Origin of the sequence: Pseudomonas sp. UBA5706, from assembly GCF_002419965.1 — a bacterium.
Classification (GTDB): domain Bacteria; phylum Pseudomonadota; class Gammaproteobacteria; order Pseudomonadales; family Pseudomonadaceae; genus Aquipseudomonas.
Genome location: NZ_DIHC01000032.1, coordinates 42,851 through 100,521 on the forward strand (window position 1 = coordinate 42,851; position 57,671 = coordinate 100,521).

The 57,671-nt window shown below is 60.4% G+C and carries 52 protein-coding genes (1 of these 52 cut by a window edge); 37 read left to right on the plus strand and 15 right to left on the minus strand.

Annotated elements, in window-relative coordinates; translation table 11 throughout:
• Positions 1–6 precede the first annotated feature (6 nt).
• The 6 genes from B3I26_RS15075 to B3I26_RS15100 form a co-directional block, all read right to left on the minus strand.
• On the minus strand, positions 7–894 hold the full coding sequence (locus B3I26_RS15075; protein ID WP_296258682.1) for an alpha/beta hydrolase: 888 nt from the start codon (positions 892–894) through the stop codon (positions 7–9).
• 104 nt (positions 895–998) lie between these two features.
• Positions 999–2,174, minus strand: coding sequence for a contractile injection system protein, VgrG/Pvc8 family (locus tag B3I26_RS15080; RefSeq protein ID WP_296258683.1), 1,176 nt, complete (start codon positions 2,172–2,174; stop codon positions 999–1,001).
• A 275-nt stretch (positions 2,175–2,449) separates the two neighbouring features.
• The gene (gene speA, locus B3I26_RS15085) at positions 2,450–4,363 is read right to left on the minus strand and encodes an arginine decarboxylase (RefSeq protein ID WP_296258684.1); all 1,914 of its coding nucleotides are present in this window, start codon (positions 4,361–4,363) and stop codon (positions 2,450–2,452) included.
• Between the two features lie 180 nt (positions 4,364–4,543).
• Complete coding sequence (locus tag B3I26_RS15090; protein ID WP_296258686.1) at positions 4,544–4,915, minus strand: translation initiation factor Sui1; 372 nt, start codon at positions 4,913–4,915, stop codon at positions 4,544–4,546.
• A 164-nt stretch (positions 4,916–5,079) separates the two neighbouring features.
• Entirely contained in the window at positions 5,080–5,625 is a 546-nt protein-coding gene (locus B3I26_RS15095) for an NUDIX hydrolase (RefSeq protein WP_296258688.1), read from the minus strand.
• 3 nt (positions 5,626–5,628) lie between these two features.
• The gene (locus B3I26_RS15100; protein ID WP_296258690.1) at positions 5,629–6,723 is read right to left on the minus strand and encodes a DUF2333 family protein; all 1,095 of its coding nucleotides are present in this window, start codon (positions 6,721–6,723) and stop codon (positions 5,629–5,631) included.
• Positions 6,724–7,048: 325 nt separating this feature from the next.
• On the opposite strand from B3I26_RS15100, the gene B3I26_RS15105 reads away from it, so the two are divergent.
• From B3I26_RS15105 to B3I26_RS15115, 3 genes are all read left to right on the plus strand, one after another.
• Positions 7,049–7,336: a cystatin domain-containing protein gene (locus tag B3I26_RS15105; RefSeq protein WP_296258691.1), complete on the plus strand. Its 288-nt coding sequence runs from the start codon at positions 7,049–7,051 to the stop codon at positions 7,334–7,336.
• A gap of 51 nt (positions 7,337–7,387) precedes the next feature.
• On the plus strand, positions 7,388–7,711 hold the full coding sequence (locus B3I26_RS15110) for a hypothetical protein (protein WP_296258693.1): 324 nt from the start codon (positions 7,388–7,390) through the stop codon (positions 7,709–7,711).
• A gap of 86 nt (positions 7,712–7,797) precedes the next feature.
• On the plus strand, positions 7,798–9,120 hold the full coding sequence (locus B3I26_RS15115; protein ID WP_296258695.1) for an ankyrin repeat domain-containing protein: 1,323 nt from the start codon (positions 7,798–7,800) through the stop codon (positions 9,118–9,120).
• Positions 9,121–9,244: 124 nt separating this feature from the next.
• On the opposite strand, the gene B3I26_RS15120 is transcribed toward B3I26_RS15115, so the two are convergent.
• From B3I26_RS15120 to B3I26_RS15130, 3 genes are all read right to left on the minus strand, one after another.
• Entirely contained in the window at positions 9,245–11,164 is a 1,920-nt protein-coding gene (locus B3I26_RS15120; protein ID WP_296258696.1) for an SET domain-containing protein-lysine N-methyltransferase, read from the minus strand.
• A gap of 255 nt (positions 11,165–11,419) precedes the next feature.
• Entirely contained in the window at positions 11,420–12,382 is a 963-nt protein-coding gene (locus tag B3I26_RS15125) for a DUF3829 domain-containing protein (RefSeq protein ID WP_296258697.1), read from the minus strand.
• Positions 12,383–12,586: 204 nt separating this feature from the next.
• Positions 12,587–13,531, minus strand: coding sequence for a helix-turn-helix transcriptional regulator (locus B3I26_RS15130; protein WP_296258777.1), 945 nt, complete (start codon positions 13,529–13,531; stop codon positions 12,587–12,589).
• A 218-nt stretch (positions 13,532–13,749) separates the two neighbouring features.
• Here B3I26_RS15130 and B3I26_RS15135 point away from each other — a divergent pair, with 218 nt between their 5' ends.
• The 14 genes from B3I26_RS15135 to B3I26_RS15200 all read left to right on the plus strand — a co-directional run bounded on the left by B3I26_RS15135 (position 13,750) and on the right by B3I26_RS15200 (position 32,211).
• A complete protein-coding gene (locus tag B3I26_RS15135; protein ID WP_296258778.1) occupies positions 13,750–14,148 on the plus strand; it encodes a hypothetical protein in 399 nt (132 codons plus the stop codon).
• A gap of 708 nt (positions 14,149–14,856) precedes the next feature.
• Entirely contained in the window at positions 14,857–16,515 is a 1,659-nt protein-coding gene (locus tag B3I26_RS15140) for a response regulator (protein ID WP_296258700.1), read from the plus strand.
• 337 nt (positions 16,516–16,852) lie between these two features.
• Positions 16,853–18,649, plus strand: coding sequence for a protein-disulfide reductase DsbD (locus B3I26_RS15145; protein WP_296258702.1), 1,797 nt, complete (start codon positions 16,853–16,855; stop codon positions 18,647–18,649).
• A 152-nt stretch (positions 18,650–18,801) separates the two neighbouring features.
• Positions 18,802–19,254 carry a type II 3-dehydroquinate dehydratase gene (aroQ, locus tag B3I26_RS15150; protein WP_296258704.1) on the plus strand — a complete coding sequence of 151 codons (453 nt, stop codon included), beginning with the start codon at positions 18,802–18,804 and terminating at the stop codon, positions 19,252–19,254.
• Between the two features lie 80 nt (positions 19,255–19,334).
• Positions 19,335–19,787 carry an acetyl-CoA carboxylase biotin carboxyl carrier protein gene (gene accB, locus B3I26_RS15155; protein ID WP_296258705.1) on the plus strand — a complete coding sequence of 151 codons (453 nt, stop codon included), beginning with the start codon at positions 19,335–19,337 and terminating at the stop codon, positions 19,785–19,787.
• A 17-nt stretch (positions 19,788–19,804) separates the two neighbouring features.
• Complete coding sequence (gene accC, locus B3I26_RS15160) at positions 19,805–21,154, plus strand: acetyl-CoA carboxylase biotin carboxylase subunit (RefSeq protein WP_296258706.1); 1,350 nt, start codon at positions 19,805–19,807, stop codon at positions 21,152–21,154.
• Between the two features lie 346 nt (positions 21,155–21,500).
• Positions 21,501–22,379, plus strand: a complete 879-nt coding sequence (gene prmA, locus B3I26_RS15165; protein ID WP_296258708.1) for a 50S ribosomal protein L11 methyltransferase — start codon at positions 21,501–21,503, stop codon at positions 22,377–22,379.
• A 50-nt stretch (positions 22,380–22,429) separates the two neighbouring features.
• Complete coding sequence (locus B3I26_RS15170; protein ID WP_296258710.1) at positions 22,430–23,806, plus strand: DUF3426 domain-containing protein; 1,377 nt, start codon at positions 22,430–22,432, stop codon at positions 23,804–23,806.
• A gap of 289 nt (positions 23,807–24,095) precedes the next feature.
• On the plus strand, positions 24,096–25,109 hold the full coding sequence (dusB, locus tag B3I26_RS15175; protein ID WP_296258712.1) for a tRNA dihydrouridine synthase DusB: 1,014 nt from the start codon (positions 24,096–24,098) through the stop codon (positions 25,107–25,109).
• Positions 25,106–25,426 carry a DNA-binding transcriptional regulator Fis gene (gene fis / locus B3I26_RS15180; protein WP_007907419.1) on the plus strand — a complete coding sequence of 107 codons (321 nt, stop codon included), beginning with the start codon at positions 25,106–25,108 and terminating at the stop codon, positions 25,424–25,426. The genes dusB and fis overlap by 4 nt, the downstream gene beginning before the upstream one ends.
• Before the next feature lie 70 nt (positions 25,427–25,496).
• Entirely contained in the window at positions 25,497–27,104 is a 1,608-nt protein-coding gene (gene purH / locus B3I26_RS15185) for a bifunctional phosphoribosylaminoimidazolecarboxamide formyltransferase/IMP cyclohydrolase (RefSeq protein WP_296258726.1), read from the plus strand.
• Positions 27,105–27,358: 254 nt separating this feature from the next.
• Entirely contained in the window at positions 27,359–28,654 is a 1,296-nt protein-coding gene (gene purD, locus B3I26_RS15190) for a phosphoribosylamine--glycine ligase (protein ID WP_296258728.1), read from the plus strand.
• Positions 28,655–28,748: 94 nt separating this feature from the next.
• Positions 28,749–31,544, plus strand: coding sequence for a hybrid sensor histidine kinase/response regulator (locus tag B3I26_RS15195; RefSeq protein ID WP_296258729.1), 2,796 nt, complete (start codon positions 28,749–28,751; stop codon positions 31,542–31,544).
• 67 nt (positions 31,545–31,611) lie between these two features.
• Positions 31,612–32,211 (plus strand): MarC family protein, encoded by a 600-nt coding sequence (locus B3I26_RS15200; protein ID WP_296258731.1) that lies wholly within the window; start codon positions 31,612–31,614, stop codon positions 32,209–32,211.
• A 9-nt stretch (positions 32,212–32,220) separates the two neighbouring features.
• Here the strand turns inward: B3I26_RS15200 and cobJ are convergent, their stop codons facing one another.
• Genes cobJ through cobG form a run of 4 tightly spaced genes read right to left on the minus strand, consistent with a single transcriptional unit; the run spans position 32,221 to position 36,647 of the window.
• On the minus strand, positions 32,221–33,945 hold the full coding sequence (gene cobJ, locus B3I26_RS15205; protein WP_296258733.1) for a precorrin-3B C(17)-methyltransferase: 1,725 nt from the start codon (positions 33,943–33,945) through the stop codon (positions 32,221–32,223).
• The gene (locus tag B3I26_RS15210; RefSeq protein WP_409522064.1) at positions 33,945–34,679 is read right to left on the minus strand and encodes a precorrin-2 C(20)-methyltransferase; all 735 of its coding nucleotides are present in this window, start codon (positions 34,677–34,679) and stop codon (positions 33,945–33,947) included. The genes cobJ and B3I26_RS15210 overlap by 1 nt, the downstream gene beginning before the upstream one ends.
• On the minus strand, positions 34,676–35,302 hold the full coding sequence (locus tag B3I26_RS15215) for a precorrin-8X methylmutase (protein WP_296258735.1): 627 nt from the start codon (positions 35,300–35,302) through the stop codon (positions 34,676–34,678). Before B3I26_RS15215 ends, B3I26_RS15210 begins: the two co-directional genes overlap by 4 nt.
• Positions 35,295–36,647 (minus strand): precorrin-3B synthase, encoded by a 1,353-nt coding sequence (gene cobG, locus B3I26_RS15220; RefSeq protein ID WP_296258737.1) that lies wholly within the window; start codon positions 36,645–36,647, stop codon positions 35,295–35,297. Before cobG ends, B3I26_RS15215 begins: the two co-directional genes overlap by 8 nt.
• Positions 36,648–36,947: 300 nt before the next feature.
• Between cobG and cbiE the strand changes: the two genes are divergently transcribed.
• The 19 genes from cbiE (at position 36,948) to B3I26_RS15315 (ending at position 55,018) form a co-directional block, all read left to right on the plus strand.
• Positions 36,948–38,150, plus strand: coding sequence for a precorrin-6y C5,15-methyltransferase (decarboxylating) subunit CbiE (cbiE, locus tag B3I26_RS15225; protein WP_296258738.1), 1,203 nt, complete (start codon positions 36,948–36,950; stop codon positions 38,148–38,150).
• Complete coding sequence (locus B3I26_RS15230; protein WP_296258739.1) at positions 38,150–39,247, plus strand: cobalt-precorrin-5B (C(1))-methyltransferase; 1,098 nt, start codon at positions 38,150–38,152, stop codon at positions 39,245–39,247. The genes cbiE and B3I26_RS15230 overlap by 1 nt, the downstream gene beginning before the upstream one ends.
• Entirely contained in the window at positions 39,244–39,999 is a 756-nt protein-coding gene (locus tag B3I26_RS15235) for a cobalt-precorrin-6A reductase (protein ID WP_296258741.1), read from the plus strand. The genes B3I26_RS15230 and B3I26_RS15235 overlap by 4 nt, the downstream gene beginning before the upstream one ends.
• Positions 40,000–40,008: 9 nt before the next feature.
• Complete coding sequence (locus B3I26_RS15240) at positions 40,009–40,425, plus strand: DUF2946 domain-containing protein (protein WP_296258743.1); 417 nt, start codon at positions 40,009–40,011, stop codon at positions 40,423–40,425.
• Positions 40,426–40,478: 53 nt separating this feature from the next.
• On the plus strand, positions 40,479–40,946 hold the full coding sequence (locus B3I26_RS15245) for a copper chaperone PCu(A)C (protein WP_296258745.1): 468 nt from the start codon (positions 40,479–40,481) through the stop codon (positions 40,944–40,946).
• A 43-nt stretch (positions 40,947–40,989) separates the two neighbouring features.
• Entirely contained in the window at positions 40,990–41,433 is a 444-nt protein-coding gene (locus tag B3I26_RS15250; protein ID WP_409522065.1) for a DUF2946 domain-containing protein, read from the plus strand.
• 84 nt (positions 41,434–41,517) lie between these two features.
• The gene (locus tag B3I26_RS15255; protein WP_296258748.1) at positions 41,518–42,891 is read left to right on the plus strand and encodes a PepSY-associated TM helix domain-containing protein; all 1,374 of its coding nucleotides are present in this window, start codon (positions 41,518–41,520) and stop codon (positions 42,889–42,891) included.
• A 322-nt stretch (positions 42,892–43,213) separates the two neighbouring features.
• Positions 43,214–44,479 carry an urea ABC transporter substrate-binding protein gene (gene urtA, locus B3I26_RS15260; protein WP_296258750.1) on the plus strand — a complete coding sequence of 422 codons (1,266 nt, stop codon included), beginning with the start codon at positions 43,214–43,216 and terminating at the stop codon, positions 44,477–44,479.
• A gap of 170 nt (positions 44,480–44,649) precedes the next feature.
• Positions 44,650–46,239, plus strand: a complete 1,590-nt coding sequence (urtB, locus tag B3I26_RS15265) for an urea ABC transporter permease subunit UrtB (protein WP_296258752.1) — start codon at positions 44,650–44,652, stop codon at positions 46,237–46,239.
• Positions 46,239–47,318 (plus strand): urea ABC transporter permease subunit UrtC, encoded by a 1,080-nt coding sequence (gene urtC / locus B3I26_RS15270; protein WP_296258755.1) that lies wholly within the window; start codon positions 46,239–46,241, stop codon positions 47,316–47,318. Before urtB ends, urtC begins: the two co-directional genes overlap by 1 nt.
• Positions 47,315–48,169, plus strand: a complete 855-nt coding sequence (gene urtD, locus B3I26_RS15275) for an urea ABC transporter ATP-binding protein UrtD (protein WP_296258757.1) — start codon at positions 47,315–47,317, stop codon at positions 48,167–48,169. The genes urtC and urtD overlap by 4 nt, the downstream gene beginning before the upstream one ends.
• 215 nt (positions 48,170–48,384) lie before the next feature.
• Positions 48,385–49,083, plus strand: a complete 699-nt coding sequence (gene urtE / locus B3I26_RS15280; RefSeq protein ID WP_296258759.1) for an urea ABC transporter ATP-binding subunit UrtE — start codon at positions 48,385–48,387, stop codon at positions 49,081–49,083.
• 46 nt (positions 49,084–49,129) lie between these two features.
• Positions 49,130–49,975: an urease accessory protein UreD gene (locus tag B3I26_RS15285; protein WP_296258760.1), complete on the plus strand. Its 846-nt coding sequence runs from the start codon at positions 49,130–49,132 to the stop codon at positions 49,973–49,975.
• Positions 49,976–50,068: 93 nt separating this feature from the next.
• The gene (locus B3I26_RS15290; protein WP_296258763.1) at positions 50,069–50,371 is read left to right on the plus strand and encodes an urease subunit gamma; all 303 of its coding nucleotides are present in this window, start codon (positions 50,069–50,071) and stop codon (positions 50,369–50,371) included.
• A 27-nt stretch (positions 50,372–50,398) separates the two neighbouring features.
• Positions 50,399–50,938 (plus strand): GNAT family N-acetyltransferase, encoded by a 540-nt coding sequence (locus B3I26_RS15295; protein WP_296258765.1) that lies wholly within the window; start codon positions 50,399–50,401, stop codon positions 50,936–50,938.
• Between the two features lie 50 nt (positions 50,939–50,988).
• Positions 50,989–51,525, plus strand: coding sequence for a GNAT family N-acetyltransferase (locus B3I26_RS15300; protein WP_296258767.1), 537 nt, complete (start codon positions 50,989–50,991; stop codon positions 51,523–51,525).
• Complete coding sequence (locus tag B3I26_RS15305; RefSeq protein WP_296258768.1) at positions 51,522–51,827, plus strand: urease subunit beta; 306 nt, start codon at positions 51,522–51,524, stop codon at positions 51,825–51,827. The genes B3I26_RS15300 and B3I26_RS15305 overlap by 4 nt, the downstream gene beginning before the upstream one ends.
• A 150-nt stretch (positions 51,828–51,977) precedes the next feature.
• A complete protein-coding gene (gene ureC / locus B3I26_RS15310) occupies positions 51,978–53,678 on the plus strand; it encodes an urease subunit alpha (protein WP_296258769.1) in 1,701 nt (566 codons plus the stop codon).
• A 206-nt stretch (positions 53,679–53,884) separates the two neighbouring features.
• On the plus strand, positions 53,885–55,018 hold the full coding sequence (locus B3I26_RS15315) for a sensor histidine kinase (protein WP_296258770.1): 1,134 nt from the start codon (positions 53,885–53,887) through the stop codon (positions 55,016–55,018).
• Between the two features lie 156 nt (positions 55,019–55,174).
• Here B3I26_RS15315 and B3I26_RS15320 read toward each other — a convergent pair whose 3' ends face one another.
• Together B3I26_RS15320 and cbpA are read right to left on the minus strand one after the other, a co-directional pair.
• The gene (locus B3I26_RS15320) at positions 55,175–55,474 is read right to left on the minus strand and encodes a chaperone modulator CbpM (protein ID WP_296258771.1); all 300 of its coding nucleotides are present in this window, start codon (positions 55,472–55,474) and stop codon (positions 55,175–55,177) included.
• A 2-nt stretch (positions 55,475–55,476) separates the two neighbouring features.
• Positions 55,477–56,436: a curved DNA-binding protein gene (cbpA, locus tag B3I26_RS15325; RefSeq protein WP_296258772.1), complete on the minus strand. Its 960-nt coding sequence runs from the start codon at positions 56,434–56,436 to the stop codon at positions 55,477–55,479.
• A gap of 296 nt (positions 56,437–56,732) precedes the next feature.
• Between cbpA and B3I26_RS15330 the strand changes: the two genes are divergently transcribed.
• Positions 56,733–57,671, plus strand: the 5' portion of a protein-coding gene (locus B3I26_RS15330; protein WP_296258774.1) for an Hsp70 family protein. Its footprint extends 327 nt past the window's final position; only the first 939 of its 1,266 coding nucleotides appear in the window; it begins with the start codon at positions 56,733–56,735; its stop codon lies off the right edge, out of view.

Consider the following 57,671-nt stretch of genomic DNA (forward strand, 5'->3'; position numbering starts at 1 on the left):
AGCGGTTCATTGGCCCTCCGCAATTACGCGTCCCTGCTCCTGCGCATGAACGAAGTTCACCACTTCATCCAGCACAGGCGCCAACCCGCGCATGGGTCGCGAGAACGCTGCGACCAATGTTGCGTGTCCAGGTCTGGCGTAGTACAGCTCACGCACTGAAACCCCATGCTCGCGCAGGCGCTTGGCCATGCCACCCGTATTGCGCTGGGGATTGACCACATTGTCGTCCTTGGCAGCGATCAAGAGCGCTGGCGGCGATGCCGCGCTGACGTGGTTGATGGGCTGGGAATCAGACGGGGAATCCGGAAAGAAGAACACCGGTTTCACTTCCGGGTTTTCGACCGGCAGAAAATCGTAAGGCCCGGCCAGCCCGATCCAGCCGCTGAGCATCGAGGGCGTCATGCCCACTGCGGCCAGCCAATTCGAGTCCAGCGCCAGCATTGCGGCGTTATAGCCACCGGCGCTGTGCCCCATCACATACAACCGGTTTGGATCACCGCCGTATTTGTGAATGTGTTCGCGGGTCCAGCCTACCGCCCGCGCACTGTCCTGGAGAAAACCTTGATAGTGCACCTGTGGATAAAGCCTGTAATCGGCCAGCACAGCGACGATGCCACGGGACGCCAGCGCTTCGCCGACAAAGCTGTAATCGGTACGCGAACCCGTGTTCCAGCTGCCGCCATAAAAAAACACCACCACCGGCGCATCCGCTGGTGCGTCGACCGGGGTGTACACATCCAGGAGGTTGCGTGGGTCGCTGCCATAGTTCAGATCCGCCGTTCTGGTGAATGTCCCACCCGGCGTGAAGGCATCGAGTACCTTCAACGGCGAGCAACCCATCAACAGGCCCAGCAGCCCACCGGCAATCATTATTCGAAGGGCAATTCTGATCATGGTCGCTCGTCAGGGCAGTTGATAGTGCTTGGTGGGTAACCTTGCTGTCGCAGGGTCGTCCAGGCTTAGGACTGCGGGCCATCCCTCGAATTCAGGTTGTTTCTTCAAACGCTCTTGTTTTCAGCCTCGGCGATGGACGTCAGCATGATTCTCAAGCCGCTGAGCGAAATGCTTTTCGAGTCGATGGTCACCTGACTGGTCCCGACCCGGAAATGCATCTCGTCGTGCCCGGCCATGCGCACGATCATTTGGTCATCGATCGAGAACTGCTGCGATTCGTCCAGAAACAGCGCCTTGTCGATGCGCGTGGTGATGATGCGGCGGGAAAGGGCCGAGGGGTCAGGTTGCGCGCGCGGATTGATGTCCGGGTCCCACAGCCGATCGCTGATGTACGGCATGCCAGGGTCACCATCACGAAAATCCACCACCACTTCCATTCCCCCCCACCAGGCCTGCTCCCGCTCTTGGAGCTCCGGGTCGACGGGAATCCAGCAGTCGTTGAAACGCGCACCATCGCCCTGATTGCTCCATTCGAAACGCACCTTGATCCGGCCTCGTGCGTCCTGTTTGGCTGGCTCGAACAGGCCGCCCACGACACACGCACGCTGCATGCTCATTCTGGGGGCCAGGGGCTGTATCGACGCCTTGAGTCTGGACAAGGGCGCGTCTTCCTCGGGTTGCTCGACAACGACATCGGTTGGCAGCTCATCGGTAAAAACCACGATGTGGCGGGTTCGCGTATGCAGGAAGTAATAGTGCATGCCCTCCTCCTTGCACAAACGCTCCACCAGTTGCAGATCGCTCTCGCAGTATTGCGCGCAGTACTCCCGCCGCGCGCAGGGCTGCCTGCGGTGCCAGGAGAACGCGCTGTCGTCAATGCCGTGCTCGCTCAGTACCTGGGTGATGATGCGCTCGGCGCTCATCCCCTGAAAGATGCGCTGGTTGTGGCGATAGCCCATCAACCCGAGCCGGGGGCCGAGAGTTACCTGGTAACGCAGCGGTGTACTCTGCGACAGATTGCTGGTGACGGGCTCGGTGGTACTGCGCACGATGCTCTGGATATGCCCGTTAATACCGGAATTGGAGCCCCTTACATACAGATAACAGGCGCTGAACAACAACTCATGAGCATCCAGGGCTCCGGCCGGGCTGAGGATTTCGAGCTGGAAGGTGTAGGGGCGATCGGCGGCTTCGCTTCCCTTGCAGGTCAGCACTTCGAATGAGCGTTTGGGGCGGTTGATGTCCAGACGCAGGTGCAGCGCGTTGTCGAACGGGTGCATGGCGGGGGAAGTCCTCGGCGGCAGTGTCAGGCGGCCGGGGATTCTGTAACAGAAGATGCGTGAAGTAGAGGGGGTAAACGCAGAACAGGAAAGGGCCTACAGCAGTGGATTGAAGCCTGTCAAAAATCTGTAGGAGCCGAGATATTCGCGCCTGTGCAGAACGTCACCCCAGGCATTCACTGGATCTTCACCTGCTGTGGCGGCCCGGCTCACCGGCGGTGGCGATTTAAAAATCGTCACCGCCAGCAAGCAGCGCGGCTAAAGGTAGGCGCTGGTCACGATGACAGGTAAGACGAGCGCGTCAGGCCCAGGCGTAGCGCATCCAGGTACTGGGTGCGTTCCCGCGGGCTGATGCGAGCGCTGGCGACCTTGTCGCGGTAATGGGTCATCAGTTCCTCCGGCGACAGGTGCACGTAGCGCAGCATGTCTTCGATGGTGTCGTGGGTTTCGATGCCGGCCGAATAGGCGCTGCCGTCCTGATTCTGGTAGATGTTCACCGAGTCGGTATCACCGAACAGGTTGTGCATGTCACCCAGGATCTCCTGATACGCACCGACCAGGAACACGCCGAGCAGATAATCCTCGCCGTCGTTAAGCGCGTGGACCGGCAGGCTGGTTTCGATGCTCTGCTCGTCGACGTACTGGTTGATCTTGCCGTCGGAGTCACAGGTCAGGTCTTGCAACACGGCACGACGCAGCGGTTCTTCGTCCAGACGATGCAGCGGGATGATCGGCAGCACCTGATCGATCGCCCAGGTGTCCGGCAAGCTCTGGAACACCGAGAAGTTGCAGATGTACTTGTCGGCCAGCTTGTCGTTGAGTTCGTCCAGCACCTGGCGGTGGGAACGCTGGCGCGCCTTGAGCGAGTTGTGCAGGCGACGGCAGACCGCAAAGTAGCACTGCTCACCCAGGGCCTTTTGCGCGAGGGTGATCTTGCCATCCGAATACTGAGTGGCGATGTCACTCATGTAATGGGTCGCACGCCAATAGGTCTCGGTGACCATCTCGATGTCGGTCGGGCCGAGCAGGTCGATCAGCCACTGCAGGGTTTCCGGCAGGCTTTCCTTGTCCTCGATAACCGGCACTTCGTCATTATGACGCTCGACGTCGGTGACCTGAATCACCAGCATCGCGTGGTGCGCGGTCAGCGAGCGGCCGCTTTCCGAAAAGATATGCGGATGCGGCAGACCTTGCGCGTCGCAGAACTCCTTGAGCATGCCGACCACGACACCGGCGTAATCGTCCATGTCGTAGTTGATGGAACTGGCATTGCGGGAATGGGTACCGTCGTAGTCGACGCCCAGACCACCACCGACGTCGATGTGGTCCACCGGCAGGCCAAGATTGCGCAGTTCACCGTAATAGCGGATCGCTTCCTTGAAACCGTGCTGGTAGTCGGCCAAGTTGGCGATTTGCGAGCCCATGTGGAAATGCAGCAGGCGGATGCCCTGATCCAGACCCGCTTTGGTGAAGCGCTCGACCACCGACAACAGCTGCGCGGCGGAGAGGCCGAATTTGGACTTTTCACCACCGGTGTCGGCCCATTTGCTCGACGCCAGCGACGACAGGCGCACGCGCAGACCTACTTGCGGCGCAACCTTGAGCTCGGCAGCCTCCTGGATCACCAGTTCGACTTCGGATTCTTTCTCGATGACGATGAAGACGTTATGCCCTAGCTTCTGCCCCATCAGGGCCAGACGAATGAATTCGCGGTCCTTGTAACCGTTGCAGACGATGGTGCCGCCTTTCGGGGCCAGTGCCAGCACGGCCATCAGCTCGGGCTTGGAGCCAGCTTCCAGACCGATGGACACGTTCTGCGTAGCGATGATGTTTTCCACCACCGCTTCCTGCTGGTTGACCTTGATCGGGTAAAGCGCGGTGTATTTGCTCTGGTATTCCAGACGCGCGATGTTCTCGTCGAACGCACCGGTCAACTGACGCACGCGGTTTTGCAGGATATCGGGGAAACGCACCAGCAACGGCAGGGACAAGCCGCTCTTGCGCAGTTCATCTACCTGCTCGTATAGGTCAATGGGCGAGCTGCCAGGCCCATTGGGGCGAACTTCGACGCGGCCGGCTTCATTGATTGCGAAATAACCGGCCCCCCAATGGCGAATCCCATAGACACTGCGGCTGTCCGCCACGGTCCATTGGCTGCCATCGTCTTTGCGTGTGCGTCGTACGGACATTGAAGTCCCCTATATAGAAGTCATAAAGCCCCAGCCTGACCGGCTGGGCGCAGTGTAGAGAGTGGAAGTGACGGTTTGGCGCCAGCCCGCATGGGCAGTAGACCCATGAGACGGAGCAGAGTTTGCTTCGATAATCAGCTGCCTGACCGAGGGGAAGCCAATGCTGGCTTGACGCACGAATCAGCCGCCGGACTTTTTCGCCTTGAAACCCTGCTTGACCAGTTCCGCCAGCAGCGTTTGGACATGATCGCCCTGAATCTCGATCACGCCATCCTTGAGCGCACCGCCGGTGCCGCAACGTCGCTTGAGCGTAGTCGCCAGCGCCTTGAGTGCATCTTCAGGCAGAGGCACGCCGCTGATGGTCGTTACTGTCTTTCCGCCGCGGCCTTTGCTTTCGCGGCGCACACGGGCAATGCCATCGCCTTCGGGGATAACCGATTTGTTGCAGATACAGGCATCGACGGGCTGACGGCAATCGGGACAATGCCGTCCAGCGTCGGTCGAAAACACCAAGCCACCGAGGGCAGCGAAGGATGCGGCTTTTTTGGCCACCGGCAATCCTCTCTTGAGGACCAAAGTCTGGTCGACGGGTGCCGACCGCGAAGCCCCACTCAGGCAGGGGCAGCGCAAACCGGACCGTAAAGACGGTCCGGCTTTGAAAAGTCGCGCAGTGTAACGGCAAAAAGAGCGAATGCTAAGTGCCAATACGCGCCAATTTACGGAACATTTGCGACATCGCCCAAATAGCGCTTCAAGGCGGCCAAAGAGTCCGGGCAATAGGGCTTCTCGGCGGCATCGAGCAGGACCTTTTCGATGCCGAGAAAATGCGCTTCCAGCACCTCTTCAGGCTGCAGCTTCAGCGGCCCGTCCCAGACCGCGGAAAACACCGCACACCACAACCGGTTACCGGGCTGATCGAAGAAAAAACGCTCATGGGCCGTGAGTTCGACACCCGCCACGCCCAACTCCTCGGCAAGCTCGCGTGCGGCTGATTCGCTGTAGCTCTCGTCGGCCTGGACCATACCGCCCGCCGCGACATCCCAGAAACCGGGGTAGATCGCCTTGCTCAGCGTCCGGCGGTGCACGCAAAGCTCACCTGCGGTATTGAACAGCAAAATGTAAGTGCCGCGCCCGATCAGCCCACGCTCGCGAAGTTCGGCCCTGGGCAGGGCGCCCAGCGGCTGATCCTGACGGTCCACCCAGGCGATGAGCTCGGCGTCGGAAGCCGCGCGGTGCGCGGCTTCATGTTCGGACACGGACACCGGTCAGCCCTGAGACAACAACTGACGCAGATCGATGACCGCTGCGTTGGCGCGCGACAGGTAGTTGGCCATGACCAGAGAGTGGTTGGCAAAGATCCCGAACGGGCTGCCATTGAGAATCACCGGGCTCCACATCGGCTCCTGGGACGCCTCAAGCTCGCGGATAATCTGACGCACGCTCACTGTGGCGTTTTTCTTGGCCAGCACATCAGCGAAGTCGACTTCGATGGCGCGCAGCAGATGGGACAGCGCCCAGGCTTGACCGCGTGCTTCGTAGAACACGTTGTCAATCTGCATCCACGGGGTTTCAACGATTTCTTCATCAACCTGCGGCACTTCGCCCGGCTTGACGGTCACGGTGGACTGCGCTTCGGTTTTCAACGTGCTGTTAAGCTTGACCCGGCCGACGCTGGCCGACAGGCGCTGGGACAGCGAGCCCAGTCGGGTGCCCACGTCACCCAGCCAGTTGTTCAGGTTGTCGGCGCGGGTGTAGAACAACGCGCCCTTCTGGTTCGGATCCGACAAGCGCGCTTCGTAACGGCTCAGCGCAGCGATGCCCTCGCGGTACTGCGATTCACTGGAAGGCAGCACCCAACTCTTGTTGTCGAAGTTGAAGAGCGGCTCGGCACGGGCCAGGTCGCCGTCTTCGGCCGATTGGGATTGCGAGCGAGCAAAATCCTTGCGCAGTGCACGGCTCAGATCACGCACCTGAACCAGCACGCCGTATTCCCAGCTCGGCATGTTGTCCAGCCACAAACCAGGGGGAAAACGGTCGTTAGAGATATAACCGCCGGGCTTATCGAGCAGGGTCGAGGCTACGGTCTTTAGGGTTTCGACGGTGGTGTAGCCGATCACTATCTGCTTGCCTTCGCGCTCGGCCGCGGCCTGCGCCTGTTGCTGGACCGGAAACAGAGGGGGCTCATTGCTCCACCAGATGCCAAGCACCACGGTGACAACCAGATAGATGCCGACCACTGCAGCCAGAGCACGACTGAACAGCAGGCCGCGCCAATATCCGCGAGGCGCCTTGCCTGCGGGCCTCTCCCCTACACGCTCATCCGCGCCCGCAGTGCTCGAACGCTTCTTCCAATCCAGCATGGCCTTGTCCTTTCAATCACGGAATTCAGTGCTTCTGACCGCAACCTTACAGCAAGGTGCGTTTAGCAGGAATGCGAAGGATGTTTCTGCTACATGACCGACGAGTCGCCAGATGCGTAATGAACATGCACATCTGGAAAGCGCAGGCGAGACAGGGTTGTAAAAATCGATCACTGGCCTGATCCACTCATCGGCATGCCATCGGCGCTTCATAATGTCTGACTGTGCTTTTTAAGCTTGCAGCGTTTGGCAATCAGTCGATGTTGACTGCGGGCGCACCGCTGGACCCACGGATGATTTAACCAAATGCATGGAGAAGATAATCATGATGCCGGGCGGACTTAGTCACGAAAAACAGGAAGACAATAACGTCAGGAGTCTTGTCGACTCACTGAAAACCCAGATAGAAAGTACATTGGCCATCAAGCTTGGCACTGACGAGGTGATCGACTACAAAACCCAGGTGGTGGCCGGTTTAAATTATTACGTCAAAATCAAAGCTGATGGGGAGTACTGCCTTTTGAGGATTTTCAATCCACTGCCAGCCCAGGGATCGTCTTCACTCACTGATGCCAAGTCGATAAATGTCAACGATGAGATTGGCAGCTTCTGATTTCGCCCTGGCCGCTGCACCGTGTTCTTGTAACGCTCGCATTAATTCTCGATGGTGCTGCTCTCTGCTCAGACCTTCTTCTCTCGACTGCCAACGACGCCCTTCGGGCAAAAGCGGGATGGGAACACCACCCACGACCCGATCCGCAAATGGCTGACCGATCAGGTGTTGCCCGCCCTGCGCGACCGCCATGTTCCTGCCTTTAATAACGCGCCCATCCCCGCGCTGCTCCAATCGCAACACAGCACCCTGAGCGTGATGCATTGGCAGCACGAGCTGTGGATAGGTTTCAAAGACACGCCCTGCCTGATTCATACACGCAAACAGGAAACGGGCTGGTGGGGAAAAATCAGACGCGGGCTGCCAGGGCGTTAGGCCTGCATTGCGCCAAGCCCAAAGGCGTGGAACCGATCAGGCAGTCCCGCCACTCAGCTCCATGCATTTATAGGAGTTGCCACGTTATGACCCCCATCAGGCCAGGTACGAGCCCCTTTGTTCCCCCGCAGACGACACCGCAGGCCCATGATCCCATTCACGCTGCGGTTGCCAGCCACGATAGCGAGCGCGTGCTGCAAGCGCGTAAAGAGGGCCAACGCGCGAATGCGTTGGACCACGAGCGTCGCTCCCCCATGGACGCGCTCGATACCATGCGCGGTATCGACGAGCGCACACGCTCAGGCTTGCGCTCGGCTTTGCTGCAATCCCTGAATCCCACCGCCCCGGCCGGCTACATGAAGCCCGAAGCCTTGCACGGTTCGCCATGGGGCCTGGAAATACTTGCCTCAGGGGCGTTGAAGGGCGGCGTCAATGACGCCAAAGGTGGCGCGCAATCGTTGAATGGTCGGGTGTTCTTCTCAGACCGAACACCTGAGAGCGCCAGCGATACAACGACTCGGGAAAACCTGCGCACAAAAGCGCGAGGCTACTCACGAGGCGTGGGCATTAACGCCTCCAATGCGAGCTCACGGGCCCAACAGCACCGTCTGACGCAGATCATCGAGTGTTCATTGGACAAAGATCTGGCGCTTTCACTGTCGTACAAGCCCGTGACGCTGGGCATCAAAAACCCGGCCGATATCCAGAGCGAAGGGGCTGCTTGGCTGCAAGCCTTCCTTCACAACTCCATCATTGTTATGGGCCGTGCCAAACCACTGCTGGACAAGCCGTTTGAAGAAAGCGTCAAGGCTGTGAAACTGCCCGAAACAATGACGTTAACCTTCGAAGGCAGCCCCGACCGTACCCTGCGCGGCAAAGAGCTGCAGAGTTTTTACAAGCAGTCGGTCGGCGAACTGCGCAACGCGCTGGAGAACGGCAAAGCGCCCTATCTAAGCCTGCTCAACCAGGGAACCGTGGTGCCCATGGTTTTGGGCTTCGAGAAAGTCAGAAATCTTTCGTCTCATTCGATTAGCGCCACCATGGGTAACGCTTCCAAACAGTACTCCTACCAGGATAAGGATCACCCGCTCTGCGGCAGTGCCGAGGGAGGCAGACTTAAAGAGTTGGAAGTGCGCAGTCTGGCGGACCTGGCAACGCTGTTTCTGGGATGCGAAGTAAAGGGCACCTCACTTCCGGATGACCTGCTGGTGCGGGTGAAAGAGGCTGGAACCAAGGCTGACTACCTGAACCCCGCCCAGCGTGACAAATTTCGCGAAAAGATCATGGCTCAGGCCGCGCAACTGCTGCCAGAAGACTCCAACACAGCGCTGGCAACCCTACCCCTGAGCACGCTGCAGCAGATCAACGCACAGCTGCGCAGCGAAGATTTGCGTGCCTATCTGGCGTAACAAACGTCGGAATGACGACCAGAGCCCGTCGCTCGAATCCGATGGCGGCCATGCTCATCCTGCATTGAGAGACTCGTCGCAGGATGCGGGCGTGGACGCGCCGACCTTCCGCACGCCGTGTGCGTTACGAAAAACGATGCAGTTTGCGGTGTTCAATCAAGGGCGAGAGCCGGTATCGCGCAAGCTCAACGTCCGATAGGTATTGAGCGCCTGCGATGCGCCCGCAGCAGTTGTCCTGACCGCAAGCGCAGTGAAAGGCTTCAACCATGGACCACTCGGTACTCGGGTAGAAAAAACTCAAGGGCTCGTCTGGCTCGATAGCGCGCAGTGCACGCAGCGCATGGTGCTCAATATCGAAAAAGACATTTGGCTTGCAGGAATGGTTGATGTAGCGCAGCTCCAGCGGATATGGCTCGCCATGCAAGCCCTGCGCGAAGTGAATGGTCCAGCGCGTGGCATGCGGGCCCTGTTTTGCCCAACCGACTTTGCACAGCGTATCGCCCTCTCTCCACGCCCTACCGCTGGCCAAGCCCAGACCATAGGGCGTTTCCATCAGTTTATAAGGCAGTTGCGTGCCCCTGAGTTCGTGTCTAAGGAACGCGGAAAAATGTTCCCCGTAGCGCTCTTGCAGTTCCGGCAACAGGTAATCGCTCCCTGACACCACCCCCCTGCAGGTCGAAGCGCCGCAATGGCACTCGAACGCGGCCATGGCCAAGCCATTAAAAGTCGCATAATCGAGCGTCAGTTGCTCGCCCGGATCAATGTCACGACGGGCTACCACATTCAATCCGTCCAGCCATACAGTTGGGTCACAGGCGTGGTTGATCGGGCACCACTCTTCCGGATTGCTGCTCCAGATAGCGTAAACCTCCTCGTTTATTGGCCATGCATATTGACCGAACCAACTGCGCGCCAAAGACGGCCAATGCTGATTTACGTGTTGTCGAGAGACTATCGCTTGAGTGCATTGCTCATACCGCTTGATCAGACTTCCCGCCCTGATGGGCGCGACGGCAAACATGCCAAATCCCTTCTCACGATCAAAGCGCGTTTCCCAGCAGGTTTGCCCAGCCTCGCGTCGTCTTTGCGCGAGCGCGGTCAGATGCTCAAGGAACATGAGGTGCCCATCCGACGTCATCGCCAGAATTTCATCGGCGCAGCCATAGGCCCCTTCGGGGTAGAACACATCACAGTTGGGGTTGATTTCCAGTAGAAAAACCTCGCCGCTTGCCGACAGGCGAAAATCGCAGCGCGCGTAGCCTGTCCCATTCAACGCAAAAAAAGTTCGCGACGCCGCGTCTTGTAGTTGCAGATCGAGCGCGCAGTCGTGCACGGCGCTGTGTCCGAGTGACAGGTAGTCTTTCCATTTGAGATCGAAATGCTTGAACGTTTCGCCCGTGGGAAACAGCACTTCCAACGATGGTAGCGTCCATGCAAGCTCCAGATCATTGCGCCGCTCTGCGACCAATACCGTGAACTCACGACCTTCGATGAACTCTTCGATGAGCGCGCCGCCATAGGCTTGAATCATTTTCAGCGCTTCACGTTGCAACGCCTCAGCAGTGGTGACCCTGGAGTCGGGCGTCAGACCGATGCTGTTGTAGCTGTTGGGATGTTTGACGATAAGTGGAAAGGAAAGCGAGGCAGCAGCCTGGGCAACATCCGCGAGGCACTTTGCATTCACATAGCCAGGGACACTGACGCCCGCTGACGATGCAGCCATCTTCATGGCCACTCGGCTGGGGTCATAAAAGACGCTGGAGGCGCCGGTAAATACGGCGTTGCAGCGCTCCAGGGTTTGCACCACCTCAATACCGGCAGTGTCACCGTCGAGGCTGCCATCACATAAGTTGATTATCAGGTCGAATCCGCCGCCCGCGATCCTGGTCACCTGTTGAATCGCAGTGGCTTTGTGAATGTCGTGATAGCTAACGTCAGCCTCGGGAACGAAGCGTGCAACGTTTGCCGCTGGATCCCACTCCTTTGTTGGCAAACATGAATGTTCGTAAGAACTCGTTAGCACGGCAATCTTTTTGATCGTCATCAGCCAACCCTCCCTGGGTCGTTGCAGATTCACGGATCCCTGTAGCATTACTGCCTAGATATGCGACGATTAAAGTTCTCTCACTCCAGAGCGTAGTTAAGTCTGGCCTTGATTCAAGGGGAGCGGGCCAGACGATGAAATACGTGCAAATCGACGGGCAGGTGGGCGGCACGCCTGTTGGCGGCGCCCACTCCCTCACGTCGACGCCTCGACCTTTGCGGCCCAGGCCTGTGCGACACCTCACCTGGAACTGGATCAATCGCACTGGTGGCGATTGAGTGTTTCGATCAAGTTGGTAAACCCTTGCTGTACATCCTTGGCGCGACGCTCTATCGGACTGGTGACAAACACCCTTCCCGTCAAGCCAGCCGGCTGGAATTCGCCTTTGCGTGCATCCTCGATTGCACGGCGGGCACGGCCAACGAAGTCGTTCAGCGCCATCATCATCGATGGGCAACCGTCAGCATGGGCTTCGCGAATTTTCTTGTCCCAGGCAGCAATCATCTGCGCGCTTTGATTGACGCTTTTCTCGAACGCCAGAGTCGCCTGCTCTGCGCCAGCGGTTTCAAAGAAGTCACGGCTCAAGCGCATCGTTTGTTTGGAATACAGAACAATACCGGCACGGTAGTAATCGACGCTGTCTTTTGTCGCGTGCTCGAAGGCTTTCTGGGTGTTTATTTCGTCGCGAGCCGCGATGCCGTCATAAAACTTGCCTTGCGCATCAGCCGCTTCAGTCATCGCAGCTTCGTAGGCGGGTTCAAGCGCTCGAGCCTTATCACCGTTGTCGGCGTAGAACCCCTGTGATTCCGAGTAAACGGCCAGGTCATGGTTGATGGGCTTGAGTTTTTCGAGCTTATCGGTCAGTGCCTTGGCAGGCTCATCGAGTTCAGGCATGGGGTGGGCAAACGCCAATGCCGCCTTCAGATCCTGCTGCAAACTGATGATGCTCGCATCGCTGGATACCGAGTAAGCCGTTAGCTTCTCGCCTGAGGCGAGCGCCTTAGGGACGTAGTCCAGATGCTCCTGAAGAGCCGCACCAATATCAAAGCGGTTATTGGCAGCCTGGACATAAGCGTTGTACTTCTGCACTTCGGCCTGATCAGAGGCGATTTGTTTCTGGGCGGCATCGCGCTTGGCAGTTTCTTCTTCGTTACCGCAGGCACCCAGTACAAGGCTGAGTGCAATCCAGACAGCGGCCAACGTGTATTTGTGGTTCACGGACAATCTCCCTTACGACATGAACGCCATCGAGCGGACGTCTGCGCAATTGCCGCAGCACCGGCTTGGCAATGGCCAGATGATCAGGAAGATTATAAAGACGCGCCCGCGCGCAAAGTCCGCCGGCTCCAGCCAGTGGCCGCTGATCACAAATGATCGTCACCCATCACAAGCATTGGGACCGCAGACCGGGCGAATCAGGCATTACTCGATACAGGGCGGGTAGCCAAAACGCGCTTTGTACGCGTGGGTGAAATTCGACGGACTGGAGTAGCCCATGCGATAGGCCACTTGTGCCACCTGCCATTTGCGCTGGCGCAACAGCTGACGGCCCACCTCCAGGCGGCGATCACGCAAGTAATGCAGCATGGAGCGACCAAACTCATTTTTAAAAATGCGCCGCAACGTCGTTTCGCCCACGCCTAACGTTCTTGCCAACTCGTGTGCGCAAGGGGGGCGCCCGAGATCTTCTTCCAGCAGGCGGCGAGCTTCATGAGCAAGATCGCGGTGCGCGCGAGGTGAGCAAGGCCTTTGGGATACAGAGGCGCCCATGTAAACGGCGAGCTCCACGAATACGCCAAGTGTCAGACTCTCTTCATGCAGCCGCTTCAACGCCCCGTGGTAAGGCGAGTGGTAAAGCCGCTCGAACAAGCAACTGACGGCTTTACAGTTAGGCAATTCAATAAACTGGGCGCCATCCTTCTGCAGCGCCAGAAGCGGTCGCAACGTACTGTCTCCGTGCTCCATCAACTCATGAATGAAGTCGCTCGAAACCCGCAGCCCACACAGGCGCACGTGGCTTTGCGCTGGCAGGATATCGATGGTTTCCATCGGCTGACTCAAGCCAAGAATGGCTGGTGCCCGAGGGTTGTAAAGGTTGGGCGCGCCGCCGTCTACGCTGTGGCTCCACTGGCCGTTGACCACATGCACGACACACAGGCTTTCGGGCAATACTTTATGGATACGCAGCGGCTCGGTGAAATGCAGATTGCATTCGAAATACTGCATGTCTGGCCGTACACGCCTGGCCAGATAATGGCCGGTAGCACTGCCTGCGATTTCTTTCGCATCCAGAATGTTCGATGCACCCAGGGCCTGCGGGGTATCGAAGTGCAGTTCGGTATCGCGGTAAGGCGTCCAGCTGTCCATATTCCAGTTCACTGCCACTTGCTTCATGGCGCCAATTTTATGTTGGTCGCGCAGTATAGATGCGAATACCGTTGATCGCTTCGCTTATGAACCTGGACACGTCTGTTGTGAGCATCGGCCACGCGATTGCAACACACTCGGGAAGTGTCTAAAACGGCCGTTCGTGAAGTCTGTGAAGGAGATATCCAGTGGGTGCATTTAAAGGCTTGTGGGCCCTGATGTTCAGTGCGGTCATGATGTCGGGGTACGCCATGGCTGATGAAGCAAGACCGGCAGTGGCCGACAAGGTCATGGCCTATCAAAGCGAACAAGGCATCAAAGTCTGGACCTTGCGCATCGGCGAGCGCTCGGCACATCAGGCGCTGGTACAAGTTGAGGGGATCGATCATGACTGGAACATGCATATTCAGAAAATGAACGTCGAACAAAATGCCAGAGACACTCGCTACTCCACTGAAGTGGACGGCAAAAAATTCGTCGTGCTGATCCTGCAAAACAGCTGGGGTGAGCTGTACCTGCCGGGGGATAACCAGGAGCGGGCCGTGGTGTACAGCGAGAATTTGTCTTCGCAAGGCAACGCGCAGGCATTTCTGACGGACTACCTGGAACAGAAGTGAGCCCAGCCACCGGAGTGCGCGCCCCATTGCCCGCTGCGGCCAAAGTGATTGGCGCGAGCATCGGCTAATTTCGCATCACTCAGTTACATCAAATATGAAGCAACAGCGCTCCTGTTGGATTGAGGCGCGCCGTTTGCGCCGGGATAATCCGGCGCGATTCGGGCCTGATCGACTGACACCGCCAGCGTCGCTAGCGGTACTTCGCGCCCGCGTTCGACAGTGTTCGCAGGCGCGAAGATTTCATGCCCGCTTCAGCGATCAGAAGCCTGGGCGCGGAGGCATCCAAACGCCTGTGGCCAGGTGTTCCTTCCTCCCCCTGCTACCCAGCTGATCAGAACAAAGTCACCCGAATCATGGGGGCCACGTTGTATCACCTACCAAGACGTCAAGCTGCTTGCCCGCACACTGGCCAACCTAGGGCTATCACGAGTCGATCAAGCGGTCGCTTACCTGCGAGGCGCCCTGTTGGACAGGCGAGCGCATCTCTTTTTAAAAGAGGTGCCGGGTTATTGAAATGGCGACAGGAATGCTGAATCCGCAGAATCGGGATCCACTTGCGACGTTTCTCGCGGGATATGGCGGGGAAAAGTTAGAAACTTGACGGCATCAATGACAAAAAAATGACTTACGGCGCTCTCGCATGACGCAACTAGTGATAGCATAGAGACACCATACGACTCGGGTTATCCCCTATAAAGTAGCCAGGACATGACCGAAGCAGAAGATCCGAGCCCAGACCGCCTCAAACACCATTTCGCTCAACGCGTCATCCATCAGGCACGTCAGATCCTTGAGGTATGGCAGCGCCTGCAACAAAGCGAATGGTCGGCGGTGGACCTTGACGAACTCAGCGAATCAAACCGGCGTCTGCTGCGTTTCGCCGAGCGCTTCGAACAGGCCGAGCATGCCCAATTGGCACGAGGTATCGGTCAGTCCCTGCATGAGGTTCAAGCCAACCGGGGCCGCCTGAGCAGCTCGTTGATCACCGACCTGAACCGTTTGATGCAGCGTCTTTCGCGCACTGGCCTGCGCCACAGCGACCGGCTGGAGCACACGTCGCTGCCGCCGCTGCGCAAACCCATCTACGTGATGCTGCAAGATCACGAACGCGGTGAACGGCTGGCCAAACAACTGGAGTTTTTCGGCCTGAGCGCGCTGTCGCTGGACAGCACTCGAGCCTTTCACGCCACCCTGGACGAGCGTCTGCCTGCCGCAGTGGTCATGGATGTGGACTTTGGTGGCGCTGGCGAGGGCTTGAAACTGGCTGCCAGGATGCAGAAGGGCCTTGAGCAGAAACTGCCACTGCTGTTTTTCAGCCATCACGAAACCGATACGCCTACCCGCTTGGCGGCAGTGCGGGCCGGGGGCGAGGAGTTTCTGACCGGCACGCTGGAAGCGTCGAGTCTGCTCGAGAAAATCGAAATCCTGACCCGGGTCGCGCAATATGACCCCTATAAAGTGCTGATCATTGACGATTCGCGCGCCCAGGCCACGCACACCGAGCGCCTGCTCAACAACGCGGGCATCGTGACCCGCACGCTGTTGGACCCGATCCAGACCATGCCCGAGCTGGCGGACTTTCAGCCGGATTTGATCATCCTCGATATGTACATGCCCGGCTGTACCGGCACCGAACTGGCCAAAGTGATTCGCCACAACGACCGTTATGTCAGTGTGCCGATCATTTATCTGTCAGCCGAGGACGACCTGGACAAACAGCTCGATGCGATGAGTGAAGGCGGCGATGACTTCCTCACCAAGCCGATCAAGCCGCGGCACCTGATCACCACCGTGCGCAACCGCGCTGCGCGCGCACGTAGCCTTAAGGCGCGAATGGTGCGCGACAGCCTTACAGGCTTGTACAACCACACCCACATTTTGCAACTGCTGGAGGATTGCAGTTTCCGCGCCCGTCGGGAAAACAAACCGCTGAGCTTCGCGATGCTCGACATCGACCACTTCAAGACGGTCAACGACGGACACGGCCATCCCATGGGTGACCGTGTGATCAAGAGCCTGGCCCTGTTCCTTAAGCAGCGTCTGCGCAAGACCGATTACATCGGTCGCTATGGGGGCGAGGAATTCGCGGTGGTCATGCCCGACACCGACCTCGAATCCGCCTATAGCGTACTCGACGAGATCCGCCGTCGGTTCGCGGAAATCCACTACCCCGCCCAGCCAAGGGACCTGTTCTGCACCTTCAGCGCCGGCGTGGTTGAACTGGGCGGCGGCGATGACGCCTTGATGATGGCCTCGCAAGCGGACGACGCCCTGTACCGGGCGAAAAAGGCCGGCCGTAATCAAGTGCAAACGCTTCATGAAGACATCGTGGCGGTGAACAGGCAGGTGCCGGTGGATGTGGTTTAGTCCGAATCGGTACGGCTTGATCTCACTGCTGTAGCAGCACGCCATGCCGACGGTGGCGTCCGCGAGACCGCTCAAGCGGCCACTCAAACGGCAACAGAATGATCGTTGCCGATCGCTCGCGCCGCGCGTGGGCATGCATTCCCCGATGCTCCGCGTCAGCCAGCAGGTGGTCGCAGAGCGTCCAGGGCGGCACCGTCACACGCAGCATGGCAACGACTATCAGAGGCCACGCACTGGATTGCGCGCCTATTAATGATTGATGTTGCGACGCTCAGCACGCCTGCATCCCTCCAAACCCTGCGTTATCATGCGCGCACTTTTGTACTGCGAGACCGCCATGCGCCGCCTGCTTTGTCTGATATTGCTGACCCTTGCCCTGCCCGCTTTCAGCGCGAGTCTGCTGGACAGCCGGCCAAGCTCCGCACTGGGTAGCCCAGCGCTGGACGGCGCGACCATCGACAACAGCAAAGACTTCCTGCCGGTGCGTCAGGCCTTTCAACTGAACCTGATCGACACCTCCACCCAATCGATCAAGCTGCAGTTCGTCGCCACCGAGGGCTATTACCTCTATCGCCATCGCTTTCAGTTTCGCACCGAACCTGCCGACATCGGTTTGGGCGCCGCGCAATTGCCCGATGGCGAAAAGAAACACGACGAGTATTTCGGCGATGTCGAGGTGTACCACGGCATTGTTGACGTCAGCCTGCCTCGGAAAGCCAACGATAATCGCCCCTTCACTCTGGTCGTGACTTATCAGGGCTGCGCCGACAAGGGGCTATGCTACCCACCCGAAACCGAGCGCTTGAGCATCGAAGCCAGCGGCGCTCCAGCCACCAGCCTCGCCCCCCCAACAACAGAAAACACAGCCCCTTTGAGCTGGAAGCAATTGGCGCTGTTTTTCCTCGCTGGCATCGGCCTGACCTTCACTCCTTGCGTGCTGCCCATGCTGCCCATCCTTTCCGGCGTGGTGCTGCGCGGGCAGATTGGCGGGCTACGCGGCTTTGCACTTTCGCTGGCCTACGTACTGCCGATGGCGATCTGCTTTGCCACGCTTGGCGCACTGATGGGCCTGTTCGGCGCCAGCCTCAATTTGCAGGCAAGGCTGCAATCGGCGTGGGTATTGGTGCCTTTTTCGCTGTTCTTCGTGGTATTCGCCATCGCCATGTTCGGGGCATTCGAGCTGCGCCTGCCGCGCGTGATCAATGATCGCCTGGACCGCATCGCGGGTAATGCTCAGGGCGGCTCGCTGTGGGGCGCTGCGGTGCTGGGGGTAGTGTCGAGCCTGCTGGTATCGCCATGCGTATCGGCTCCGCTGGCCGGCGCGCTGCTTTATATCAGTGCCAGCGGCGACACATTGGGTGGCGCACTGAAACTGTTCGCACTGGGGCTGGGGATGGGCGCGCCACTGGTACTGGTCGCCACGGGCGGGGCGGCCTGGCTGCCAAAAAGCGGCCCTTGGCTGGTTACGGTCAAGAGCGCCATCGGCGTATTACTGCTGGCGCTAGCGGTCGGCCTTCTCAGCCGGGTCATTCCAGGACAGGCCACCTTGTTACTGATCGGTCTGCTGGCGGCCGGTGTTGCGCTGTTTCTTGGCGCGCTGGAGTTCAACGAAAAGACCACGCGTGGCCGTTTTGCTCAACTGGCGGGCCTGTTTTTGCTGGTATACGCGCTTTGCTGCTGGTACGGCGCATTCAGCGGCCAGACCGATCCGATGCGCCCGCTGGGCTCGACACCGAGCAACCAGATTGTCCGCGACACATCAGCGCAGCACTGGCAAACAGTGACGCGGGTTGAGGAGCTGAAGCAGATCCTCGCTGACTCGAAAAACAGTGAACAACCCGTTCTAGTGGACTGGTACGCGGACTGGTGCATTAGCTGCAAGGTGATCGAGCACCAAGTGCTGCCTGATCCGAAAATCGTCAGCCAGCTCAAAGGCTTTCGTCTGATCCGTTTCGACATGACCGACAGCGACAGCCAGCAACGTGCGCTGCTGGACACGTACAAGCTCTTCGGCCCTCCCGCGCTGCTGTTCTTCGGAAAAGACGGCAATGAGCTGGCAAATGTGCGCGTTGTCGGCGAAATCGACGTCGAATCGCTCTCCGAGCGGCTTTCTAGAGCACATGACCAAATTTAGCCGGTTAGTCACAAACTTTGCGCGAACATCGGACATCGTGCTGAGTATTGTCGGTAACTGGACAGTCCATTGCGGTTTCCGGCATAGTCGCTGCGCATTAGCGGCTCGCACCTGTTAGCGAGCGTCGAAAAGGCACAGACAAGGAACACACGATGGCGACTTTTCTGGTTCTTCACGGACCTAACCTGAACCTGCTGGGTACCCGTGAACCGGGGATCTATGGCTCGATCATGTTGGCCGATATCAACCAGGATCTGGAGCAGCGCGCACGCGAAGCCGGTCACCACCTGATGCACATGCAGAGCAATGCCGAGTATGAGTTGATCGACCGCATCCATGCCGCGCGCGATGAAGGCGTGGATTTCATCCTGATCAATCCGGCTGCTTTTACTCACACAAGTGTCGCAATACGTGACGCGCTGCTGGGAGTGAGCATCCCATTCATCGAAGTGCACCTGTCGAACGTGCACAAGCGAGAACCTTTCCGCCATCACTCCTACTTTTCAGATGTCGCTGTAGGCGTGATCTGCGGCCTTGGCGCCAGCGGATACCGACTGGCCCTGGAGGCCGCCCTGGAACAACTGGCCAACCGTTCGAAGGCGTGAACGGCACAGTTTCGCACTGAGCCACACAGCCTGAACCGGCTACCGAATACCCCTGACCGTCCTTTGGGAGTTGATGATTAATGGATATCCGTAAAGTCAAGAAACTGATCGAATTGCTGGAAGAGTCCGGCATCGACGAACTGGAAATCCGTGAAGGCGAAGAGTCCGTACGGATCAGCCGTCACAGCAAGACCCCTGCACAGCCCTACTACGCACCGGCCCCGGTCGCAGCACCAGTCGCCGCCCCTGCCGCCGCCGCTCCTGCTGTAGCTGAAGCGCCATCGGCACCGAAGCTCAACGGTACCGTTATCAAGTCGCCAATGGTCGGTACGTTCTACCGCACGCCGGCACCGGGTTCGCCAGCGTTTGTCGAAGTCGGCAAAACCGTCAAGAAAGGCGACACCATTTGCATCGTTGAAGCGATGAAAATGATGAACCACATCGAAGCTGAAGTCAGCGGCGTTATCGAATCCATCCTGGTAGAAAACGGTCAGCCGGTTGAGTATGACCAGCCGCTGTTCACCATCGTTTGAACCGGGGAGAGCCTGCGATGTTGGAAAAAGTCCTGATCGCCAACCGCGGCGAAATCGCCTTGCGCATCTTGCGTGCCTGTAAAGAACTGGGCATCAAGACCGTCGCGGTCCATTCCACGGCAGACCGTGAGCTGATGCACCTGGGCCTGGCGGACGAAACCGTCTGCATCGGTCCGGCGCCAGCCAATCTGTCGTACCTGAACATTCCGGCCATCATTTCGGCCGCCGAGCTGACCGGAGCCACGGCGATTCACCCGGGCTACGGCTTCCTCGCAGAAAACGCGGACTTTGCCGAACAGGTAGAGAAATCCGGATTCGCCTTCATCGGCCCCAAGGCTGAAACCATCCGCCTGATGGGCGACAAGGTTTCGGCCAAGGACGCCATGAAGCGCGCCAGCGTACCCACCGTTCCAGGTTCCGACGGCCCGCTGCCGGAAGACGAAGAAACGGCGTTGCGCATTGGCCGTGAAGTCGGCTATCCGGTGATCATCAAGGCCGCTGGCGGCGGCGGTGGTCGCGGCATGCGCGTGGTTCACAAGGAAGAAGACCTGATCGAAGCGGCCAAGCAAACCCGCGCCGAAGCGGCTGCCTGGTTCAGCAACCCGATGGTGTATCTGGAAAAATACCTGACCAATCCACGTCATGTGGAAGTGCAGGTCATTTCCGACGGTCAGGGTCAGGCGATCCACCTGGGCGACCGTGATTGCTCCCTGCAGCGCCGTCACCAGAAGGTGCTGGAAGAAGCACCGGCGCCGTTCATCGACGAAGAAGCGCGTCAGGCCGTATTCGCCAGCTGCGTCAAGGCGTGTATCGACATCGGCTACCGTGGCGCTGGCACGTTCGAGTTCCTGTACGAAAACGGCCGCTTCTACTTCATCGAGATGAACACGCGCGTGCAGGTAGAGCACCCGGTTTCGGAAATGGTTACCGGGATCGACATCGTCAAGGAGATGCTCAGCATTGCCGCTGGCAACAAGCTGTCCTACACCCAGGACGATGTGAAGATTCACGGCCATGCGCTGGAGTGCCGGATCAACGCCGAAGACCCGAAAACCTTCATTCCGAGCCCAGGCCTGGTCAAGCACTTCCATGCCCCGGGCGGCAACGGTGTTCGCGTCGACTCGCATCTGTACAGCGGCTACAAGGTTCCGTCGAACTACGACTCGTTGATCGGCAAACTGATCACCTGGGGCGCAACCCGCGACGAAGCCATGGCGCGCATGCGCAATGCGCTGGATGAAATCGTGGTCGACGGCATCAAGACCAACATCCCGCTACACCGTGAATTGACCCGCGATGAAGGCTTCTGCGAAGGCGGCGTCAACATTCACTACCTGGAACACAAGCTGGCCGAAGAGAAACACTGATCAGCCCAGTTGTGCGACAGATCAACAAAGCCGCTTTCGAGCGGCTTTGTTGCTGATGAAGATCGATAGCCTTTTGCCCGACGGGCGTCGGGGCACTGCTTGCTCGCGATCTGGCGAGAAGTGACAGGAAAGTCAACTGACGCAATAAGCTGACAGGCCTCATTGCCGATCCTGATGCCGCCTCACGCCAATCGCAGGCAACGCCGTTCTCACACCCTGCAGGCAGAATCGAAAGCGAACACCAGATCCCTCATCCTCTTTGTTGTTTGTCTGCGAACCCCGTAAACTTGCCGGTCTTTCGCGGCAGCGTGCCGCCTGTCATTTTTTCATTCGAAGGTAATCCGCCATGCCTTGGCTGCAAGTCCGTCTCGCCATCAGCCCGGAACAAGCCGAAACCTACGAAGACGCGCTTCTTGAAGTCGGCGCGGTGTCCGTGACCTTCATGGACGCTGAAGACCAGCCCATCTTCGAACCGGAACTGAACACCACGCCACTGTGGTCGCACACTCACTTGCTTGCTCTGTTCGAGGCCGACACGAACGCCGAGCAAGTACTGGCGCATCTCACGCTGCTGACCGGCGCGCAATTGCCTGAACACACCCACGAGATCATCGAAGATCAGGACTGGGAGCGCAGCTGGATGGACAACTTCCAGCCGATGCGTTTCGGTCAACGCCTGTGGATCGTGCCGAGCTGGCATGCCGCGCCACAGCCAGACGCGGTCAATCTGCTGCTCGATCCGGGGCTGGCATTCGGCACCGGCACTCACCCGACCACCGCGCTGTGCCTGGAATGGCTGGACGGTCAGGACCTTGGCGATTGCCAGGTGCTGGATTTCGGGTGCGGTTCGGGCATCCTCGCCATTGCCGCGCTGCTGCTCGGGGCCCGGCATGCGGTAGGCACCGACATTGACGTGCAGGCACTGGAAGCCTCCCGCGACAATGCCGGGCGCAACAATGTCCCGGCCGAGAAATTCCCTCTTTATCTGCCCGAAGACCTGCCTAAAGAGCCAGCCGACATTTTGGTGGCTAATATCCTGGCTGGCCCTCTGGTTTCGCTGGCGCCTCAGTTGGCAAACCTGGTCAAGCCCGGCGGACGCCTGGCGTTATCCGGCATTCTTGCCGAGCAGGGCGAAGAAGTCGCGGGCGCCTACGCCGATGCCTTCGACCTGGACCCGATCGCCAACCGTGACGGCTGGGTGCGGATCACCGGTCGTCGCCGCTGAAAGCCATCGATCAGCTACCTTTAGGCGCTCGTTAACCCTCGGATACCCGCATGACCGACAGTTTCGTCACTCAGTGCCCGCACTGCCAGACCAGTTTCCGCGTCAGCCACGCTCAACTGAGCGTCGCGCGAGGCATGGTTCGTTGCGGCTCCTGCCTGCAAGTGTTCAATGCCGCGAAACAGCTATTGGAACAAAGCGCCGCGGCCAAGGGTGACGAGGCGCTGGCCACACCCCCTGCGCCCCCCGAGCCTGCCCCAAGGGTCGAGGTGCTTGCACCGCAGTCGGTCGTGATCGCGCAACCGGCACCATTGCCGATCAGGCATGCAGATCGCGCGGTCGATCTGGACAGCCTCGACCTGGACGATCTCGATGTCGAACTCGCCCGGCTCGAACAACGGGAAATCCAGCTGCCCGAATCCTTTGGCCGCGCTAGCCACACCGGTGACCACGATGAAGTCGAGTCTTTCAGCGCGCGTCGCGACGAGCCTGAGGTAGGCGCTGAAAACTGGGATCACGGCCTAAGCCGCGACGACGTTAACCAGTTGCCAGAGCTGCGCGCAGAAGTCATCGAGGAGCATGACGAGCATCATGAACCCGACTCACTGATCGAGCCCCTGGGCCGCGATGAAATCGACCAGGACGACCATCGCGCCGAACCATCGTTCTCCAGGTCACCTGTTGATCCGGACGACGAGCCGACGCGCACAGAGCGCATACGCACCGATGTCGAAGCTCAAGAGCGGTCCGCGTCCCAACATTTTTCGGCGCTCGACGACGAGGATGATTTTGATCGCCGCCACCGGCACGAAAATGATGATAACGCGCAAGACGAGCCGCCCAGGGCCGATGGCAAGCGCGGGCGCAACGAACCCGCACTGCGCGACGCGGCGCTGCTTGACCTGACCGACGACCCATTGCAGCTCGCCTGGCAGAAACCCAAGCCGCGCTGGGGCCGCCGCATTCTCTGGATGCTGCTGGCGCTGATAGCGCTGCTCGGCCTGGCGGGTCAGTACGTCTGGTATCACTTCGACGAACTGGCGCGACAGGATCAATACCGTTCCTGGTTTCAGGACATCTGCCCACAAGTGGGCTGCAAGGTGCCGTCGAAAGTCGACATCAACCTGCTCAAAAGCAGCAATCTGGTAGTACGCAGCCATCCTGAGTTTCAGGGGGCTCTGGTGGTCGACGCGATCATCTACAACCGAGCCTCGTTTTCCCAGCCATTCCCGTTGCTCGAACTGCGTTTTGCCGATACCAACGGTCAGTTGATCGCCAGTCGTCGGTTCAAGCCCGGTGAGTACTTAAGCGGAGAACTGGCCGGCAAGGACGAAATGCCACCGCAGACACCGATTCACATTGCGCTGGATATTCTCGACCCAGGTCCAAAGGCCGTGAACTACAGTCTCAGCTTCCGCTCGCCGGAGTAACCCTGTCGCCGCCCCACCGGGGCTTAATGTGCCCTGACGCTCCTCAAGCGCACTGAAATGCAGCACGCGCCAGCGGAAAGCTGGCGACGGTTTCATGACGATGTGAGCGCGTACGTCACGGTTTGCGACAAGAAAGTAACTGTTCAGATTTTATCCAATTCAGCCTTTATCCAGTCACCGAGAGCGGGTATCATGCCCACCCTTTTTCATACTCTGGGTCCCGTCTGATTTGCTGCCAAAGCACATTTCGGACCAGGCTTCGTGATTCGGCCCCACAACAGGTCACCCTATGTCGGCGGTACGCATCGGCCCTTATACATTGCAAAACGGCTTGATCCTCGCCCCCATGGCGGGCGTCACCGACCAGCCCTTCCGGCAGCTCTGTCGCCAACTCGGCGCGGGCCTGGTGGTCTCGGAAATGGTCACCAGTGACATGAGCCTGTGGAACAGCCGCAAATCGCGGCTTCGCATGATTCACGAAGGTGATCCCGAGCCACGCTCGGTACAGATCGCCGGTGGAGATCCGCAGATGCTTGCGGATGCGGCACGCGCCAATGTCGAACTGGGTGCGCAGATCATCGACATCAACATGGGCTGTCCGGCGAAAAAGGTCTGCAACAAGGCTGCTGGTTCTGCGCTGTTGAAAGATGAGCAGTTGGTGACCGAAATCCTGCACGCGGTGGTTGCGGCAGTCGAGGTACCGGTCACCCTGAAGATTCGCACCGGCTGGGACCGGGCGAACAAGAATGGCCTGACAGTCGCCAGAATCGCCGAGCAAGCGGGTATTCAGGCGCTGGCGGTGCATGGTCGAACACGAGCGGACCTTTACACCGGCGAAGCCGAATACGACACGATCGCCGCAATAAAACAGGCGGTGTCGATTCCGGTGTTTGCCAATGGCGACATTGATTCACCGGAAAAAGCCCGGCACGTCCTCGACGCGACGGGTGCCGACGGGCTGTTGATTGGCCGGGCCGCCCAAGGGCGGCCCTGGATTTTTCGCGAGATAGAACACTACCTGCGCACCGGGGAAACACTTCCCGCGCTGGCGCTGGGTGAAGTGGAACGCATTCTGCTAGAGCATCTGGCCGCGCTCCACACGTTCTATGGTGACGTGATGGGCGTGCGGATCGCCCGCAAACACGTTGGCTGGTATCTCGCAACCTTGCCGGGCGCCAGGGAGTTTCGCGCCCACTTCAATCGTTTGGAAGATACGGAAGCACAGTGCGCCAACGTTCGGGAATTCTTTGCCGAACGCGATAAAAGCCCGGAAGCAGGGAACGAACAAGAGGTGGCCGCATGACGATGATGACAGAGACTTTAGTGAGTGGAACAACACCCGTGAGCGACAACGTCAATTTGAAACAGCACCTCAACACGCCGAGCGAAGAGGGCCAGACCCTGCGCGGAAGCGTCGAAAAGGCGCTGCACAATTATTTCGCCCACCTGGAAGGTGCTGCCGTCACTGATGTCTACAACCTGGTGCTCTCGGAAGTCGAGGCTCCGTTGCTCGAATGCGTAATGAACTACGTCAAGGGCAACCAGACCAAGGCCTCCGAATTGCTGGGCCTGAATCGCGGCACGCTGCGCAAGAAACTCAAGCAGTACGATCTGCTGTAAGCATCCCCAAACAAAGCGACCTCAGTTTCTGCGGTCGTTTTTTTTGCTGAACCTTTTGATGGAAGTTGAGATGACCGACCAGACTACCCGCCTGCCGATCCGCCGCGCCTTGATCAGCGTTTCCGACAAGACCGGGATCCTTGAATTCGCCCGTGAGCTCCAAGCCCTGGGCGTGGAGATTCTCTCCACCGGCGGCACGTTCAAGCTGCTCAAGGACAACGGCGTCGCAGCGGTAGAAGTCGCGGATTACACCGGTTTTGCGGAAATGATGGATGGCCGGGTCAAGACCCTGCACCCCAAAATCCACGGCGGCATCCTGGGTCGTCGCGGCACCGACGACGCTATCATGAACGAGCACGGCATCAAGCCGATCGATCTGGTCGCGGTCAACCTCTACCCTTTTGAAGCCACTGTTTCCAAGCCCGGCTGCGACCTGCCGTCGGCCATCGAAAACATCGACATCGGCGGTCCGACCATGGTCCGTTCGGCTGCGAAAAACCACAAAGACGTGGCCATCGTGGTCAACGCCAGCGACTACAGCCAAGTGCTGGATAGCCTCAAGGCTGGCGGTCTGACCTACGCCCAGCGTTTCGACCTGATGCTCAAGGCATTCGAACACACTGCCGCCTACGACGGCATGATCGCCAACTACCTGGGCAGCGTCGATCAGCGCGCGCAGACCCTCTCCACCGAAGGCCGCAGCCAGTTCCCGCGCACCTTCAACACCCAGTTCATCAAGGCACAGGAAATGCGCTACGGCGAGAACCCGCACCAAAGCGCGGCGTTCTACGTGGAAGCCAAACCTGCCGAAGTGGGCATCGCGACCGCGACCCAGCTGCAGGGCAAGGAACTGTCTTATAACAACGTGGCCGATACCGATGCCGCGCTGGAGTGCGTAAAGAGCTTCGTCAAACCGGCCTGCGTCATCGTCAAGCACGCTAACCCATGCGGCGTCGCGGTCAGCCCGGATGCTGAAGGCGGCATTCGTCAGGCGTACGAACTGGCCTACGCCACTGACAGCGAGTCGGCCTTCGGCGGCATCATCGCCTTCAACCGTGAACTGGACGCCGAGACCGCCAAGGCGATCGTCGAGCGTCAGTTCGTTGAAGTGATCATTGCCCCCAGCGTCAGCGCCGAAGCTCAGGCCATCGTTGCGGGCAAAGCCAACGTGCGCCTGCTGACCAGCGGCCAGTGGGCAGCCGAGCGCGCACCGGCGTGGGACTACAAGCGTGTCAACGGTGGCCTGCTGGTGCAGAGCCGCGATATCGGCATGATCACCGCGGACGATCTTAAAGTCGTGACCCAACGCGCCCCGAGCGAGCAGGAAGTCCACGACCTGATCTTCGCCTGGAAGGTCGCCAAGTACGTCAAGTCCAACGCAATCGTCTACGCCAAGAACCGGCAGACCATCGGGGTCGGTGCCGGCCAGATGAGCCGTGTAAACTCGGCGCGCATCGCCGCGATCAAGGCTGAACATGCAGGTCTGCAGGTACAGGGTGCGGTGATGGCATCGGACGCTTTCTTCCCGTTCCGCGACGGCATCGACAATGCGGCGAAGGTCGGCATCACTGCGGTGATCCAGCCAGGCGGCTCGATGCGTGACAACGAAGTGATTGCAGCGGCTGACGAGGCGGGTATCGCGATGGTTTTTACCGGCATGCGCCACTTCCGTCACTGACATGACAACGGCCGCACTGATCGTACCCATGCTCGGCGTGGGCACTCAGCCGGGGACGCGGAGCGCCTGCACAGGTATTCCCACTCGTAGCGATCCGAAAACCCAGCGGCAAATGCTTGATCGTTCCCATGCTTGCGTGGGAACGTAGCCTGGGACGCTCTGCGTCGCTCGGACGCAGAGATATTTATTCCCGCGCCGAGCATGGGAACGATCAGTGAGTCACCCACAGAATTAGCGTCATCGAGGTTTTTGAAATGAACGTACTCATCATCGGCAGCGGTGGCCGTGAACACGCCCTGGCCTGGAAAGTCGCGCAGGACCCGCGCGTACAGAAGGTCTTCGTTGCGCCGGGCAATGCCGGCACCGCTACCGAAGCCAAGTGCGAGAACGTCGCCATCGACGTGCTGGCTCTGGAGCAACTGGCTAACTTCGCCGAGAAGAACGTCTCGCTGACCATCGTCGGGCCTGAAGTGCCGCTGGTCGCCGGTGTGGTAGACCTGTTCCGCTCCCGCGGGCTGGATTGCTTCGGCCCCACCAAGGGCGCCGCGCAACTGGAAGGCTCCAAGGCGTTCACCAAGGATTTCCTGGCGCGTCACAAGATCCCGACCGCCGACTACCAAAACTTCACCGAGATCGAACCTGCGTTGGCGTATCTGCGCGAAAAAGGCGCTCCGATCGTGATCAAGGCCGATGGCCTGGCCGCTGGCAAAGGCGTGATCGTCGCCATGACCCTGCAAGATGCCGAAGACGCCGTGTGCGACATGCTCAAGGGCAACACATTCGGTGATGCCGGTTCCCGGGTGGTAATCGAAGAGTTCCTGGACGGCGAAGAGGCGAGCTTCATCGTCATGGTCGACGGCAAGAACGTTCTGCCAATGGCTACCAGTCAGGATCACAAACGTGTGGGCGACGGCGACAACGGCCCGAATACCGGTGGAATGGGTGCTTACTCCCCCGCCCCGGTGGTCACCGCCGACGTGCATCAGCGCGTGATGGATAAGGTCATATGGCCGACCGTCAGAGGCATGGCAGACGAAGGCAACGTTTACACCGGGTTCCTCTATGCTGGTCTGATGATCGACAAGGCAGGCAACCCGAAGGTGATCGAGTTCAATTGCCGTTTCGGTGACCCGGAAACCCAGCCGGTGATGTTGCGCCTGCAATCAAGCCTGGTGTTGCTGGTCGAGGCCGCTCTGGCGCAGGCGCTGGACAAAGTGCAAGCCCAGTGGGACCCACGCCCGAGCCTCGGCATCGTGCTGGCTGCCGGTGGCTACCCTGGCGATTACGCCAAGGACGCCCCTATCAGTGGCCTGGACGCCGCTGCGGCGTTGTCGGGCAAGGTGTTCCACGCAGGTACTGCATTGAAGGATGGTCAGGTGGTGACCTCCGGTGGTCGTGTTCTGTGCGCGACCGCACTGGGGGACACTGTCGGCGATGCGCAGAGACAGGCGTATGAACTGGCCGCGAAGATTGACTGGGAAGGCTGTTTCTACCGCAAGGACATCGGCTATCGTGCCATTGCCCGGGAACGCGGCAAGCGTCTGGAGTAAGTCTGGGTACGGACAGTCGCTTGAGCATCAGCCACTGTCCGATCATCCAGAGCCGCACCAGAGTAACTGGCTTCATTCACGAAGGGATTTCGCCGTGCGCTGGCTCAGGATTGCCATTTGTTCGATCATCGCCATGATGACCCTGCTCTGTGTGCCCACGGCATCCGCCGAGGTCAGTGCGGGATGGTCGAACCTCGTCGACGATCAGGCCAACCTGCAACTCAGCGACATACGTTCCGACCACTACGATTCCCAGTTCAGCCCTGTCGAACTCGATCAGGTTCGCGCCATCGATCGCAGCGCTGCCCTGTGGCTGCACTATCGCCTCGCCCCCACCGATCACGAACAACTGATACGCATCTTCGCTCCGGACCTTGCGACCGCTGACCTGTATGTGCTCGACGGTGAAACGCTGATCAATCACTCGCGCTCCGGCAATAAGGTTCCGCGCGACGCACAGCCGTTGCCCTCCGTGGACTTCCTGTTGCCCGTCCCGCGGGCCGAGCGGCCGCTGGACCTGTACCTGCGTCTCAAATCCGAACAGGAGCTGCGCCCGAATATCTCACTGGAATCAGCCGTTGCCAGCGCCGCCGATGAGCGTCGGCCCCTGCTGCTCGGTCTGTTTTTTGGCTCGCTGTTCATGCTGATTGTGCAGAACATCACCCGTTACGCGCAGTCGCGCTCGGTCAGCAGCCTGTGGCTGGCAGCGTGCGAAGCGTGCCTTGGGCTCAGCACAATGTTGCTGCTGAACCTGCCGGCACCCTGGCTGCCGCGCTGGCATCTGGCGCAAACCCCAAGCGCTCACCTGGCACTGCTGATGGCAGCGGCGACCGGGCTGATGTACGCCTACTGCTTCTTCGTTCAGCGCGGCGCCGAGACACTCAATCGGCTGTTGATGGGCGTGTTGCTGGTCGTCGGCTTTGGCGGCCTGCTGGTGTTGTTCGTCGACACCCTGCCGCTGAACGTCCTGACGTTCCTGCTGGTGGCCCTCACCACCCTGACCATCACACTGGTATCGATCTATCACCTGCAAAAGGGCTACGGCCCGGCGCGACCGTTCGTGATCGCGATGATCGTGTTCAACCTCGGCAACCTGGTGATTCTGCCGGCGATGCTGTGGTTGACGACCGTCGCCGCGCAGACCCTGACTATTGGCGTACTTGGCATGTTCTGCCTGAGCGGGCTGCTGATGAGCATCGCCCTGAGCCAGCGCCATCGCAGCATTACCGAAGACAACTTCAGCATCAGCCGTGAACTGGCCGCGAGCACTGCAGAAATCAACGCTAAAGCCGAGTTTCTGGCCAAGATCAGCCACGAAATCCGTACGCCCATGAACGGCGTTCTGGGCATGACCGAACTGCTGCTGGGTACGCCGCTGTCGGTCAAGCAACGTGACTACGTGCAGACCATTCACAGCGCGGGCAATGAACTGCTGACCCTGATCAACGAAATTCTCGACATCACCAAGCTTGAGTCGGGGCAGATCGAGCTCGACGACGTGCAGTTCGACCTCAACGCGATGATCGAGGACTGCCTGAATATCTTCAGGGCCAAGGCCGAACAGCAAAGCGTGGAACTGATCAGTTTCATCCAGCCTCAGGTGCCAAGGGTGATCAGTGGCGACCCCACGCGTCTGCGCCAGACGCTGCTGAGCCTGCTGGAAAACGCGCTAAAGAAGACCGACGAAGGCGAGATTCTGCTGGTCGTGGCGCTCGACTCCCGAGGTGGGAAACCGCGGCTGCGCATTGCCGTTCAGGACAGCGGCACCCCGCTGACCGCCAAAGAGCGCGATGCCCTGCTGCATGCCGAACTGCACAGCAAGAACTTCCTGGCGGCGAGCAAGGTCGGGGGTCACCTGGGGCTGGTCATCGCGCGGCAACTGATCCTGTTGATGAAGGGCGAATTCGGCATTCAGAGTGGCAGCAATCAGGGCAGTACCCTGTGGCTGAGCCTGCCGCTGGACGCTGAACGCCTGGAACAGCCGCCGTCGGATCTGGACAGCCCGCTCAAGGGCGCGCGCGTGCTGGTGGTGGACGACAATGACACCTGCCGCAAGGTGCTGGTCCAGCAATGCAGTGCCTGGGGACTGAATGTCAGCGCGGTGCCGTCCGGCAAGGAAGCCCTGGCGCTGCTGCGCACCAAGGCGCATCTGCGTGATTATTTCGACATCGTCCTGCTGGACCAGAACATGCCCGGCATGACCGGCATGCAGCTGGCGGCCAAGATCAAGGAAGACCCCAGCCTGAACCACGACATCCTGCTCATCATGCTCACCGGCATCAGCAATGCGCCGAGCAAGGTCATCGCACGTAATGCCGGGGTCAAGCGGATTCTCGCCAAACCCGTGGCCGGTTATACCCTGAAGACGACGCTGGCTGACGAACTGAATCAGCGTAACAAAGGTCAGCTGCCGCTGCCTTCGGCTTCGGCCCTCATCGGCGAAGTGGACGTTCCCAGCGACTTCCGTATTCTGGTCGCCGAAGACAACAGCATTTCCACCAAAGTGATTCGCGGCATGCTGGGCAAGCTCAACTTGCAGCCAGACACCGCCAGCAATGGTGAGCAAGCCCTGCAAGCGATGAAGGCCCAGCGTTACGATCTGGTGCTGATGGACTGCGAAATGCCGATTCTCGACGGTTTTTCGGCCACCCAGCAGCTGCGCGCCTGGGAAGTGGGCAATCAGCGGTCTCGCACGCCGGTGGTGGCATTGACCGCGCATATCCTGGCCGAACATAAGGACCGCGCGCGTCAGTCGGGCATGGACGGGCACATGTCCAAGCCCGTCGAGCTGTCGCAGTTGCGCGAACTGGTCGAATACTGGGTCGAACAACGGGCCCAACAACAGATCGGCCTCCGGCGCGATGACCAGGATCGCTATCAGCAAAACTGACCCGCCCTGCTCGACGGCGCCCTGATAGACTTCCCACCTCCCGAGTCTGCCGCGACGAGCTTAAACCATGCTTCATGTGCTGTTCAGCGTTTATCTGAAGATGCTGGTCCTTTATAGCCCGTTCTTCGTCCTGTCGTGTTTCATCAGCCTGAGTCGCGGCTACTCGCGCAAGGAACGCCGTTATCTGGCCTGGAAGATTGCTTTCGCCACGCTCGTTTCCAGTGTCTTGCTGTACCTGTTCGGGCGGGTGATTTTCGGGGTGTTCGGCATTACCGCCGACGCCTTTCGTATAGGTGCGGGCAGCGTGCTGTTCATCTCGGCCCTGGGCATGGCGCAGGGCAAGTCGGGCGTGCAGACCGACAACGTGCAGCAGGATGTGGCCATCGTGCCGCTGACCATCCCGATCACGGTCGGCCCAGGCACCATCGGCGCGCTGTTGGTGATGGGTGTCAGCCAGCCCCACTGGGACGACAAACTGACTGCCATAGTCAGCATTGCCCTGGCCAGCTTTACCGTGGGGATGGTGCTTTATTTGTCCAACAGCATCGAACGCATTTTGGGCGATCAGGGGCTGCAGATCGTCAGCCGCCTGATGGGCCTGTTCGTTTGCGCACTGGCAGCACAAATCATCTTTACCGGCATCAAGGGGTATTTGTTGCCAGGCTGATGAAAGGAGTCAGGTCAACGGCTTATCGCCGTACCACCTCGGCGTGTAAACCCAATGGCCGCCCTGCGCACGTGCAAACACGCACGTCGTGGAGGAACCGACCAATACCATGGTGCGCATATCCACCTGTTCGGGGCTCAGCTCGCCCAGCGTGATGACGCGCAAGGTCTGTCCCGGGCGGCCGATATCGCGCCCCAGGGTTACCGGGGTTTCAGGGGTGCGGTGCCGGCGCACGATCTCCAGCGCACGCCCCAGCTGCCACGGGCGGGAGCGAGAAATCGGGTTGTAGAACGCCAGTGCGAGGTCGGCCTGACAGGCCAGGTCCAGGCGCTTTTCAATGATCTCCCAAGGCTTGAGGTTGTCCGACAGGGACATCACGCAAAAGTCGTGGCCCAGCGGGGCGCCCGCTTGTGCGGCCGTCGCCAGCGAAGCTGAGACGCCCGGCAGGATTTGCAGCTCGACCGAATGCCAGTGTGGATCGTCGGACTCGTGCAGCGCCTCCAGCACGGCTGCCGCCATGGCGAAAACGCCGGGGTCGCCCGAAGACACTACCACCACGGAACGTCCTTGGGCTGCGAGTTCGAAAGCGTGGCGGGCACGCTGCATTTCCTCGCGGTTGTCCGTGCAATGCAGCACCTGATCAGAACGGAACGGGCCGGCCATGCGCACATAGGTTTCGTAACCCAGTACGTCATCGGCCCGCGCCAGCTCGGTTTTGACCGCTGGGATCATGAATTCCGTAGCACCGGGACCCAGGCCGATCACGGCCAGGCGTCCACGTCCGCGACCGATATGGCCGACCTCCAGCGGCTGCGGCGCAACGGCAATGGCGATGCCTTCGCGTGGCGTGATCGGCGGCAGCAGTTGCGGCAATACGCACTGCGCCATGTCGCGGGCGACCGCCGACGAGGTGAAGCGCACAGGCACCGCCAATGCCTGCGCCGCCTCGTGCAGGGCAGAGTTGGCCATGTGGGTGTCGCCGGCCAACAGACAGGCGAGCGATTGCAGGGCGATGCGTGAATCGTGCAGCGCCGCTCGCACAGCTTCGGCGAGGCTCTGTGCAACCGTCTCGACAGTCACATCGACGGCCACGAGGACGTTGCGCGGATAGATCAGCAGTTCGTGGGCAGAAGGGTCGCGCTCGGCGTTGCCGACATGAATCGCCAATTGCGCATGGTCGTCCTCTGGCAGTTGAGCCTGGGCCAGCCAAGGCGCATCGCCTTCGATGCGCACGGTTTCGCCGGACAGCAGATCGGATACGAAACGCTTGCCCAGCTCCAGATCGCCCAAGGCGTAACCGGATGGTGGGTTGAGCAGGCAGGTGCCAAAACGCAATTCGCCGCTGGTGGTGATGGCGCCATTGGTCTTCAAGCCCGCCGCGATTTCCCGGGCCATGATGTTGACCCCGCCCAACCCACCCAGTAACGGCACCACGGCGCTGCCATCTTCGGCCACCGCCAGCACTGGCGGCTCGGCGCCCTTCTCCAGCAACACGGGCGCAAGCGTGCGAATGACAATCCCCGCCGCACACAGCGCGATAATCGGCGTGTCCTGCTGATACAGGCTGCGCAACGTTGCGCCGAACTCGGTATAGCTGCGATCAGCGCCTTCCACCCGCTCGGCCAGGCCGTAAATCAGCGCGTCCGGGAATAGCCGTTGAATCCGCTGCGCGGTGCTCAGCGCGCCTTTGCCGAGGATGACGATGGCCGGAGCCTGAATAGGGGTAGCGCCCATCAGCCTTGCCACCTTTCGCCGGGAACGATAATCAGCGAGAAATACGGCGATGACATCGGGTCGACTTCCGCCAGCGGCACGATCTTCTGATTGCTCATGGTGGCGCGTTCGATGTACAGCGCACGTTCGGCAAGGCCGGTGTCCATTAATACCTGACGCACCTTGGGCAGGTTACGGCCCAGCTTCATGATCACCGCTGCATCGGCGTCCACCAGTTTGCGCTTGAGTTCTTCAGCCGACAGCACACCCGACAACACTGACAGACTTTGATTGCGATACACCAAAGGCGCGCCCAGCACCGAAGCGCCGCCGAGCATCGAACATACTCCCGGCACCACTTCGGCTTCGTAGCGCTCGGCCAGACGATCATGCAGGTACATGTAGGAGCCGTAAAAAAACGGGTCGCCTTCGCAGATCACTGCCACATCCCGACCGGCGTCCAGATGGGCGGCGACGTCGAGGCTGGAGGTGTCGTAAAAATCGCTGATGATCTGCTCGTACGACATCGGCGCAGGCAGCGCTTCGGTAGTGACCGGATACACCAGCGGCATCAGCGTTTGAGCCTCTTGCAGGTGCGCTTCGATGATGCCGAACGCGTTGCCCTTCTTGCCTCTGGCGACGAAATACGCCACCACCGGCGATTCGCGCAGCAGGCGCAGCGCCTTGACGGTGATCAGCTCAGGATCGCCGGGGCCGACGCCCAGACCGATCAGACGACCGCGTGCCTGCATCATTCGACCTCCGTAGCGAGCGCGTTGACCGCAGCAGCGGCCATGGCGCTGCCGCCACGACGCCCCTGCATGATCACGTAGGGCACGCCGCGGCTGTCAGCGGCAAGCATGTCCTTGGACTCCGCAGCGCCGACGAAGCCGACCGGAAAACCCAGGATCAACGCCGGTTTCGGCGCCCCGGCATCGATCATTTCCAGCAGGTAGAACAGCGCGGTCGGCGCGTTGCCGATGACCACCACTGCGCCTTCCAGATACGGGCGCCACAGCTCCAGCGCCGCAGCGGAACGGGTGTTGCCCAGCTCACGAGCAAGCTCGGGGACGCCTTCGTTCTTCAGGGTGCAGATCACCTGATTGTTGGCCGGCAGGCGCGCACGGGTCACCCCTTCAGCCACCATGTGCGCATCACACAAAATCGGCGCGCCCGCTGCGAGGGCCTGACGGCCCGCAGTACCGGCACCGGGCGAGAAACGCAGGCCCTCGACCGCATCGACCATGCCGCAGGCATGAATCACGCGCACGGCGAGCTTTTCCAGGTCGGCCGGGATGGTGTCTAGCCGCGCTTCGGCACGAATGATCGCGAAGGAGTTGCGGTAGATCTCCTGCCCGTCGCGGATGTAATCAATCATCGGTGTTGCTCCGTGAGTCGGCGGTCAACATCGCACCGACTGCTTCAATAGTGAGGTCACGCCCACGCAGCACACCGAATCCCGGCTGAGCTGCGTCGCGAAAATACAGGTCATAGCGGCCAGCGGAAACCGCCAGCAACGTGATAGGCGCCACATGCGCAGCCGCGCAGGCCCGGTTGCAGCCGGACAGGTGCACGGCCTGGTTTACACCCGCATGTTGCAGGCACGCGGCCAGTTGCAGCGCTTCGGCCTTGGTGTCGGACAGGCCTTTGCTGCAGGCGGCGGAGCCTGTACAGGCAATCAACTGCGAGAGCGCCTGATCTGCATCGCACAACAGCCCTGCCCCGCGCAGCCCCTCCAGCGCAGACCCGGCCCGCTCGCGGCTGACATTGCGCACCATCAGGCTCTGCCAAGGCGTCATCGCCAGCGAGCCATCGCCCCATTCAACCGAGAGCGCTGCAGCGCTGCGCAACATGGACGGACTCAACCGCCCCAAAGGCACGACACCGCCGACCGATATCAAACCGGCCTGGCGTTGTGGATAAAGTCCTATGTGAGCATTTAGCTGAATCGGCCCGCGACGCCATGTGGTGATTTTTTGATCAATTTGCAGTGGATACCGCAAACGTTTCGACAACCGCTCAAGGAACTGCCAGGCGGGGATTTCCTGCAGCAGATGGCGCATGCGGGCTTGTTCGGGACGGGCATGTTCGAGAAACAGCTCCAGCACCGTCACCACCAGATCATGCCCTGCGTCCACAGTTACGGCCGCCAGCGGCGAGTGTGTCGCAGGGCAACCGGTAAGGCCGAACCCCAGTAGCGTCTCCCCATTCACGTGCAACGCCGACAGCCACAAGTCGTGAGGGTGCTCAAGCATCGCCAAGCCTTCGCCCGCATCCAGCGACAGGGCGAATTTAGGGGACAACTCATGAAAGCGAGGGTGTGTTTCCAGTGAGTGAAGGATCCGCGCTGCCAGCGCACGGGCGTCGAACAGTTGCAGCGGGTCGATGCCTGCGGTGGGACTGATCATCAAATTGCGCACATCATCGCTGGCCGGGTTCTTCGGCCCCAGTCCTGCGTCGAGCAACATCGCGATCAATTGATCGTGCTCCGTCCCGATCCCGCGGATCTGCAGATTGCCGCGGTTGGTCGCCTCGATCACCCCACCGGCAAAGCGCTCGGCAGCTTCGGCCACGGCGGATGCCTGCGCGGCGGTAATGACCCCGCCCGGCAGCTTGATCCGGCAGATGCCACCGTCCAGCGCCGGGACGATACGCAACAACCCCGGACAGGCCGAGGGGCGCAAAGGCGTGGTGGGCGTACGAGCGGACGACGGCTCGGTCAAAGGTTCACCTGACGTGATCGAACTGGGAAGTGCAAATGCCGGGATCTGCGAGGGCCGTATTATGCCTGCTTTGGCGCGGCCCATGAAAACACGGTCTGTCGGAAGGTCTCGTCAGTCTGTGCTGAACCGCTACAAGATCCGAAAATCTGGGCGCACGATAGCCACCCTGTCAGCCGGCTTACGCTTCCAACGCTGCCTTCGCGAATACACCCACGCCCACAATCACCTCCGTTTCGTGCTTGCAGCACGACAGCGCAGTATCATGCCGCCTTTATCCACTGATCGGGTCGAGGTAAACACATGTCCCCTTGGCTGACAGTCGTGGGAATCGGTGAAGACGGTTACAAGGGGCTGGGCAGGAGCGCCCGGCACGCGTTGCTACAGGCACGTCAGGTGTATGGCAGTGCGCGTCAGCTCGATTTGCTGCCGCCGTGCATTCAGGCCGAACGTCGTTATTGGCCCAGTCCGTTTTCGCTACAGCCTGTGCTCGATCAGCGAGGCGAGCCGGTTTGCGTCATTGCCAGTGGCGATCCGATGCTGTTCGGTGTGGGGGTGAGCTTGTCACGGCAAGTGCCCATCGAGCAGATGCGCGTGATCCCGGCGCCCTCTTCCTATTCGCTGGCCGCCGCACGCCTGGGCTGGGCGTTGCAGGATGTGCTGACATTGTCGGTGGTCGCCCGGCCCGTGGCTGCGTTGAGTGCACAACTGCATCACGGTCTGCGCCTGTTGGTCCTGAGCAACGACGGCAGGAGCCCCGCTGCCATTGCGGCACTGTTGCGCGAGCGCGGTTTTGGCCCGAGCACCATGACGGTGCTGGAACATCTGGGAGGCGCGACGGAACGCCGGGTTGATGGCATTGCCAATGAATGGTCAGACCCGGAAATCGCCGATCTGAATCTGGTGGCGATTGACTGTTGGGCAGCGCCAGACACCTTGCGTCTGTCACCGCTTGGCGGCTTGCCGGACGACGCATTTCGTCACGATGGCCAATTGACCAAACGCGATGTGCGCGCCATCACGTTGGCCCGGCTGGCCCCGGTGCCCGGCGAGTTGCTATGGGACGTTGGCGCAGGCTGCGGTTCTATCGGTATTGAGTGGATGCGCGCGCATCCCACGTGTCGCGCCCTGGCGATCGAGGCCAACGAAGACCGCCAGCACCTGATCGAATTCAACCGCGACGCGCTGGGTGTTCCGGGCCTGCAACTGATTCGCGGACGCGCACCCGATGCTCTGGAAGGGCTTGAACAACCTGATGCGATTTTCATTGGTGGCGGCGTGACCCTCGACGGTGTACTGGACACGTGCTGGCAACAGCTGCGCTCCGGCGGTCGGATGGTGGCCAACGCGGTCACGCTGCAAAGCGAGGCGATGCTGGTCAACTGGCGCGAGCAAAACGGTGGCGAGCTGACCCGCATCCACCTCGCGCATGCCAAACCGCTGGGCACCTTCGACACGTGGCGTCAGGCGCTGCCGATCACCCTGCTCGAAGCGATCAAGCCCTGATGCGCGAGGAAACCGCCGAACAACCTGCGCCTTTGCGTAGCGGACTGACGACCGGCAGCTGCGCCACGGCCACCTCGCTCGCTGCAGCGCGTTTGTTGCTGGCGGATGAAGTCAATGATGCAATCGAGATCACGCTGCCCAAAGGCAGGCAGGTGCAGATGCGCCTGGAGTTCTGTCGCGCTGTCGACGGCGGTGCGCAAGCGGGAACGATCAAGGATGCAGGCGATGACCCCGACGTCACCCACGGCGCGCTGCTGTATTCCCACGTCCGCTTAACCGCCACGCCGGGCGTAACGTTCGTCGCGGGCTCCGGGGTCGGCACCGTCACCCGTCCCGGCCTGGTGCTGGGCGTCGGCGAGCCGGCGATCAACCCGGTGCCACGCAGAATGATGACCGAGCACCTCACGCACCTTGCCACTGAATTCGATTACCCAGGCGGGTTCGAAGTCACGGTCTGCGTGGAAAACGGCGGTGAGCTGGCGCTCAAGACCATGAACCCGCGTCTGGGCATCCTTGGCGGACTGTCGATTTTAGGCACCAGCGGCATTGTCAGGCCCTTTTCCTGCGCGGCCTACATTGCCTCGATTCATCAGGGCATCGACGTCGCCAAAACCAACGGCTATGAACACATCGCCGCCTGTACGGGCAACGCCAGCGAGGACACCATGCGCCGGGTGTACGACCTGCCCGATATCGCGCTGATCGAGATGGGTGATTTCGTCGGCGCGGTACTCAAGCATCTGCGCAAAGTGCCTGTGGATAAACTCAGTCTGTGCGGCGGGTTCGGCAAGATCAGCAAGCTCGCGGCCGGGCACATGGACCTGCACAGTCGGCATTCCAGCATTAACCTGGAACAACTGGCGCAGTGGGCGGCGGACGTGGGGGCCGATGACGATCTGCAGCGAAAGATTCGCGAGGCCAATACCAGCCAGCAGGCCTTGGCGATGGCAGCGGCAGTGAATGTGGCGTTGGGGGATGCGGTGTGTCAGCACGCCCTGAATTTCGCCCGCAGCGTAGTGCCTGCGCAAGTGCAGGTCGAGGTGTTCGCCATCGACCGGCAAGGCGGCATTGTCGGGCGTGCGGGGGCGTTTCAATGAGCCAGCGGACAGTCAAACGCGTGCTGTTATTGGGCGGGATCACCGAAGCGCTGGTTATCGCCCGCACGCTGGGGCCGCACCATATCTACAGTCTGGCAGGCGTCGGGCGAGTGCCGAGCGATCTGCGCTGTCAGGTGCGCGTTGGCGGATACGGCGGCGCTGAAGGGCTGGCGCAGTTCGTGCGAGACGAAGGCATCCGTCTGATCCTCGATGCAACCCATCCCTACGCGGCTCGGATCAGTCAAAACGCCGCGAACGCCGCGAAACTGACAGGTGTTCCTTGCTGGGCCTTACGCCGCCCGGCATGGCAAGCCGGTCCCCACGACGACTGGCGCGAGGTGGCGGACTGGGCAGCACTGATCATTGCCTTGGTGCCCTTCAAGCGCCCGTTGTTCACCCTGGGCCGCGAGCCGCTCGCACATTTGCATGAGATCCCCGAGCATCAGTTCTGGACCCTCCGTGCCCTCGACAGCTCCCCCGGCAACGAACGCTGCGAAGTCATCGGTGCTCGCGGTCCTTTCGACCTTGAAGGTGAACGCGCACTGTTCGAGCGCCGCAGCATCGATGTGCTGATCAGCAAGAACAGCGGCAGCACGGCGACCGAGCCGAAGCTTGAAGTGGCGCGCGAGCGTGGAGTGCCGATGTTGGTTTTGAAGCGGCCAGTGTTGGCGGGGGTGGATCGGGAGTTTTGGAGTGTGGGAGAGGTGTTGAAAGGATTGGAGCTTTTTACATCTCCCGGCCATTCAGGCTAAATGGCCGACATGAACCAACAACAAAAGAAAATCATCAGCCTTGAGCGGCGCCGAGCCTTTGCCTGGGTGGCGTGTTTTGCGCTGCTGTTCGGCATGCTGGTGATGCCCATGACACCGACCATGCCGCGTACGCAGGGTGAGCAACTCGTTTGGAGCAGCCTGTGCAGCAGCGGTGGGACACGTCTGGCGGCGACAACCATCGCGCCGGTGGATCAACGCCCCCCTGATCGCAGCGACGCTATCCTCATGCAGCATTGCCCGTGTTGTTCCAGGGTGCTGTCGATGGTGGCGGTGCCGGCGGGTAATCAGCCGGGTTTCATCGTGTTCGTTCAGCCCTTGCGCTTGCCCAATGCCGTGCTGGTCATTCACGCACCTGCGCGGGTGCTGTGGCCCAACCTCAATCCCCGCGCCTCACCCCGAGTCTGATCGTTCGTTCACGCTGCACATTGCGCATCTGAATGGCCTGGAGACTCCTACCCATGTTGAAGAAGATTCTGTTGCTGGCTGCCCTGCTGCTGCCCGTCTGCCTTGTTGAAGCTCATGAGAATGAAAACGGCCAACTGGCCATTGCCCAGCCCTGGTCGATGGAGCTGCCGCCAAACGCACCCACGGTTGCAGCCTATTTCATCATCAGTAACAAGAGGCCGCAGGCCGATCGGCTGATCAGCGTCGACAGCCCGATCGCTGGTGCCGCTCAACTGCATGAGCACGTGACCAAAGAAGGCTTGATGAAGATGCAGCAGGTCGAGACCGTGGACGTGCCAGCAGGCGGCACAGTGACATTTGCGCCCATGGCCTACCACGTCATGCTGCTGGACCTGAAAGATCGCTCGAGACTGACAACCGGTCAGACCTTCCCGCTGACCCTTCATTTCGAGAAAGCCGGTGACCTGACCGTTCAGGTCATGGTGCTGAAACAGGCACCTGATGACGCCCATGCCCACTGACAGCCTCTAACCCGAACCCTGAACGCTGAAGCCCTTGAGCCGCCTGTTCGCCACACGCAGCCCCGCCACCGCTCCCCGCAGAACGCAGGGTGCGTGGCTGAGCCTGTTCGCCATGCTGCTGATCTTCATTGGCCCGCTGATTTCGCAGTCGATGCCAATGGAGCATCACGCGGGCTTCCCGCCGCAGGCCACGCTGGCGACGGGCATGGACATGTCGGCGCCTATGGACATGTCGACCGACGCCCACAGCGGACATCACGCAGACCCCGTTCAAACGGCAGGCGTCGATCACGTGCTCTGGGCCAAGTGCGGCTACTGTACGCTGCTTTTCAGCTGTCCGGCGCTGACGCGAACCTTGGCCGTTGCGGCCCCTGTGCCGCCGACACCTGCCGACTTCTACAACGCAGCCCCGCAACGGGGCCATGCTCAGCGCAATGTCTTCCCCAACGCCCGCAGCCGCGCCCCGCCCTTTTTCCCCGTCGCCTGAACCTTGAAAAGATTCGTACACGCTGACCGCCCCTGAGGTGCCAGCGTGCTGCGCCGTGCTTATCCCTGACGGGAGCGTTTCACCATGTCTAAACCCAACGTGTCGTTCTATAACCTGGCGTGGCGCTGGCATTTTTATGCCGGGCTGTTCGTCGCGCCATTCATGATCGTCCTGTCGCTGACGGGCATCGTTTACCTGTTCAAGCCGCAGCTCGATTCGCTGATGTACAGCGACTTGCTGACGGTCAGGCCCGCGCATCACCTGCTCAGCGCCGACGCGCAGCAACAGCGGGTTTTGCAGGCCTACCCCAATGTGCTCATCAGCAAGTACCTGCCACCTGCGAATGCGCACAGCAGCGCACAGTTCGTGGTGAACCAGGACGGTCGTGACGTGAACCTGTTCATCGACCCCTACAGCGGCAAGGTCCTCGGCACTCAAGATGCGAAAAATAACCTGCAAGCCATGGCTCGCGAGCTTCACGGTGAACTGATGATAGGCACTGTCGGTGATCGTCTGGTGGAGTTGGCCGCCGGCTGGGGCATCGTGCTGGTGGTTTCCGGGTTGTACCTGTGGTGGCCGAGAGGGCGTTCGTCTGCCGGCGTGCTCTGGCCACGCTTCACCGCTCGCGGACGCCTATTGTGGCGCGACCTGCACGCGGTTACCGGCTTCTGGGGCTCGGTGGCGCTGCTGTTCATGCTCCTGAGCGGTATGACCTGGACCGGGCTGTGGGGCAAGGCATACGCGGATGTATGGAATACGTTTCCGGCAGCAATGTGGAACGACGTGCCGAGGTCTGAAAAACACGCAGGCGAACTGAACACAGCCAGCGGGCAGACCGTGCCCTGGGCGATGGAGAACACACCCATGCCGGTGTCCTCTGGCGAACATGCCGAGCATATGCATCACGCGGGGATGTCCAGCGCACCTGCCGCGCCTGCGATCACTTTGCAGCGGGTCGTCGATATCGCCAGAGAGCGCAGGGTCGAGCCTGGCTACAGCATTACTCAGCCGAAAACCGCTGACGGCGTGTTTACGGTATCGGTGTTCGCAGACAATCCGCACAACGACGCCACGCTGCACATCGATCAATACAACGGCAAGGTGCTGGCCGATGTGCGTTACGCCGATTACAGCCCAGTGTCCAAAGCCACCGAACTGGGGGTGATGCTGCACGAAGGCAAGATGTTTGGCTGGCTCAATCAGTGGGTGATCCTGTTCATCTGCCTGATGGTGCTGCTCAGCGCCGTGAGCGGGATCGTGATCTGGTGGAAGCGCCGACCACACAACGGATTTGGCGTGCCGCCGCTTCGGCACGACCTGCCACGCTGGAAAATCGCAACGGTTGTCATGATTGCACTCGGCTTGGCCTTCCCGCTCGTCGGGATTTCGATGCTGGTGGTATGGCTGCTTGATCGAACAGCCTTTTCACGCTTTGCCAAATCGGCGACAACAGCTTAGATTGCGTCCTGCGGGGCCTGGAACCTTTTTGGGTGGTTTAGTGATGAATTCCTCCTCATTTCCGGTTTCAGGCCCCGTCTCCTTTCTCCCCCTCGCAAAAACCTGTCGCATTAGACAGCTTGTCGCACCAGATCAGCGCACCCTGCGCACCACCCATGCTTGACCATCCCAGATTGGTGCACCCTCTAGCCCGCTCGCAACGCTTTCATTCGATTTGGCAACGTTTTCAGCCTTGGCCCAGCCTTTGCTAAAGCCTAAGCAGCCTTGACCCTGCACCGCCAAGCGCGGACCTGCCAGAACAATCAAAGAATGGAGCTTGCCAATGAAGCGTCGCAGTTTGCTTAAAGCGTTCACCCTGTCCGCATCGATCGCCGCTATGGGTTTGACCTGGACCGCGCAGGCCGCCGAGACAATCAAGGTCGGGATTCTTCATTCTTTGTCCGGCACCATGGCCATTTCCGAGACCTCACTCAAAGACATGGCGCTGATGACCATCGACGAGATCAACGCCAAGGGTGGTGTCGACGGCAAAAAACTGGAAGCCGTGGTGGTCGACCCGGCGTCCAACTGGCCGCTGTTCGCCGAGAAGGCACGCCAGCTGATCACCCAGGATAAAGTCGCAGTGGTGTTCGGTTGCTGGACCTCGGTGTCGCGTAAATCGGTACTGCCGGTGTTCGAAGAACTCAACGGTCTGCTGTTCTACCCGGTGCAGTACGAAGGTGAGGAGATGTCGCCGAACGTGTTCTACACCGGTGCAGCGCCTAACCAGCAGGCGATACCCGCTGTCGAGTACCTGATGAGCGAAGACGGCGGCGCGGCCAAGCGCTTCTTCCTGCTGGGCACCGACTACGTCTACCCACGCACCACCAACAAGATTCTGCGTGCGTTCCTGCATTCCAAAGGCGTGAAGGACAGCGACATCGAAGAGGTGTACACCCCCTTCGGCCATAGCGATTATCAAACCATCGTGGCCAACATCAAGAAGTTCTCCGCAGGCGGCAAGACCGCTGTGATCTCAACCGTCAACGGCGACTCCAACGTGCCGTTTTACAAGGAACTGGGTAACCAGGGCTTGAAAGCCACTGACGTTCCGGTGGTGGCGTTCTCGGTGGGCGAAGAAGAACTGCGTGGCGTGGACACCAAGCCGCTGGTGGGCAACTTGGCGGCGTGGAACTACTTCGAATCGGTGAAGAACCCGGTCAACACCAAGTTCGTTGCTGACTGGAAAGCCTACGCCAAGGCGCACAACCTGCCGAACGCGGACAAGGCAGTGACCAACGATCCGATGGAGGCGACTTACGTCGGCATCCACATGTGGGCGCAGGCGGTCGAGAAAGCCAAGTCCACCGATGTGGATAAAGTCCGCGAGGCCATGGCCGGCCAGACCTTTGCCGCGCCCTCAGGCTTCACCCTGGAAATGGACAAGACCAACCACCACCTGCACAAGCCAGTGATGATCGGCGAGATCAAGGCTGACGGCCAGTTCAACGTAGTGTGGAAAACCAAGGAGCCGATTCGCGCCCAGCCGTGGAGCCCGTTCATCGAAGGCAACGACAAGAAGCCTGACTACGCGGTGAAAAGTAACTAAGACCAGCCCCTGATGGTTCCCATGCCCGGCGTGGGAACTGTGCCTTGAACGCTCCGTGGTCGTGACCGGATGACGCCGAGCGTCAGGGAATGCATTTCCACGCAGAGCGTAGGAACGATCGGCACCCGCGCATGGCGGCAAAGTCATGCGGGTGCTTTCAGGACACCGATATGCCCAGAAGTCTTTATCGTCTCATTCTCGCCCTGAGCCTGTTGCTGCCCTTCACAGCGCATGCCAGCGATGCCGGCGACTTTGTCGCGGCCCCATCATCTGAACGCGCTGAGTTACTGGAAGCGTGGGCGGCCAAGCCCGACCCGGCGCGCATTGAATTGCTGGTTGCCCTGCAGGAAGGCCGCGTAGCTGGCGACAGCAGCAATCGCGCCTTCATTCAGCATGGCGACACCTTCACCCCGGTCGATCCGGGTGCGCCTTCATCGGCCGATGCCCCCAACCCCGATGAGCCTGAAACGCTCAGCCTGAACAACCGTCTGCGCGGTCTGCTGGAAACCGCCCTTGCCAGCCATCAGTTGCTCGCCGCCGACGCCAAGTTGCGCCTGACAGCCGCGCTGACCTTGCAAAAGAGCGCGCGCCCCGCTCAGCTGCCATTGCTCATGCAGCAAGTGGCGAGCGAGCAAGACGCCGCCGTGCACTCAGCGCTTAACCTTGCGCTGGCCAATCTGCAACTGGTGGATAGCAGCCCGACAGTGCGTCTGGCCGCCGTACGTTTGCTCGGTGAAACGGGCGACCCGCTGGCTCGCACGCGCCTGGAAAACCTGCTCGAACCCAACGTCGAAACCGACCCGACCGTGCGCCTGGCGGCTGAGACCAGCCTGGCTCAGGTCAAGCGCAAGCTGATGATCGGAGAAGTGCTCGGTCAGGTGTTCAGTGGCATTTCGCTGGGGTCGATCCTGCTGCTGGCAGCGCTGGGCCTGGCGATCACTTTCGGCCTGCTGGGCGTCATCAACATGGCCCATGGCGAGATGCTGATGCTCGGCGCATACGCCACCTACGTCGTGCAGATCATGTTCCAGCGCTATGCACCGGGTGCTATCGAGCTGTATCCACTTGTCGCGCTGCCGGTGGCGTTCTTCGTCACGGCCTGCATCGGCATGGCATTGGAGCGCACGGTGATTCGTCACCTGTATGGCCGCCCTCTGGAAACCCTGCTCGCGACCTGGGGCATCAGCCTGATGCTGATCCAGTTGATCCGTGTGGTGTTCGGCGCGCAGAACGTCGAAGTGGCCAACCCCGCATGGCTGTCCGGCGGGATCCAGGTGTTGCCCAATCTGGTGCTGCCGTACAACCGGATCATCATCATCGCCTTCGCGCTGTTCGTGGTGGTGCTGACCTGGCTGCTGTTGAACAAAACGCGCCTGGGCCTGAACGTGCGCGCCGTCACTCAGAACCGCAGCATGGCCGCCTGTTGCGGTGTGCCGACAGGCCGTATCGACATGATGGCCTTCGGGCTCGGTTCAGGCATAGCCGGGCTCGGCGGCGTGGCCTTGAGTCAGATCGGTAACGTCGGACCTGACCTGGGGCAGAGCTACATCATCGACTCGTTCCTGGTGGTGGTGCTTGGCGGCGTCGGTCAACTGGCCGGTAGCGTGATGGCAGCCTTTGGGCTGGGCATCGCCAACAAGCTTCTCGAACCGCAAATCGGCGCAGTGCTGGGCAAGATCCTGATCCTGGCGCTGATCATTCTGTTTATCCAGAAACGTCCGCAAGGGCTGTTTGCGCTCAAAGGACGGGTGATCGACTGATGAACCAGCCATTGATGGTCACTGCCGCGCAACGCGCTGGCACTCAAGTCACGATCTCGGTGGGCGTGGTCATCCTCGCCCTGCTGATCGCCCTGCCGCTGCTGTCGCTGTTGCCCGAGAGCAACGGCCTGCAAGTGTCGGCCTACACCCTGACGCTGGTGGGCAAGATTCTCTGCTACGCCATCGTTGCCTTGGCGCTGGATCTGGTCTGGGGCTACGCCGGCCTGCTGTCCCTGGGGCACGGCCTGTTCTTCGCCCTCGGCGGTTATGCGATGGGCATGTACCTGATGCGTCAAGCCTCGGGTGACAGCCTGCCGGCGTTCATGACCTTTCTGTCGTGGACCGAACTGCCGTGGTACTGGGTCGGCACCGAGCATTTGCTCTGGGCCATGTGCCTGGTGGTGCTGGCGCCGGGGCTGCTGGCGCTGGTGTTCGGCTTCTTCGCTTTCCGCTCGCGGATCAAAGGCGTGTATTTCTCGATCATGACCCAAGCCCTGACGTTCGCCGGGATGTTGCTGTTCTTCCGCAACGAAACCGGTTTTGGTGGCAACAACGGCTTTACCAACTTTCGCAGCATTCTGGGCTACAGCATCACCTCCCAAGGCACCCGCGCGGTGCTGTTCCTGCTGACCGTGGCCCTGCTGGTGGGCAGCCTCTTCGTGGGCTGGCGTCTGGCATGCAGCAAGTTCGGTCGGGTGCTGACCGCGGTGCGTGATGCGGAAAACCGATTGATGTTCTGCGGCTACGATCCGCGCGGATTCAAGCTGTTCGTCTGGGTCTTGAGCGCGGTGTTGTGCGGTTTGGCGGGCGCGCTGTACGTGCCGCAGGTCGGGATTATCAACCCCAGCGAAATGTCGCCGACCAACTCCATCGAGGCCGCCGTCTGGGTAGCCCTGGGCGGTCGTGGCACATTGATCGGCCCGCTGCTCGGCGCCGGTCTGGTGAACGGCATGAAAAGCTGGTTCACCGTGGCGTTCCCCGAGTACTGGCTGTTCTTCCTCGGCGCTCTGTTCATTGTGGTGACGTTGTACCTGCCCAAAGGCGTAATTGGTTTGATCAAGAACAGAGGCGAACGATGAAAAGTACGCCCACCCCCGCATTCGATCCGGCACTGGACCCTAACAGCGACGCCGGTACAAGCCGCGACGCCATTGGCCTGGGACAGGTCGCAGGCCGAGGCCTGAACACTCGCCATGGCACCATCCTGACCCTGGAAAACATCAGCGTCAGCTTTGACGGTTTCAAGGCGCTCAACGACCTGAACCTGTATATCGGCGTAGGCGAGCTGCGCTGCATCATCGGCCCCAATGGCGCGGGCAAGACCACGCTGATGGACGTGATCACCGGCAAGACGCGCCCCAGCCACGGCACCGCCTGGTTCGGCGAGACACTGGACCTGACCCGGATGAGCGAAGTGCAGATCGCACAGGCGGGCATCGGCCGCAAGTTTCAGAAACCGACGGTGTTCGAGGCGCTGAGCGTGTTCGAGAACCTGGAGTTGGCGCAAAAGACCGACAAATCGGTATGGGCCAGCCTGCGGGCCAAACTCAACGGCGATCAGCGTGCTCGCATCGACGAAGTGTTGGAAACCATTCGCTTGACGGCCTCAATGTCGCGCCCTGCCGGCCTGTTATCGCACGGCCAGAAGCAGTTTCTGGAGATCGGCATGCTGCTGGTCCAGGACCCGCAATTATTGCTGCTCGATGAGCCTGTAGCGGGCATGACCGACGCTGAGACCGAGTTCACTGCCGAACTGTTCAAGACCCTTGCGGGCAAGCACTCGCTGATGGTGGTCGAGCACGACATGGGCTTCGTCGGCACCATCGCCGACCACGTCACCGTGCTGCATCAGGGCAGCGTACTGGCCGAGGGGTCGCTGGAGGACGTGCAGGCCGATGAGCGGGTGATCGAGGTTTATTTGGGACGTTGATGCAGATGTCGCTCGTTTCTGTGTTGATCATTCCCACGCTCCGCGTGGGAATGCATCCGCTGAGGCTGCGCGTCATCAACGGGCCGCCGAGCGTCCATTGCAGCATTCCCACGCAAAGCATGGGAACGATCATCTTCAGCATTCGAAAGACAGCTTCGCGGATAAATCCGCTCCCACAGGGACAGCGGCAGCCGTCAGAAAAGAGAACGAACCTTATGCTTCAGGTAGAAAAGCTTCATCAGTATTACGGCGGCAGCCATATTCTGCGTGGTCTGTCTTTCGACGTGAAGATCGGCGAAGTGACCTGCCTGCTGGGGCGTAACGGCGTAGGCAAGACCACCTTGCTCAAAGTGCTAATGGGCCTGTTGCCCGCCAAGGAGGGCGCGGTGCAGTGGGAGGGCAAGCCGATCACAGGGTTTAAACCGCATCAGCGGGTACATTCAGGCATCGCTTATGTGCCACAGGGTCGGGAGATTTTCGGGCGCCTGACGGTAGAGGAAAACCTGCTGATGGGCCTGTCACGCTTCCCCGGCTCGCAGGCCAAACAAGTGCCGGCTTTCATCTACGAGCTGTTCCCGGTGCTGCTGCAGATGAAGCACCGGCGCGGCGGCGATCTGTCCGGTGGCCAACAGCAACAGCTGGCCATCGGTCGCGCCCTGGCCAGCCGTCCGCGCTTGCTGATTCTGGACGAACCCACCGAAGGCATTCAGCCGTCGGTGATCAAGGAAATCGGCGCGGTGATCAAGACGCTTGCGGCCCGTGGCGATATGGCGATTCTGCTGGTCGAGCAGTTTTATGACTTCGCTGCCGAACTGGCCGATCAGTACATCGTCATGTCTCGCGGCGAGATCGTTCAGCAAGGTCGCGGCGAAAACATGGAAACCGAAGGCGTACGTGGCCTGGTCACTATTTGACGCACAATCGGCTAAGGTAGATGCCTGCGAAAACGAAAAAGAACCTATGAATCTTCCTGTTCCCGCCGCCCTGTTCACGCCCAGCTGGCACGCCGAGCTGGAGTTGGGCTATGGGCGTTTCGGTGATACCACGCGCCCGACTCAGCGCCGTCACAAAGGCCCGTTGCGGGTGCAGAAACACCTGTATGCCGAAGGCCCGCACGTGTGCCAGCACATCATCGTCCACCCGCCGGGCGGGATTGCCGGTGGCGACCGGCTGGACATCAGCGCCAGCGTCGGTCCCGGCGCCTGGGCACAGCTGACCAGCCCCGGCGCGGCCAAGTGGTACCGCGCGGCGAGCCCTGCGTACCAACAACTGGAGCTGAAAGTCGCTGCGGGCGCTACGCTGGAATGGTTACCGCAGGAGACCATCGTCTTCAGCGAGGCTAAAGCGCAGTTGACGACGTGCATCGAGCTTGAAGGCGATGCCCGACTGTTCTACTGGGACGTGGTGGCGCTCGGGCGGCCGGCCAGTGGCGAGCGTTTCGATCATGGGCATTTTCAGGCGCATCTGGATATTCGTCGTGACGGCAAAGCGCTATGGCATGAACGCCAGCGCCTCCAGGGCAATGACGGACTGCTGGATTCGCCGGTCGGTTTGGGTGGCAAGCCAGTGTTCGCGACGCTGATCGTGACCGGAGAAATCGACGCCCGGTTGTTGGAGCGTTGCCGTGAACGGGCTGACCATTCGCCCGTGCGCGGTGACCTGACTCAGTTACCGGGTCTGGTGGTGGCACGTTGCCTGGCTGAAGAAGCCCTGCACGCGCGAGCCTGGCTGATCGAACTATGGAAGCTGCTACGCCCTGCCCTTTTGGGCCGAGAGGCTGTACCACCGAGGATTTGGAGTACCTGAGGGCGGGTATTCGTACGCAGCCAGGCCGGACTGCTGTAGAGGTCATGCAGCGCCCCAGGCTCACCTTATTCAGTTATTGGAAACGGAAAACCCATGGACCTGACTCCACGCGAAAAAGACAAGATGCTGATTTTCACCGCCGGTCTGGTCGCCGAGCGGCGGCTGGCACGGGGTTTGAAACTTAACTACCCGGAGGCCATGGCGTTCATCTCCGCGGCGCTGCTCGAAGGCGCGCGCGATGGGCAGACGGTTGCGCAATTGATGCACTACGGCACCACCCTGCTGACCCGCGAACAGGTGATGGAGGGCATCCCGGAAATGATCCCGGAAATCCAGGTCGAGGCCACTTTCCCGGATGGCACCAAGCTGGTCACCGTGCATCAGCCGATCGCCTGAAGCACCTTGGACGAAGTGGAAACGAACATGACGCATACGATTCGTGACGCACTGCTGACTGACATGCCTGCCGTGCTGGATATTTACAATGATGCCGTGCTCAACACCACGGCAATCTGGAACGAGCAACCGGTGGACCTGAGCAACCGCGAAGCCTGGTTGGCTGCACGCCAGAGCCAGGGCTATCCGATTCTGCTGGCCGTCGATGAAGCCAACCAGGTGTTGGGCTATTCCTCGTTCGGCGACTGGCGCCCGTTCGAAGGCTTCCGTCACACCGTGGAGCACTCGGTCTACGTGCGTGCCGACCAACGCGGCAATGGACTGGGGCCACTGCTGATGACAGCACTGATCGACCGTGCCAGGACCTGCGACAAGCACATGATGGTCGCGGCTATCGAAAGTGCGAACGCGGCGTCAATTCATTTGCATGAGCGCCTGGGCTTCATCACCACCGGGCGGATGCCACAAGTTGGCACCAAGTTCGGTCGCTGGCTGGATCTGACTTTCATGCAACTGGACCTGTCGCCTGGCACACCTGCTCCACCCTCGCAGGCCCCGGCAAGATAAGCCCCATTGCGCCCCTTGAACCCTGATTGCTCAAACCATAAGGAAATCCCATGAACGCTGCTCAGTTGCGACGTGTTACCAGCGAAAGCTTCGCGCATTACCGCCACGGTCTGGTGGCGTTGTTACTGGATGCCGTGCAGGGAGGCGCATCGGTGGGTTTCATGGCCGACTTGAGCGCTGCCGAAGCCTACAACTGGTGGGACGGCGTACGGACCCAGGTCGAGCAAGGCGAGGTGTTGTTGTGGGTAGTGGTGCAAGACGAACAGGTGCTGGCGACCGTGCAATTGGCGCTGTGCCAGAAGGCCAATGGCCTGAACCGCGCCGAGGTGCAAAAACTGCTGGTACTCGATCATGCCCGACGTCGCGGGCTGGCCACGCAATTGATGCAGGCGGTTGAACAGGCCGCCGTTCAGCACCAGCGCGGGCTGCTGTACCTGGACACCCTGGCCGGCTCGCCGGCCGAAGATTTCTACCGTGCCTTGGGCTACGAACTGTCCGGCAAGCTTCCGGACTACGCCTGCAACCCGGACGGCGAATATCACGCTACGGCCCTTTACTACAAATTACTGCCGAGGAAGAGCGCATGATTGCTGGTGAATACCGGATCCAGCCCGGAGAGATTGAGCTCAATGCCGGGCGTCGGACCCTCACCCTCCGCGTCGCCAACAGCGGGGACCGGCCGATCCAGGTCGGCTCGCATTTCCACTTTTTCGAAACCAACGACGCCCTCATCTTCGACCGCGCCGCCAGCCGCGGCATGCGCTTGAACATCCCGGCGGGGACTGCCGTGCGCTTCGAGCCGGGGCAGGCGCGAGAGGTCGAGCTGGTCGACCTGGCGGGGTCGCGGCGGGTGTTTGGGTTTGCCGGGCGGGTGATGGGCGACCTCTGATCTGCGTCGCTGAACTCATACCTGATCGTTCCCACGCTCCGCATGGGAACGCCTGACTGGACGCTTCGCGTCCGTTGTTGTGACGCAGAGCGTCACGGGATGCGTTACCACGCAGAGCGTGGAACGATCATTGAATCTCAAGGCATGTAGATGAAAATTTCCAGACAAGCCTACGCCGACATGTTCGGCCCTACCGTCGGCGACCGTGTACGTCTTGCCGATACCGAGCTGTGGATCGAGGTCGAGAAGGACTTCACTACGTACGGCGAGGAAGTGAAATTCGGCGGCGGCAAGGTCATCCGTGACGGTATGGGCCAAGGCCAATTGCCAGCCGCCGAGGTCGTCGATACGTTGATCACCAACGCGCTGATCATCGATCACTGGGGTATCGTCAAAGCCGACGTGGGCCTTAAGAATGGACGCATCGCCGCCATCGGCAAGGCAGGCAACCCGGACATCCAGCCCGATGTGACCATCGCCATCGGTGCCGCCACTGAAATCATCGCAGGCGAAGGCATGATCCTGACCGCTGGCGGCGTCGACACGCACATCCATTTCATCTGCCCGCAACAGATCGAAGAGGCGCTGATGAGTGGCGTCACCACCATGATCGGCGGCGGCACGGGCCCCGCAACCGGCACCAACGCGACGACTGTAACGCCCGGCAAATGGCACATGATGCGCATGCTGCAGGCCGCCGAAGCGTTCCCGATGAACATCGGCTTCACCGGCAAGGGTAATGTCAGTGTGCCCGAGCCACTGATCGAGCAGGTCAAGGCCGGCGCCATCGGCCTCAAGCTGCACGAAGACTGGGGCACCACGCCTGCGGCCATCGACAACTGCCTGACCGTCGCCGACCAATACGACGTGCAGGTGGCGATCCACACCGACACCCTGAACGAGTCCGGCTTCGTCGAAACCACCCTGGGCGCGTTCAAGAACCGCACCATTCACACCTATCACACCGAAGGGGCCGGTGGCGGCCACGCACCGGACATCATCAAGGCGTGTGGCTTCCCTAATGTGCTGCCGAGTTCGACCAACCCGACCCGACCGTTCACCCGCAACACCATCGATGAGCATCTGGACATGCTGATGGTCTGCCATCACCTGGACCCCAGCATCGCCGAGGACGTGGCGTTCGCCGAGAGCCGCATTCGCCGCGAAACCATCGCAGCCGAGGACATCCTGCATGACCTGGGCGCCTTTTCGATGCTCAGCTCCGACAGCCAGGCCATGGGCCGCGTCGGCGAGGTGATCATGCGCACCTGGCAGACCGCCGACAAAATGAAACGCCAGCGTGGCCCATTGCCGGGTGACGGCGAAGGCAATGACAACTTTCGCGCCAAACGCTACATCGCCAAATACACCATCAATCCGGCGATTACCCACGGTATCAGTCATGAAGTGGGTTCAATCGAGGTGGGTAAATGGGCGGATCTGGTGCTTTGGCGTCCGGCGTTCTTCGGCGTCAAACCGACGCTGATCCTCAAGGGCGGCTCTATCGCGGCGAGCCTGATGGGCGACGCCAACGCCTCAATCCCGACCCCGCAACCGGTGCACTACCGCCCGATGTTTGCCAGCTACGGCAGCTCCCTGCACGCCAGCAGCCTGACCTTCATCAGCCAGGCGGCTTTCGATGCGGGCGTACCGGACCAACTGGGTTTGAAGAAGCAAATCGCCGTGGTCAAAGGCTGCCGCAGCGTGACCAAGGCCGACCTGATCCACAACGATTACCTGCCCAAGATTGAGGTGGACCCACAGACCTACCAGGTCAAGGCCGACGGCGTGCTGTTGTGGTGCGAGCCTGCAGACGTATTGCCAATGGCGCAGCGTTATTTTCTGTTCTAGCGCTGGACGCTACCTCGCCCATCACCTGTAGCCGTACAGCTGCCTGCCCGTGGCGTCGATGAAATCGCTGCCGCTGGCAAGCCGTGTTGCTACAGGATGCCGCGCACCGGCCATCCCTGCGCGTGAATCCGCTGTTCTTCCTGCCACAAACTGGCGTTAAGATGGCGGCACTTTTTATTTAGCGCTTTGTCAGCAAGGTTGTACCCATGCGTCTTTCCGACTTCATCGTCCAGAACGTGGACCGTATCGTGGATGAATGGGAGAAGTTCGCCGCAACGTTGACACCTGCGGCAGTCTCGCTGAGCAGCGCGGATTTACGCGATCACGCCAAGGCCATATTGTTGGCCGCTGCGCGAGACATGAACACCGCGCAGACCAAGGCCGAGCAGATCGCCAAAGCGCAGGGTGAGGATCTGGGCAAGACGCCGACGCTGGATCAGGCGGCCGCCAGTCATGGCGAGCTGCGACACCACGTCGGCTTCGACCTGGTGCAGATGACCTCCGAGTTTCGCCACTTGCGGGCGACGGTTATCCGCTTCTGGGTTGAAAGTCTGACGTCACCGGAAATCGCCTATTTCACCGACATGATTCGCTTTAACGAAGCCATTGACGAAGCCTTGGCAGAGTCCACTGCCGCCTACGCAGAGCGCGTGAATCGCTCAAGGGATATCTTTCTCGCCATTTTGGGCCACGACCTGCGCGCGCCTTTGCAAGCCATCGGCATGTCGTCGGAGATCCTGATGCGCAAGGCGGGCATCAGCAAGGCCGACATGGCCTACGTCAAACGCATCAAGAGCAGCGGCCTGCACATGGCGACCATGGTCAGTGATCTTCTGGAGTTCGTCCGCAGCCGCCTGGGTGCGAGCTTGCCCATCGAGCGCAAGCCCATGGAAATGACCACCGCCTGCCGCGATGCCATCGATGCGGCCAGCGCCGGGCAACCGGATTGCGACCCGGTATTCACCACGCGGGGCGATACCCAAGGCGAATGGGACCGCGCGCGCATTGACCAGATGCTGCAAAACCTGATCGGCAATGCCCTGCAACACGGCGCTTCAACCCACAAGATCAGCGTGACGCTGATCGGAGGGGAGAACCATGTCAGCCTCTCGGTGCACAACGATGGCGAACCGATTGCCGAGGAAGCGATCGGCAGTATCTTCGACCCGCTGGTGCGTTCGCTGAACGAACAGGCGGGCACCCGCAACCCTTCTACGAGCCTGGGATTGGGGTTGTACATCGTCAAGGAAGTGGCCAACGCGCACGGTGGGAGCATCACCGTGACGTCGAATTTTGGGGACGGGACCACGTTTACCGTGGTGCTACCGAAGAAGGCTTGAACCCGAAACGGCCTTGGTTCTGACCGAAGGACGGATAAGCAAGCTTGCTGGCGATCTGGCGCGCAGTCTCAGCAAAACCCGCTAACTCCGTCCACCTGAAACCGTGCATTGACCGATTGTGCTGCCCGCTTGAACGCCCTGCGCAGGCATGCGGGCTCAATCCTCGACAAACCGCCCCAGCCGCTGCTTAAGCATGCGGTTCTCCGCACGCACCTGTTCGAGTTCATCCAGCAGGTTCAGCGCCAGGGCCACACCGTCCCACTCCATCGCCAGGTCGTGGTGCAACTTGGCAGCACGCCTGGCGACTGACAGCGAGTGGGTGTCGAACAACCAGTCGTCCGGCTTCACCCCCTGCGGCTCGACGATGCCGTGCTCGACGATTTCGATGACATAGGCGACCGGCATGTCGACCACCTGACAGAATTCCTGCATGTCTACGACCAGGGTGTTGCTCATGATCAGTTACTCCATTGAGCCCTCGGATCGAAAGCAGCCTTCTCGGCCAGTTTCTCCCACAGCGCTTTGGTAGCGTCATCGGTGGACTTGGGCATGACGATCTTCAATTGCGCGAAAAGGTCGCCACGCTGGCCCTGCTTGTTCAAAAGACCATTCCCCTTGACTCGCAGTCGCTGCCCGCTCTGACTATCCGGACGAATGGTCAGGTTGATCTTGCCGGTCAAGGTTGGCACAGCGACCTTGGCGCCCAGTGCAGCCTCCCAAGGGGCCAAGGGCACGGTGATGATCAAGTCATGGCCTTCAACGTCGAATCTGGGGTGCGGCGCCAGACGAATGGTCAGGAACAGATCCCCGTTTTCAGCCCCGCCAATGCCCGGCGCGCCCTGTCCTTTTAGACGAATGCGCTCACCATCGGCAACGCCCGCCGGAATCTTCACGTTCAGGGTCTTGGTGACATCGGCCGTGCGCTGGCCATTGGCGCTGTGCTGCGGCACCTTGAAACTGATCTTCTTCGATTCGGTAGAGAGGGTTTCTTCGAGGAAGATTGCCAGTTCCATTTCCACATCCTGCCCTCGACGGCCCGCGCTGTATGCACGCCCGCCTTGCTGACCACCACGATTACCGAAAATCGAACTGAAGAAGTCGGAAAAGTCCCCGCCTTCGAATCCGCCGCCGCCGAAACCCTGACCGGCGCCAGCGCCACCACGCCCCTGCCATCCTGGAGGCGGCTGGAAACGGCCCTGCTGGCCATACTTGCGGATATCGTCGTACTCGGCGCGCTTTTCAGGATCGCTCAGCGCTTCATAGGCCTCGGACGCCTCTTTGAATTTGTCCTCCGCGCCAGGCTCTTTGCTGACGTCGGGATGATACTTGCGCGCGAGTTTGCGATAGGCGGTCTTGATGGTTTTCTCGTCCGCCGTCGGCTCTACGCCAAGAATCTTGTAATAGTCTTTGAAGTCCATCTAACGGTCACCCATTCCGGATTATCCAGCACAGTTGCATACCGCGTTATCAGATGAGAACGTCGACCGCGCTGAATGTTGCAAGGTTATCGGCACACGGTGGCATGAGCTTGAAAGAAGATCCAAACCGACCGTGAACGTTGAGAGTTGCCTGCAAGATTGGGGGTGCGACGCCTCGATTCAAGGTACAAGCGTGAAATAGACACGTATCGACAGAAAAACCGACGCGGCGCGCTACGAATTCGCGGCGCACTCGCATACACTGCGCGGCCGTTTTTTTGACCGGAACGTAAAACATGAGCACTCCATCCCCAGCCCGGGCCGTCGGCATCGATTTCGGCACCTCCAACTCCACGGTCGGCTGGCTGCGCCCTGGGGCGGAAACGCTGATTGCGCTGGAGGACGACAAGATCACCCTGCCTTCGGTGGTCTTCTTCAACATGGAAGAGCGCCGTCCGGTCTACGGTCGCCTGGCGTTGCACGAGTACCTGGAAGGCTACGAAGGGCGCCTGATGCGCTCGCTCAAGAGCCTGCTGGGCTCCAAGCTGATCAAGCACGACACCAGCGTGCTGGGTACGGCAATGCCCTTCAAGGACCTGCTCGGGCTGTTCATCGGCGAGCTGAAAAAGCGCGCGGAGGCCGCAGCCGGCCACTCTTTCGAACAGGTGGTGCTGGGGCGTCCGGTGCATTTTGTCGATGACGACGCCGCTGCCGATCAGGAAGCCGAAGACACACTGGCCGACGTGGCACGCAAGATCGGCTTCAAGGATGTCTCGTTCCAGTTCGAACCGATTGCTGCGGCGTTCGACTATGAGTCGACCCTGGAAGGTGAAGAACTGGTGCTGATCGTCGACATCGGCGGGGGTACGTCGGACTTCTCGCTGGTGCGCCTGTCGCCGCAGCGGCGTCTGGTCGACGACCGCCAGAGCGACATTCTCGCCACCGGCGGCGTACACATTGGCGGTACCGATTTCGACAAACAACTCAGCCTGCAGGGCGTGATGCCGCTTTTCGGCTACGGCAGCCGGATGAAAAGTGGCGCCTACATGCCCACCAGCACGCACATGAACCTGGCGACCTGGCACACCATCAACTCGGTGTATTCGCAGAAGTCGCAGCTGGCGTTGGGCAGCATGCGCTACGACATCGAAGACACGCAGGGCATCGACCGTCTGTTCAAGCTGATCGAACAGCGCGCCGGGCACTGGCTGGCAATGGAAGTGGAAGAAACCAAG

Coding starts and splice junctions, on each gene's coding strand:
- dusB (WP_296258712.1), top strand. CDS start 24,096: ATGTCGGCGGTACGCATCGGCCCTTATACATTGCAAAACGGCTTGATC.
- B3I26_RS15140 (WP_296258700.1), top strand. CDS start 14,857: ATGACCGAAGCAGAAGATCCGAGCCCAGACCGCCTCAAACACCATTTC.
- B3I26_RS15305 (WP_296258768.1), top strand. CDS start 51,522: ATGATTGCTGGTGAATACCGGATCCAGCCCGGAGAGATTGAGCTCAAT.
- B3I26_RS15300 (WP_296258767.1), top strand. CDS start 50,989: ATGAACGCTGCTCAGTTGCGACGTGTTACCAGCGAAAGCTTCGCGCAT.
- B3I26_RS15230 (WP_296258739.1), top strand. CDS start 38,150: ATGCGCGAGGAAACCGCCGAACAACCTGCGCCTTTGCGTAGCGGACTG.
- B3I26_RS15240 (WP_296258743.1), top strand. CDS start 40,009: ATGAACCAACAACAAAAGAAAATCATCAGCCTTGAGCGGCGCCGAGCC.
- B3I26_RS15110 (WP_296258693.1), top strand. CDS start 7,388: ATGGTGCTGCTCTCTGCTCAGACCTTCTTCTCTCGACTGCCAACGACG.
- aroQ (WP_296258704.1), top strand. CDS start 18,802: ATGGCGACTTTTCTGGTTCTTCACGGACCTAACCTGAACCTGCTGGGT.
- B3I26_RS15210 (WP_409522064.1), bottom strand. CDS start 34,679: ATGATGCAGGCACGCGGTCGTCTGATCGGTCTGGGCGTCGGCCCCGGC.
- B3I26_RS15315 (WP_296258770.1), top strand. CDS start 53,885: ATGCGTCTTTCCGACTTCATCGTCCAGAACGTGGACCGTATCGTGGAT.
- urtB (WP_296258752.1), top strand. CDS start 44,650: ATGCCCAGAAGTCTTTATCGTCTCATTCTCGCCCTGAGCCTGTTGCTG.
- B3I26_RS15320 (WP_296258771.1), bottom strand. CDS start 55,474: ATGAGCAACACCCTGGTCGTAGACATGCAGGAATTCTGTCAGGTGGTC.
- cobJ (WP_296258733.1), bottom strand. CDS start 33,945: ATGGGCGCTACCCCTATTCAGGCTCCGGCCATCGTCATCCTCGGCAAA.
- urtD (WP_296258757.1), top strand. CDS start 47,315: ATGAAAAGTACGCCCACCCCCGCATTCGATCCGGCACTGGACCCTAAC.
- cbiE (WP_296258738.1), top strand. CDS start 36,948: ATGTCCCCTTGGCTGACAGTCGTGGGAATCGGTGAAGACGGTTACAAG.
- B3I26_RS15295 (WP_296258765.1), top strand. CDS start 50,399: ATGACGCATACGATTCGTGACGCACTGCTGACTGACATGCCTGCCGTG.
- B3I26_RS15145 (WP_296258702.1), top strand. CDS start 16,853: ATGCGCCGCCTGCTTTGTCTGATATTGCTGACCCTTGCCCTGCCCGCT.
- fis (WP_007907419.1), top strand. CDS start 25,106: ATGACGATGATGACAGAGACTTTAGTGAGTGGAACAACACCCGTGAGC.
- B3I26_RS15235 (WP_296258741.1), top strand. CDS start 39,244: ATGAGCCAGCGGACAGTCAAACGCGTGCTGTTATTGGGCGGGATCACC.
- B3I26_RS15245 (WP_296258745.1), top strand. CDS start 40,479: ATGTTGAAGAAGATTCTGTTGCTGGCTGCCCTGCTGCTGCCCGTCTGC.
- B3I26_RS15120 (WP_296258696.1), bottom strand. CDS start 11,164: ATGACGATCAAAAAGATTGCCGTGCTAACGAGTTCTTACGAACATTCA.
- B3I26_RS15255 (WP_296258748.1), top strand. CDS start 41,518: ATGTCTAAACCCAACGTGTCGTTCTATAACCTGGCGTGGCGCTGGCAT.
- purH (WP_296258726.1), top strand. CDS start 25,497: ATGACCGACCAGACTACCCGCCTGCCGATCCGCCGCGCCTTGATCAGC.
- B3I26_RS15105 (WP_296258691.1), top strand. CDS start 7,049: ATGATGCCGGGCGGACTTAGTCACGAAAAACAGGAAGACAATAACGTC.
- B3I26_RS15170 (WP_296258710.1), top strand. CDS start 22,430: ATGACCGACAGTTTCGTCACTCAGTGCCCGCACTGCCAGACCAGTTTC.
- B3I26_RS15285 (WP_296258760.1), top strand. CDS start 49,130: ATGAATCTTCCTGTTCCCGCCGCCCTGTTCACGCCCAGCTGGCACGCC.
- B3I26_RS15215 (WP_296258735.1), bottom strand. CDS start 35,302: ATGATTGATTACATCCGCGACGGGCAGGAGATCTACCGCAACTCCTTC.
- B3I26_RS15075 (WP_296258682.1), bottom strand. CDS start 894: ATGATCAGAATTGCCCTTCGAATAATGATTGCCGGTGGGCTGCTGGGC.
- B3I26_RS15080 (WP_296258683.1), bottom strand. CDS start 2,174: ATGCACCCGTTCGACAACGCGCTGCACCTGCGTCTGGACATCAACCGC.
- urtC (WP_296258755.1), top strand. CDS start 46,239: ATGAACCAGCCATTGATGGTCACTGCCGCGCAACGCGCTGGCACTCAA.
- B3I26_RS15135 (WP_296258778.1), top strand. CDS start 13,750: ATGTTCAGTGCGGTCATGATGTCGGGGTACGCCATGGCTGATGAAGCA.
- purD (WP_296258728.1), top strand. CDS start 27,359: ATGAACGTACTCATCATCGGCAGCGGTGGCCGTGAACACGCCCTGGCC.
- ureC (WP_296258769.1), top strand. CDS start 51,978: ATGAAAATTTCCAGACAAGCCTACGCCGACATGTTCGGCCCTACCGTC.
- B3I26_RS15100 (WP_296258690.1), bottom strand. CDS start 6,723: ATGCTGGATTGGAAGAAGCGTTCGAGCACTGCGGGCGCGGATGAGCGT.
- urtA (WP_296258750.1), top strand. CDS start 43,214: ATGAAGCGTCGCAGTTTGCTTAAAGCGTTCACCCTGTCCGCATCGATC.
- urtE (WP_296258759.1), top strand. CDS start 48,385: ATGCTTCAGGTAGAAAAGCTTCATCAGTATTACGGCGGCAGCCATATT.
- speA (WP_296258684.1), bottom strand. CDS start 4,363: ATGTCCGTACGACGCACACGCAAAGACGATGGCAGCCAATGGACCGTG.
- B3I26_RS15290 (WP_296258763.1), top strand. CDS start 50,069: ATGGACCTGACTCCACGCGAAAAAGACAAGATGCTGATTTTCACCGCC.
- prmA (WP_296258708.1), top strand. CDS start 21,501: ATGCCTTGGCTGCAAGTCCGTCTCGCCATCAGCCCGGAACAAGCCGAA.
- B3I26_RS15200 (WP_296258731.1), top strand. CDS start 31,612: ATGCTTCATGTGCTGTTCAGCGTTTATCTGAAGATGCTGGTCCTTTAT.
- accB (WP_296258705.1), top strand. CDS start 19,335: ATGGATATCCGTAAAGTCAAGAAACTGATCGAATTGCTGGAAGAGTCC.
- accC (WP_296258706.1), top strand. CDS start 19,805: ATGTTGGAAAAAGTCCTGATCGCCAACCGCGGCGAAATCGCCTTGCGC.
- B3I26_RS15115 (WP_296258695.1), top strand. CDS start 7,798: ATGACCCCCATCAGGCCAGGTACGAGCCCCTTTGTTCCCCCGCAGACG.
- B3I26_RS15130 (WP_296258777.1), bottom strand. CDS start 13,531: ATGGACAGCTGGACGCCTTACCGCGATACCGAACTGCACTTCGATACC.
- cbpA (WP_296258772.1), bottom strand. CDS start 56,436: ATGGACTTCAAAGACTATTACAAGATTCTTGGCGTAGAGCCGACGGCG.